General features: G+C 64.2%; 52 protein-coding genes and 1 pseudogene (1 of these 53 only partly in view). 34 read left to right on the top strand and 19 right to left on the bottom strand.

What is annotated here, in order from left to right:
* Nucleotides 1-181: 181 nt before the first annotated feature.
* The 3 genes from zapE to LDN95_RS07665 are packed head-to-tail and all read right to left on the bottom strand — an operon-like array spanning nucleotide 182 to nucleotide 2608.
* Nucleotides 182-1312 (bottom strand): cell division protein ZapE, encoded by a 1131-nt coding sequence (zapE, locus tag LDN95_RS07675; protein ID WP_226017100.1) that lies wholly within the window; start codon nucleotides 1310-1312, stop codon nucleotides 182-184.
* Between the two features lie 11 nt (nucleotides 1313-1323).
* On the bottom strand, nucleotides 1324-1794 hold the full coding sequence (locus tag LDN95_RS07670) for a PaaI family thioesterase (protein WP_226017067.1): 471 nt from the start codon (nucleotides 1792-1794) through the stop codon (nucleotides 1324-1326).
* 31 nt (nucleotides 1795-1825) lie between these two features.
* On the bottom strand, nucleotides 1826-2608 hold the full coding sequence (locus LDN95_RS07665; protein WP_255630799.1) for a succinate dehydrogenase iron-sulfur subunit: 783 nt from the start codon (nucleotides 2606-2608) through the stop codon (nucleotides 1826-1828).
* Nucleotides 2609-2871: 263 nt separating this feature from the next.
* Between LDN95_RS07665 and LDN95_RS07660 the strand changes: the two genes are divergently transcribed.
* Nucleotides 2872-3411 (top strand): class I SAM-dependent methyltransferase, encoded by a 540-nt coding sequence (locus tag LDN95_RS07660; RefSeq protein WP_370631664.1) that lies wholly within the window; start codon nucleotides 2872-2874, stop codon nucleotides 3409-3411.
* A gap of 26 nt (nucleotides 3412-3437) precedes the next feature.
* Here the strand turns inward: LDN95_RS07660 and LDN95_RS07655 are convergent, their stop codons facing one another.
* Both LDN95_RS07655 and LDN95_RS07650 read right to left on the bottom strand, forming a co-directional pair.
* Entirely contained in the window at nucleotides 3438-4253 is an 816-nt protein-coding gene (locus LDN95_RS07655) for a nitrilase-related carbon-nitrogen hydrolase (RefSeq protein ID WP_226017065.1), read from the bottom strand.
* Between the two features lie 146 nt (nucleotides 4254-4399).
* The gene (locus LDN95_RS07650; protein WP_226017064.1) at nucleotides 4400-7366 is read right to left on the bottom strand and encodes a ribonuclease E/G; all 2967 of its coding nucleotides are present in this window, start codon (nucleotides 7364-7366) and stop codon (nucleotides 4400-4402) included.
* Nucleotides 7367-7986: 620 nt separating this feature from the next.
* Between LDN95_RS07650 and LDN95_RS07645 the strand changes: the two genes are divergently transcribed.
* The 6 genes from LDN95_RS07645 (at nucleotide 7987) to LDN95_RS07620 (ending at nucleotide 15431) form a co-directional block, all read left to right on the top strand.
* A complete protein-coding gene (locus LDN95_RS07645; RefSeq protein ID WP_226017063.1) occupies nucleotides 7987-8892 on the top strand; it encodes an N-acetylmuramoyl-L-alanine amidase in 906 nt (301 codons plus the stop codon).
* 78 nt (nucleotides 8893-8970) lie between these two features.
* Nucleotides 8971-11502, top strand: coding sequence for a penicillin-binding protein 1A (locus LDN95_RS07640; protein WP_226017062.1), 2532 nt, complete (start codon nucleotides 8971-8973; stop codon nucleotides 11500-11502).
* Nucleotides 11503-11548: 46 nt separating this feature from the next.
* Nucleotides 11549-11890 carry a hypothetical protein gene (locus LDN95_RS07635; RefSeq protein WP_226017061.1) on the top strand — a complete coding sequence of 114 codons (342 nt, stop codon included), beginning with the start codon at nucleotides 11549-11551 and terminating at the stop codon, nucleotides 11888-11890.
* A 119-nt stretch (nucleotides 11891-12009) separates the two neighbouring features.
* Nucleotides 12010-12558 (top strand): peroxiredoxin, encoded by a 549-nt coding sequence (locus tag LDN95_RS07630; protein WP_226017060.1) that lies wholly within the window; start codon nucleotides 12010-12012, stop codon nucleotides 12556-12558.
* Between the two features lie 107 nt (nucleotides 12559-12665).
* Nucleotides 12666-13793: a peptide chain release factor 2 gene (gene prfB, locus LDN95_RS07625; RefSeq protein ID WP_226017059.1), complete on the top strand. Its 1128-nt coding sequence runs from the start codon at nucleotides 12666-12668 to the stop codon at nucleotides 13791-13793.
* A gap of 228 nt (nucleotides 13794-14021) precedes the next feature.
* Nucleotides 14022-15431, top strand: coding sequence for a nitronate monooxygenase family protein (locus tag LDN95_RS07620; RefSeq protein ID WP_226017098.1), 1410 nt, complete (start codon nucleotides 14022-14024; stop codon nucleotides 15429-15431).
* A gap of 4 nt (nucleotides 15432-15435) precedes the next feature.
* Here LDN95_RS07620 and LDN95_RS07615 read toward each other — a convergent pair whose 3' ends face one another.
* The 3 genes from LDN95_RS07615 to LDN95_RS07605 all read right to left on the bottom strand — a co-directional run bounded on the left by LDN95_RS07615 (nucleotide 15436) and on the right by LDN95_RS07605 (nucleotide 18308).
* Nucleotides 15436-15870 (bottom strand): ester cyclase, encoded by a 435-nt coding sequence (locus tag LDN95_RS07615; protein WP_226017058.1) that lies wholly within the window; start codon nucleotides 15868-15870, stop codon nucleotides 15436-15438.
* 7 nt (nucleotides 15871-15877) lie between these two features.
* Entirely contained in the window at nucleotides 15878-17188 is a 1311-nt protein-coding gene (locus tag LDN95_RS07610; protein WP_226017057.1) for an ammonium transporter, read from the bottom strand.
* Nucleotides 17189-17279: 91 nt separating this feature from the next.
* Complete coding sequence (locus LDN95_RS07605) at nucleotides 17280-18308, bottom strand: D-glycerate dehydrogenase (RefSeq protein ID WP_226017056.1); 1029 nt, start codon at nucleotides 18306-18308, stop codon at nucleotides 17280-17282.
* 178 nt (nucleotides 18309-18486) lie between these two features.
* On the opposite strand from LDN95_RS07605, the gene LDN95_RS07600 reads away from it, so the two are divergent.
* Complete coding sequence (locus LDN95_RS07600; protein ID WP_226017055.1) at nucleotides 18487-18984, top strand: SH3 domain-containing protein; 498 nt, start codon at nucleotides 18487-18489, stop codon at nucleotides 18982-18984.
* A gap of 31 nt (nucleotides 18985-19015) precedes the next feature.
* On the opposite strand, the gene LDN95_RS07595 is transcribed toward LDN95_RS07600, so the two are convergent.
* The gene (locus LDN95_RS07595) at nucleotides 19016-20212 is read right to left on the bottom strand and encodes an acetyl-CoA C-acyltransferase (protein ID WP_226017054.1); all 1197 of its coding nucleotides are present in this window, start codon (nucleotides 20210-20212) and stop codon (nucleotides 19016-19018) included.
* A 74-nt stretch (nucleotides 20213-20286) separates the two neighbouring features.
* On the opposite strand from LDN95_RS07595, the gene LDN95_RS07590 reads away from it, so the two are divergent.
* The 21 genes and pseudogenes from LDN95_RS07590 (at nucleotide 20287) to LDN95_RS07490 (ending at nucleotide 41009) form a co-directional block, all read left to right on the top strand.
* Nucleotides 20287-21108, top strand: a complete 822-nt coding sequence (locus LDN95_RS07590; RefSeq protein WP_226017053.1) for an A24 family peptidase — start codon at nucleotides 20287-20289, stop codon at nucleotides 21106-21108.
* A 44-nt stretch (nucleotides 21109-21152) separates the two neighbouring features.
* Nucleotides 21153-22583 carry a coniferyl aldehyde dehydrogenase gene (locus LDN95_RS07585; protein ID WP_226017052.1) on the top strand — a complete coding sequence of 477 codons (1431 nt, stop codon included), beginning with the start codon at nucleotides 21153-21155 and terminating at the stop codon, nucleotides 22581-22583.
* A 192-nt stretch (nucleotides 22584-22775) separates the two neighbouring features.
* On the top strand, nucleotides 22776-23162 hold the full coding sequence (locus LDN95_RS07580; RefSeq protein ID WP_226017051.1) for an NADH-quinone oxidoreductase subunit A: 387 nt from the start codon (nucleotides 22776-22778) through the stop codon (nucleotides 23160-23162).
* Entirely contained in the window at nucleotides 23159-23737 is a 579-nt protein-coding gene (locus LDN95_RS07575) for an NADH-quinone oxidoreductase subunit B family protein (protein WP_226017050.1), read from the top strand. Before LDN95_RS07580 ends, LDN95_RS07575 begins: the two co-directional genes overlap by 4 nt.
* A 12-nt stretch (nucleotides 23738-23749) precedes the next feature.
* Nucleotides 23750-24361 (top strand): annotated as a pseudogene (locus LDN95_RS07570) (NADH-quinone oxidoreductase subunit C); the annotation flags it as partial.
* A 20-nt stretch (nucleotides 24362-24381) separates the two neighbouring features.
* A complete protein-coding gene (locus tag LDN95_RS07565) occupies nucleotides 24382-25593 on the top strand; it encodes an NADH-quinone oxidoreductase subunit D (protein WP_226017048.1) in 1212 nt (403 codons plus the stop codon).
* The gene (locus tag LDN95_RS07560; protein ID WP_226017047.1) at nucleotides 25590-25940 is read left to right on the top strand and encodes a nuclear transport factor 2 family protein; all 351 of its coding nucleotides are present in this window, start codon (nucleotides 25590-25592) and stop codon (nucleotides 25938-25940) included. The genes LDN95_RS07565 and LDN95_RS07560 overlap by 4 nt, the downstream gene beginning before the upstream one ends.
* Nucleotides 25940-26608 carry an NAD(P)H-dependent oxidoreductase subunit E gene (locus tag LDN95_RS07555; protein ID WP_226017046.1) on the top strand — a complete coding sequence of 223 codons (669 nt, stop codon included), beginning with the start codon at nucleotides 25940-25942 and terminating at the stop codon, nucleotides 26606-26608. Before LDN95_RS07560 ends, LDN95_RS07555 begins: the two co-directional genes overlap by 1 nt.
* 40 nt (nucleotides 26609-26648) lie before the next feature.
* A complete protein-coding gene (gene nuoF, locus LDN95_RS07550) occupies nucleotides 26649-27938 on the top strand; it encodes an NADH-quinone oxidoreductase subunit NuoF (protein WP_226017045.1) in 1290 nt (429 codons plus the stop codon).
* Nucleotides 27938-29947 carry an NADH-quinone oxidoreductase subunit NuoG gene (nuoG, locus tag LDN95_RS07545; protein ID WP_226017044.1) on the top strand — a complete coding sequence of 670 codons (2010 nt, stop codon included), beginning with the start codon at nucleotides 27938-27940 and terminating at the stop codon, nucleotides 29945-29947. Before nuoF ends, nuoG begins: the two co-directional genes overlap by 1 nt.
* Complete coding sequence (gene nuoH / locus LDN95_RS07540; RefSeq protein ID WP_305082577.1) at nucleotides 29944-31008, top strand: NADH-quinone oxidoreductase subunit NuoH; 1065 nt, start codon at nucleotides 29944-29946, stop codon at nucleotides 31006-31008. Before nuoG ends, nuoH begins: the two co-directional genes overlap by 4 nt.
* A complete protein-coding gene (gene nuoI, locus LDN95_RS07535; protein ID WP_226017043.1) occupies nucleotides 31005-31490 on the top strand; it encodes an NADH-quinone oxidoreductase subunit NuoI in 486 nt (161 codons plus the stop codon). The genes nuoH and nuoI overlap by 4 nt, the downstream gene beginning before the upstream one ends.
* Before the next feature lie 15 nt (nucleotides 31491-31505).
* Complete coding sequence (locus tag LDN95_RS07530) at nucleotides 31506-32120, top strand: NADH-quinone oxidoreductase subunit J (RefSeq protein WP_226017042.1); 615 nt, start codon at nucleotides 31506-31508, stop codon at nucleotides 32118-32120.
* A complete protein-coding gene (gene nuoK, locus LDN95_RS07525) occupies nucleotides 32117-32422 on the top strand; it encodes an NADH-quinone oxidoreductase subunit NuoK (protein ID WP_226017041.1) in 306 nt (101 codons plus the stop codon). The genes LDN95_RS07530 and nuoK overlap by 4 nt, the downstream gene beginning before the upstream one ends.
* Nucleotides 32423-32432: 10 nt before the next feature.
* A complete protein-coding gene (gene nuoL / locus LDN95_RS07520; protein ID WP_226017040.1) occupies nucleotides 32433-34493 on the top strand; it encodes an NADH-quinone oxidoreductase subunit L in 2061 nt (686 codons plus the stop codon).
* Between the two features lie 11 nt (nucleotides 34494-34504).
* On the top strand, nucleotides 34505-36031 hold the full coding sequence (locus LDN95_RS07515; protein ID WP_226017096.1) for an NADH-quinone oxidoreductase subunit M: 1527 nt from the start codon (nucleotides 34505-34507) through the stop codon (nucleotides 36029-36031).
* Complete coding sequence (gene nuoN / locus LDN95_RS07510) at nucleotides 36031-37494, top strand: NADH-quinone oxidoreductase subunit NuoN (RefSeq protein ID WP_226017039.1); 1464 nt, start codon at nucleotides 36031-36033, stop codon at nucleotides 37492-37494. Before LDN95_RS07515 ends, nuoN begins: the two co-directional genes overlap by 1 nt.
* Nucleotides 37495-37524: 30 nt before the next feature.
* Nucleotides 37525-38241 carry a biotin--[acetyl-CoA-carboxylase] ligase gene (locus LDN95_RS07505; RefSeq protein WP_226017038.1) on the top strand — a complete coding sequence of 239 codons (717 nt, stop codon included), beginning with the start codon at nucleotides 37525-37527 and terminating at the stop codon, nucleotides 38239-38241.
* Complete coding sequence (locus LDN95_RS07500) at nucleotides 38241-39023, top strand: type III pantothenate kinase (RefSeq protein ID WP_226017037.1); 783 nt, start codon at nucleotides 38241-38243, stop codon at nucleotides 39021-39023. Before LDN95_RS07505 ends, LDN95_RS07500 begins: the two co-directional genes overlap by 1 nt.
* A gap of 43 nt (nucleotides 39024-39066) precedes the next feature.
* A complete protein-coding gene (locus LDN95_RS07495; RefSeq protein ID WP_226017036.1) occupies nucleotides 39067-40719 on the top strand; it encodes a ribonuclease J in 1653 nt (550 codons plus the stop codon).
* Nucleotides 40720-40733: 14 nt separating this feature from the next.
* Nucleotides 40734-41009, top strand: a complete 276-nt coding sequence (locus LDN95_RS07490; RefSeq protein WP_226017035.1) for a DUF1467 family protein — start codon at nucleotides 40734-40736, stop codon at nucleotides 41007-41009.
* Nucleotides 41010-41026: 17 nt separating this feature from the next.
* On the opposite strand, the gene phoB is transcribed toward LDN95_RS07490, so the two are convergent.
* From phoB to LDN95_RS07455, 7 genes are all read right to left on the bottom strand, one after another.
* Nucleotides 41027-41716, bottom strand: a complete 690-nt coding sequence (gene phoB, locus LDN95_RS07485; protein ID WP_226017034.1) for a phosphate regulon transcriptional regulator PhoB — start codon at nucleotides 41714-41716, stop codon at nucleotides 41027-41029.
* 94 nt (nucleotides 41717-41810) lie between these two features.
* On the bottom strand, nucleotides 41811-42500 hold the full coding sequence (phoU, locus tag LDN95_RS07480) for a phosphate signaling complex protein PhoU (RefSeq protein WP_226017033.1): 690 nt from the start codon (nucleotides 42498-42500) through the stop codon (nucleotides 41811-41813).
* A gap of 10 nt (nucleotides 42501-42510) precedes the next feature.
* Complete coding sequence (gene pstB / locus LDN95_RS07475; RefSeq protein ID WP_226017032.1) at nucleotides 42511-43347, bottom strand: phosphate ABC transporter ATP-binding protein PstB; 837 nt, start codon at nucleotides 43345-43347, stop codon at nucleotides 42511-42513.
* Nucleotide 43348: 1 nt separating this feature from the next.
* Nucleotides 43349-44653 carry a phosphate ABC transporter permease PstA gene (gene pstA / locus LDN95_RS07470; RefSeq protein ID WP_370631663.1) on the bottom strand — a complete coding sequence of 435 codons (1305 nt, stop codon included), beginning with the start codon at nucleotides 44651-44653 and terminating at the stop codon, nucleotides 43349-43351.
* Nucleotides 44654-44660: 7 nt separating this feature from the next.
* Nucleotides 44661-46043 (bottom strand): phosphate ABC transporter permease subunit PstC, encoded by a 1383-nt coding sequence (gene pstC / locus LDN95_RS07465; RefSeq protein WP_226017031.1) that lies wholly within the window; start codon nucleotides 46041-46043, stop codon nucleotides 44661-44663.
* A 17-nt stretch (nucleotides 46044-46060) separates the two neighbouring features.
* The gene (locus LDN95_RS07460; RefSeq protein ID WP_226017030.1) at nucleotides 46061-47107 is read right to left on the bottom strand and encodes a substrate-binding domain-containing protein; all 1047 of its coding nucleotides are present in this window, start codon (nucleotides 47105-47107) and stop codon (nucleotides 46061-46063) included.
* 104 nt (nucleotides 47108-47211) lie between these two features.
* Nucleotides 47212-48387, bottom strand: coding sequence for a cell wall metabolism sensor histidine kinase WalK (locus tag LDN95_RS07455; RefSeq protein WP_226017029.1), 1176 nt, complete (start codon nucleotides 48385-48387; stop codon nucleotides 47212-47214).
* 467 nt (nucleotides 48388-48854) lie between these two features.
* Between LDN95_RS07455 and LDN95_RS07450 the strand changes: the two genes are divergently transcribed.
* The gene (locus tag LDN95_RS07450) at nucleotides 48855-49511 is read left to right on the top strand and encodes a DUF2490 domain-containing protein (RefSeq protein WP_226017028.1); all 657 of its coding nucleotides are present in this window, start codon (nucleotides 48855-48857) and stop codon (nucleotides 49509-49511) included.
* Nucleotides 49512-49617: 106 nt separating this feature from the next.
* On the opposite strand, the gene LDN95_RS07445 is transcribed toward LDN95_RS07450, so the two are convergent.
* Entirely contained in the window at nucleotides 49618-49827 is a 210-nt protein-coding gene (locus LDN95_RS07445) for a hypothetical protein (protein WP_226017027.1), read from the bottom strand.
* A 5-nt stretch (nucleotides 49828-49832) separates the two neighbouring features.
* Nucleotides 49833-50024, bottom strand: a complete 192-nt coding sequence (locus tag LDN95_RS07440) for a hypothetical protein (RefSeq protein WP_226017026.1) — start codon at nucleotides 50022-50024, stop codon at nucleotides 49833-49835.
* A 238-nt stretch (nucleotides 50025-50262) separates the two neighbouring features.
* On the opposite strand from LDN95_RS07440, the gene LDN95_RS07435 reads away from it, so the two are divergent.
* Nucleotides 50263-51297, top strand: coding sequence for a YncE family protein (locus tag LDN95_RS07435; RefSeq protein ID WP_226017025.1), 1035 nt, complete (start codon nucleotides 50263-50265; stop codon nucleotides 51295-51297).
* A gap of 5 nt (nucleotides 51298-51302) precedes the next feature.
* On the opposite strand, the gene LDN95_RS07430 is transcribed toward LDN95_RS07435, so the two are convergent.
* A complete protein-coding gene (locus LDN95_RS07430) occupies nucleotides 51303-52958 on the bottom strand; it encodes a GMC family oxidoreductase (protein WP_226017024.1) in 1656 nt (551 codons plus the stop codon).
* 206 nt (nucleotides 52959-53164) lie between these two features.
* On the opposite strand from LDN95_RS07430, the gene LDN95_RS07425 reads away from it, so the two are divergent.
* From LDN95_RS07425 to LDN95_RS07415, 3 genes are all read left to right on the top strand, one after another.
* The gene (locus LDN95_RS07425) at nucleotides 53165-54490 is read left to right on the top strand and encodes an MFS transporter (RefSeq protein WP_226017023.1); all 1326 of its coding nucleotides are present in this window, start codon (nucleotides 53165-53167) and stop codon (nucleotides 54488-54490) included.
* Complete coding sequence (locus LDN95_RS07420; RefSeq protein WP_226017022.1) at nucleotides 54456-56612, top strand: alpha-galactosidase; 2157 nt, start codon at nucleotides 54456-54458, stop codon at nucleotides 56610-56612. Before LDN95_RS07425 ends, LDN95_RS07420 begins: the two co-directional genes overlap by 35 nt.
* A gap of 83 nt (nucleotides 56613-56695) precedes the next feature.
* Nucleotides 56696-56832 carry the 5' portion of a glycoside hydrolase family 68 protein gene (locus tag LDN95_RS07415; RefSeq protein ID WP_226017021.1) on the top strand. It continues 1015 nt past the right edge of the window, so 137 of the gene's 1152 nt are visible here — the first part of the coding sequence; the start codon lies at nucleotides 56696-56698; its stop codon lies off the right edge, out of view.

Raw genomic sequence — 56832 nt, 5'->3', positions numbered from 1 at the left:
AGGTGATCGAGGCGCACCAACATCGATTGTCACATTTCGATACAGTCGGGGGAAGGAAGCTTCAAGGATGGCTGCAAAGGTTTTCCCCAAGTCTCGGGGCAAATGACTATGCGGTATTCCTTCCAGACCGACACACGCCAAGTTTTGAGGCGAGCCGGGTCAGCATTGCCTCAGCACCGAGTCAGTCGTCGCCGTGGCCCAATGCCAGATAATCCTGACTCTGCATTTCCATCAGCCGGCTGACCGTGCGATCGAACATGAAGCGGCCTTCGTCGTCGCCTTTGCCAGCGAAGTCATACAGCGCCTGAGGCTCGGCGTCGGCGGTGGCAATCAATTTGACTTTGTGTTCATACAGCGCGTCGATCAGCGTGATGAAGCGCATGGTCTCGTTGCGCCGCTCGGGGCCGAGCAGCGGGATCGCGACAACGATCACGGTGTGATAGTTGCGCGCGATGGCCAGATAGTCGGCTGCCCCGCGCGCATCCATGCACAACCGCTTGAAGCTGAACACGCCCACGCCTTTCAGGCTTTTGGGCACGTGGATCGTCCGCCCGGCGCCGACATCCAGATCGGTTGACGGCACGTGGGCGCTGTCCTCGGGCGGATAGTCGGTGAGGCGGAAGAACGCCTCGCGTACGGCTTCGGTCGCCACCGGACCGACCGGCACGTGCCATGTGCCCACGCCCCGCATCCGCTCCAGCCGGTAGTCGGTCGGCCCGTTGAGCGTCAGCACATCGAGCCGACTTTCGACCAGCGCGATAAACGGCAGGAAGTGCTCACGGTTGAGCCCGTCCTTGTAAAGCTGCGAAGGAGCCCGGTTGGAGGTGGTGACGATGGTGACATCGTGTTCCACGATCAGCGCGGTGAACAATCGGCTCATGATCATCGCGTCGGCGCTGTTGTTGACGACCATCTCGTCGAACGACAGCACGCGGCACTCGGCGGCGATCTGGGCGGCCACGGGCAGGATCGGGTCGCCGCCCTCCTTCTTGCGCTCCTCGCGCAGGCGGGCGTGAATATCGAGCATGAACTCGTGGAAGTGCGCGCGACGCTTGGCAGGAACGTCCAGGTTGTCGTGGAACAAGTCCATCAGCATCGACTTGCCACGTCCGACGCTGCCCCACATGTAGACGCCGCGCGATGGTGCGGCGCGCTTGCGTCCGAACAGCCTGCCGACCAGTCCCAGCGGTGGGGGAGCGGCCTCCAGCTCCTGCTGCAGGGCATCGAGTCGTTCTGCTGCGGCCGCCTGCTCAGGGTCGGGGCGCAATTCGCCTGCAGCGATGAGTTGAGCGTAACGGTCGGAAACCCGCATCGTGGTTCTGCTCACCGGCTCGACGGCTTGCGGATCGTCCCGTTGAAGGCCGCCACAAGGTTGTCGTCCTGCTCGATCAGCCCGCGCACGAAGACCAGGCGCCGCGTTTCGCGCAGCACTTCGACTACCGCGTCGAGTGGGTGGTTGATCCGTCCTGCGCCAATGAACTGGGTCGACAAGTCGAGCGTGACCGAACCGGCCGCATCGCCACCAAGCAGCAACCGCATACCGGCAAACAGCGCGATGTCGATCAACGCCAGCGTGACACCGCCATGCACTGCATCGAGCAGATTGGTGTGGCGGCGTTCAGGAGCCATGCGCAGCCGCACTCTGCGGCCACCGTCGGCATGATCCTCGATCCGAACCAGCATTTCGCCCATGGTTTGGGCGTTGAAGCGGGTCGGATCGGCCAGATTCCACGTCGACCAGCCGGGATGATAGGCGCTCGGTTCGAACACGAACCCGCTGGAAGGCGCAGTCATCGATCGGCCCGGCATAGCGGGGAACGCGCGCTCAGAGCGCGCGTTCGGCCTGCATCTTCTTGATTTCAGCGATCGCGCGCGCTGGCGACAGGCCCTTCGGGCAGACGTTGGCGCAGTTCATGATGGTGTGGCAGCGATAGAGGCGGAAGGGATCTTCCAACTCGTCAAGCCGTTCGCCAGTCATCTCGTCACGGCTGTCAGCCAGCCAGCGATAGGCCTGAAGCAGGATCGCGGGGCCGAGGAACTTGTCGGAGTTCCACCAATAGCTGGGGCACGAGGTCGAGCAGCACGCGCACAGAATGCACTCGTACAGGCCATCGAGCTTTTCGCGCTGTTCGGGGCTCTGCAGCCGTTCCTTGCCCGAGGGCGTGGGCGAAACCGTCTGCAACCACGGCCGGATCGAGGCGTACTGCGCATAGAAATGCGTGAAATCGGGAACGAGATCCTTGATCACTTCCATGTGCGGCAGCGGTGTGATCCGCACTTCGCCCTTCAGATCCTCGATCGCGGTGGTGCAGGCAAGGCCGTTGCGCCCGTTGATGTTCATCGCGCACGATCCACAAATGCCTTCACGGCACGAACGGCGGAAGGTCAGCGTCGGATCCTGATCGCTCTTCATCTTGATCAATGCGTCGAGCACCATCGGCCCGCACTGTTCAAGATCGATATCGAACGTGTCGTAGCGGGGATTTTCGCCGCTATCGGGGTCGTATCGGTATACCTTGAACTTCCTCACCCGACCGCTGGTGGCCGCAGCGTGGTGACGTGCCTTGCCGGTGATCTTGGAATTCTTCGGAAGCGAGAAGGTCGCCATGAACTTACCCCATTAGGATGCCGAATCGTCCTTAGCGCATACGTAGGCCGGGGCAAGGGGTTCAAATGGGCAGGAATTGCCTTGCCCACCAAGATCGCTTGCCGATGCGTGCGTGAGCGGGCACATTTGCTCCTCGACGCCGGGAACCGGCGCACATTTCGGAGGGGCTGATGGGCATTGCCGCCTTGTGGGACAGGCACGTGGTTCCGCGCCTGATAGGATGCGCCTGCGCGGCACCACCGATAATGGAGCTGCGCGCGCAGGTGGTTCCCCTGGCCCATGGCGACGTGTTCGAGCTTGGCTGCGGCGGCGGCTTGAACCAGCAGTTCTATGATCCACGGCGCCTTGCCAGCCTTGCCGGCATCGATCCGTCGCCCGCCTTGCTCGACACCGCGCGTGCGCGCGCCGCGCACCTTGGCCATGCATGCGATCTTCGGCCCGGAGTGGGCGAGGCGATCCCGTTTGCGGCAGCCGCGTTCGACACGGCGGTCTGCACATACACGCTCTGTTCGGTCAGCGATCCAAAGCAGGTTCTGCGCGAACTTTATCGCGTGATTCGGCCCGGCGGACGGTTGCTGTTCCTCGAGCATGGGCAGGCGCCTGATCCGGGCATCCAACGCTGGCAAAGGCGCATCGAGCCGGTATGGCGGCCGCTGCTGGGTGGCTGCCACCTTACCCGCCCGATCAGCAGTGCCGTGGCAGCCGCGGGCTTTGCCGTCGAGTCGATGGGCGCGCGGTACATGCCGGGGATGCCGCGCTTTGCCGGGTGGATGGAATGGGGCGTCGCGCACCGCCCCGATTGAGATGCCCGGTTTGTGTTTCGGTGCCGTCAGGCCATGCTCGGCGCAGCCCAGCGCAGATCGGTTAAATATGGAGAGCGGCGCCGTGCGGCGGCGATTCGGTCGTGGCTGAGCGATGCGCGCACCACGACGCTGTCGGCTTCGGCCTTTGCGAGAAAAGTGCCATCAGGCCCGACAATTCCCGAGCCTGCGCCGAACGCGTAGCCGTGCTCGCACCCGCTGCGATTGGCAAAGGCGAGGAACAGGCCGTTCTCGAACGCACGCGTGCGCAGCAGTGCGTCGCCGACCACGCCGAATTCCGCGCCCAGCGCCGTCGGGGCGAGCACCAAATCGGCGCCCCTGACCGCCAGATCGCGGAAAGTTTCAGGGAATTCGGTGTCGTAACAGATCGAAAAACCCAGTTTCCAGCCACTCAGCGTAGCAAGCGCGCTAGGTTCCGTGCCGGGCGCAAACAGCGCCTTTTCATAACGATCCCACAAGTTGACCTTGCGATAGTGGAGCAGAACCGCCCCATCCGCACCGATCAGCGTAGCCGCGTTCCAGATGGATTGGTCGGGGGCTTCGCGCTCCGCATGGCCCCAGGCGATCGCCAATCCATGAGCGCGCGCGAGTGCAGAAAGACGTTGCGCGGTTGGCCCATCGAGCGGCTCGGCGCCTGCGCGCACCGCAGTTTCGTCAAAGTAGCCGCATGACCACAGTTCGGGCAGGAGCAGCAGATCGGCACCTTCGAGCGTGCCACCATCGAGCAAGGCAGCCAGACGGTCCAGCATAGCGTCGGGGGCGCCGGACAGGCCGGGGGCCTGCCAGATCGCGACATCGAGTTCGGGGCGGGACAAGGACTCCATCGGCGCTTGTCTAGCGGAGGCGGGCTGTTCCAAGCCACCCTTGTTGCATACCGATCGCCAACGAAAAACCGCCCCGTCGCAAGTGCGGCGGGGCGGTTTTTGTGGTCAGCGATGACGACCTGTCGGATGATCAGGCTGTCAGATGATCAGGCCCCGAAGGTGCGCTGCCACCAGCCGCGACGCGGCTCGCCGGTTTCGGCATTGGCGGTCTCGGCTTCTTCGGCCCCGGTCGACTCGGCTGGTGCCGCGGCCTCGGGCGCTGTCGCGCTCGGTGCCGGCTCTGCAGCGACGGGTTCTTCAGCCACAGGCACCGATTCGGTAGCGGCATCAGCCGGTGCGGCGTCGACCACCTTCTTCTTTCGGGTGCGCTTGGGCTTGGCCGGAGCAGCCTCGACCTCGATCGCTGGTTCTGCCTCGGTTGCAGGTGCTTCGTCAGCAACCGGCGCATCTTGCGCCGGCGCTTCCTCGGCAACCGCATCAGCCTTCTTGCGGCGGGTGCGCTTCGGCTTGGCCGGAGCGGCTTCCACCTCGGCCACAGCTTCGACCACCGGTGCAACGACGGCTTCCACCGGCGCTGCGACTTCGGCTTCGCTTACTGCAACCACCTCGGCCTTCTTGCGGCGGGTGCGCTTGGGCTTGGCCGGAGCAGCTTCCGCTTCGACCTCGGCAGGCGCCACTTCGGTGACAGCCTCGGCAACGGGCTCAGCACCAGCCGCGATGGCAGCGGGGGCTGCGCCCTCGTTGCCTTCCGGCTCGTCACCTTCGCCATCGGCAAAGTCGCCTTCGCCTTCGGTCGAACCGCCTTCACCACCTGCGGCGCCGTCGCGGGCACCACGACGATTGCGGCGGCGGCGGCGACGCTTGCGGCGTCCCTCGCCGTCACCGTTCTCGCCGTCACCGTTCTCGCCTTCGCCAGCGGAACCTTCGGTCACACCGGCTTGGTCATCAGAACCGTCGGTTTCGGCCTGATCGTCGCCGTCCTGCTCGCCGTCCTGCTCGGAAGCTTCGTCGTCCTGAGCGGCAAACTCGCCTTCGCCCTGACCTTCGTCATCGCGACGATCCTTGCTGCGGCCACGCCGACGCTTGCGCCGCTTGCGACGGTTGGCGCCATCGCCTTCGGCTTCGGCATTGCCAGCGGTGGCGCTTTCGCGGCGGGCCGGACGCTCGGTGCGCTCTTCGACTTCTTCCTCTTCGTCCTCGTACAAGTCCTCGATGATGTCGTCCTCTTCAGGCTCGACGATCGGTTCGAAGCGGGGCACGAATTCGGGCTTGGGCCCGCGCGAGGCGACGCGCATCTTGGCGCCTTCGTTCTCGCCCTCGGGGATCACTTCGACGTTGACGCCGTAGCGTTCCTCGATCTCGCCAAGGTCAGCGCGCTTGGCGTTCAGGACGTAGATCGCCGCTTCCTGGCTGGCGTACAACGAGATCACGTTGCCCTTGCCCTTGGCGGCTTCGTCCTCGATCAGGCGCAGCGCGGAAAGCCCGGCGGACGAGGCGGTGCGCACGAGTCCCGAACCATCGCAGTGCGGGCAACCACGCGTGGTGGCTTCGAGCACGCCGGTGCGTAGGCGCTGGCGGCTCATTTCCATCAGGCCGAAGCCCGAGATGCGACCGACCTGGATGCGGGCGCGATCGTCCTTGAGCGCGTCCTTCATGGCCTTCTCGACCTTGCGGACGTTCGAGCCGTATTCCATGTCGATGAAGTCGATCACGACCAGCCCGGCCATGTCGCGCAAGCGCAACTGGCGGGCGATTTCGCGCGCGGCTTCAAGGTTGGTGCTGACCGCAGTGGCCTCGATCCCGTGTTCCTTGGTGGAACGGCCCGAGTTGATGTCGATCGACACCAGCGCCTCGGTCGGGTTGATCACCAGATAACCGCCGCTCTTCAGCTGGACGACCGGATCGTACATCGCGGTAAGCTGGTCCTCGGCGCCATAGCGCTGGAACAGCGGTACCGGATCGGCATACTGGCGCACCCGCTTGGCATGGCTGGGCATCAGCAACTTCATGAAGTCCTTGGCGGCGCGGTAACCCGCTTCGCCTTCGACGACCACTTCCTCGATATCGCGGTTGTAGATGTCGCGAATCGCGCGTTTGATCAGGTCGCTGTCCGAATGGATCAGTGCCGGAGCGCTCGAACGCATCGTGTTTTCACGGATCTCGTCCCACAGGCGGGCGAGATAGTCAAAGTCGCGCTTGATCTCGGGCTTGGTGCGCTGAAGTCCGGCGGTGCGGACGATGCAGCTCATCGAGCGGGGCAGTTCCATCTCGGTGATGATCGTCTTGAGCCGCTTGCGATCGGCCGCCGAGTTGATCTTGCGGCTGATGCCGCCACCGTGGCTGGAATTGGGCATGAGCACGCAATAGCGACCGGCCAGGCTGAGATAGGTGGTCAGCGCCGCGCCCTTGTTGCCGCGTTCTTCCTTGACCACCTGCACCAGCAGAACCTGACGGCGCTGGATCACGTCCTGAATCTTGTAACGGCGGCGCAGCGCCATGCGCTTGGCGCGCAGTTCGTCGGCTTCCTTGCCCTGCGCGCGACCCTGACGGCGACCCCGACGCGGACGGCGGTTGTCGTCCTCGCCTGATTCGCGCGCGGCTTCGTCGTCGCCGTTGGCGTCGTCCTGGCCTTCGCCAGCGCCGTCGTCGTCGCCGTCAAAGCCATTCTCGATCACGCCGCCTTCGATCGTCGAGACGTGGTCCTTTTCCGAGGTATCGACTTCGGTGACGCCCTGACCATCGTCATAGCTGCCTTCGGCGTATTCGCCGTCGGCGTAGTCGTCGTCATCCTCGTCGGCCGCACGCAGCGCGGCTTCTTCTTCGGCGTGTGCGGCTTCTTCGGCCAGCAGCGCCTCACGATCCTCACGCGGGATCTGGTAGTAGTCGGGGTGAATTTCGCTGAAGGCGAGGAAACCGTGACGGTTCCCGCCGAAATCGACGAACGCTGCCTGCAGCGAAGGTTCGACCCGGGTTACCTTGGCAAGATAGATGTTGCCCTTGATTTGCTTGTGGTCTGCGGATTCGAAATCGAATTCTTCAATCCGGTTGCCTTTGAGCACCGCCACCCGGGTTTCTTCCTGGTGGCGCGCATCGATAAGCATGCGCGTTGTCATTCCATAGTCTCCAGCCGCGCTGCCACGGGTGTGAACCCGGGTTCCTCGCGCGGTATCTTGCAGTTGCGCGAACGCCGGATCTGCGCCCTGGTTGGGCGGCGAGGCGGTTCGCGAATGGGGGGGTGCCGGATCGGAGCGCGCATGCATGGCGCGCGCGCTCACCGCCCGGCGGCGGTCGGTGTGCATCTGCGGTGACGATGATCGGCGGCAAAACGCGCGTCGTCCCGGCCAGCCAGCCGTGGCGAACCCGTGAAGGGCTCCTCGGCTGGACGGACATCGGGCTCATCATCACGGCATCAACCTCAGTCGCAGGTCTGACCGGCACGATCGCCGTGTCACGTCCTGCGTTCACTTTACCAAGCAGATCATCGGGCGGGCCTTCCTGTGTCCAGTCCCCGCGCGGCACCCCGAAAAGGGCGCTTCGAGCTGCGGGGATCGGGCCTGTGCTGGTGCCGATCTGCTTCAGTGATGGTTTTGCTAGCACCGCAATCGCAAACCGGCAATTAAAACAATGACCGTTCCATTGCGATTGTAGTTGGCTCGGCTTTGCGCGTCGAAATGGGTCTGAAAGGCTTGGTTAGCGCGCGATTCAGGCTTTGACGCTTAGGCTGTCGCGCTGCATGGTCGATCACGCAATGGGATTGTGGGCGCGTATTGGCTGGGCATTGGTGGTCACAGGGTTCGTCGTGCCCGCCGCAGCCGTGCTCGCAATGTGGCAATCGCTGGGGGCAGGAGCGAGCCGAAGTCCGGCTTATGTTGTGCATCTGGCGCTGCCCGGCGGTGAACGGCCAATTGGTTTGCCAGTCGTGCTTGGCCCGGCCGATGCCAGTCGTCCGCTGGTGGTGATCGATGCGGGGCATGGCGGGCACGATCCCGGCGCCAGTGGCCCGCGTGGCGAAAAGGAAAAGGCCCTGACGCTCGGCCTCGCGCTCGCCTTGCGCGATGCGCTGCTGGCAGATGGTCGCTTGCGCGTGGCGCTGACCCGCTCGGACGATCGCTTTCTCGCGCTCGAAGAGCGCGCGGGCATTGCCAGCCGCTTGCATGCCGACTTGTTTCTGTCGATCCACGCCGATGCGGCTGGTGCCAGCGATGCCGAGGGCGCGACGGTCTATACCTTGTCGGACAAGGGATCGGACGCGTTGGCCGACCAGCTTGCCGCGCGCGAAAACCGCGCCGATACGATCAATGGCATTGCCTTGGGCGGCAAATCGGACGCGGTGTCCTCGATCCTGGTCGACTTGTCGCAACGTGCGATGCGCGCGCGATCACGCGCGGTTTCGGCGCTGATCGTGCGCGAGGGCGGCGGCGCGCTGCGGTTTCACCGGACGCCCGAGCGAGAGGCAGCCTTCGTCGTGCTCAAGTCGGTCGACCTGCCCTCGCTGCTGCTTGAGGCCGGGTATGTCTCCAATCCCGACGATGCGCGGGCGATGGCCGACCCGGCGTGGCGGCGGGCATTTGGCAAAGCGCTGGCGCGTGCCATCACCATCGCGCTGGCGCAAGGCGAGGGCGCGCAAACGCTGCCATGACTATGCGTGGCGCCTCTTCAGGCCGGTGGCGGGGGCTCTGGCATCCGCGCCGCTGGGCGTGCTAAGGCCCTTTGCGATATGGCCGAAGAACCCGCACCCAGCAGCTCCCGCTTTCGTATCCGGCGCGAGGCGTCCGGCCTGTTTGGTCGTGCAGGCGCCGCAGTCGCGCCGGTCTGGCGGGCAAGTCGGCTGGTCCGGCTTGGGGTCTATGCGCTGGCCGCGCTGGTTCTGCTCTATGCGCTCGTCTGGGTCACCGTCATCCGCACGTTGCCCAGCGCTGACAAGCTGTTGACCTATCAACCGCCGCTGCCGACGATGGTGCGCGGCACCGATGGCGAAATCGTGTCGAGCTATGCCCGCGAACGCCGCGTGCAACTGCGCTATGTCGATTTTCCCGATCCATTGATCCACGCGTTCCTGTCGGCCGAGGACAAGTCGTTCTTCAGCCATGGCGGGGTCGATTTCACCGGGCTGGCGGGCGCGGTGATCGATTACGCCACCAAGTTCGGATCGGGTCAACGTGCGCGGGGCGGGTCCACGATCACCCAGCAGGTCGCCAAGAACATCCTGATCGGCAACGAATATTCGGTCACGCGCAAGCTCAAGGAAATGATTCTGGCGCGGCGCATCGAATCGGTGCTGTCCAAGCAGCAGATCCTTGAACTCTACCTCAATGAAATCCCGCTCGGGCGGCAGAGCTTTGGCGTTCAGGCCGCCGCGCGCGCCTATTTCGACAAGGATGTGGGCGATCTGGCGCTGAATGAGGCCGCATTTCTGGCGATCTTGCCCAAGGCTCCCGAGACGTATGGCCGCGCCAAAAATGTCGAGCGCGCACTGGAGCGGCGCAACTGGGTGCTCGACCAGATGGTCAAGAATGGCTGGGCCTCTGCCGATCAGGCCGCGCAAGCCAAGGCGCAGCCGCTTGGCCTCGTACCCCGGCGCAGCGAGAACTACACCGCCGATGCCGGATATTTCCTTGAAGAAGTGCGGCGCCAGTTGATCGAAAAGTTCGGCGAGAATGCCGATAATGGCCCGAACAGCGTCTATGCGGGTGGACTGTGGGTGCGGACCTCGCTCGACACGCAGTTGCAAAGTGCGGCGCAGGATTCCTTACGCGCCGGATTGCTGCGCTATTCCGGCGGACGCGGCTGGCACGGGCCGGTCGCCACGATCGATGTCAGCGGCAACTGGCAGGCCGAACTGGTCACCGCCAACATCGGCATCCGCTATCAGGACTGGCGCGTCGGCGTCGTGCTGGGGCGCAGTGGCTCTGGCGGGACGATCGGCTTTGCCGATGGGCGCACCGCGCCCTTGTACGGCATACCGGGCGGACCGGGGCCCAAGGCCGGCGACGTGATCGTCGTCGCGCCCAACGGCAACGGCTTTTCGTTGCGCAACATCCCTGAAGTTTCAGGCGGCATGGTGGTCGAAGACCCGCAGAGCGGCCGCGTGCTGGCGATGCAGGGCGGATTTGACGCGCGGCTTGGCTCGTTCAACCGCGCCACGCAGGCCAACCGCCAGCCCGGCTCCACGATCAAGCCGTTCGTCTATGCTACCGCGCTCGACAACGGCATGACCCCGGCCTCGATGGTGCTCGACGGCACGTTCTGCGTCTATCAGGGCGCGGCGCTGGGCCAGAAATGCTTCCGCAACTTTGGTGGTGAGGGTGGCTCTGGCAGCCACACCATGCGCTGGGGGCTGGAGCAGTCGCGCAACCTGATGACCGTGCGGATCGCCAACGATACCGGCATGGACAAGGTCGTGCGCACGATAAAGAACGTCGGCATCGGCGACTATCAGCCCTACCTTTCGATGGCGCTTGGCGCGGGCGACACCACCGTGGCGCATATGGTCAACGCCTATGCCGCGCTGGCCAATCACGGATTGCAGCACGACCAGTCGCTGGTCGACTATGTGCAGGATCGCAACGGCAAGGTCATCTGGCGCGCCGACAATCGCGATTGCAGCCCCTGCAACATGGCGCAGTGGGATGGCCGGCCGATGCCGCGTTTCCGCGTGTCCGGGCGGCAGGTGATCGATGCGCGCACCGCCTATCAGGTGGTCCACATGCTCGAAGGCGTGGTAGTGCGCGGCACCGCCGAAACACTGCGCGACCTCAACTTGCCATTGTTCGGCAAGACCGGCACGACCTCTGGTCCGACCAACGTCTGGTTCGTCGGCGGCTCGCCCGACATCATTGCCGGTGTCTACATGGGCTATGACCAGCCGCGCAGCCTTGGCGGGTATGCGCAGGGCGGACGCATCGCCGCACCGATCTTCAAGCAGTTCGTGCAGGCCACGCGGCCGCGCTGGGGTGATGAACCCTTCGCGGTGCCCGCTGGCGTGCGCATGGTGCGCATCGACCGCGTTTCGGGGCGCCGCGTGTTCGAAGGAACGCCGGCTGATCAGGAAGCGAAGGCCGGGGTCATCTGGGAAGCGTTCAAGCCCGATACCGAACCGCGCCGCACCGTCCGCGCCGAGGAAATGAGCGTCAAGGAAGCGGTCATGAACGCCCTGCGCAAGGCCCGCGCCGCGCGCGGCGGGCAAGGCGCGCCGTCCGATCAGGGCGGCGAGGGCGACTTTGTCGAGGAACAGGGCGGGATTTACTGACGCGCGGCGGTTGCCGCCCCCGAACCTCGGGTATAGGGCCGATTGTATGGCAAAAGCTGATCGTCTTGACCGTCTGGATATCCGCCGCATCGAACTGGAAGCGGAATACCGCGCGGCGCTGATCGCGGCTTTGCGCGTGACCGCGGCGGGCAAGTGGGGGCTGTTCAACCACACCGCCGACCGCAAGACGCAAGCTGCGTTGGCCCCGGTGCTGGATGAATTGGCCGAACTGGGCGATGCGATCGACAAGGCGCGCGAGACGCTGTGCCTGCCAGAATTTGAATTGCAGCGTGAATTCCTGGCCGCGCGGGGCCCGGTCAGTGCCGATGCGGTGGGCGAGCCCAAGCAGGCGCAGGCCTGGCTGGCGCGGCTTGAGGCGGACGGATAAGCTCAGTACGCGCGGTTTTGGAGCTTTGCGGGCGGGATGTTTCCGGTTTGGTTCGGTCTTTGGTGAATCCGCAAATCTCGCCGCTTGAGGTGTGCTGATGCTGTGATAGTCTGCCGATCATGACCCAGAACCGCATTCTTGCCGCGCTCGCGGCTTTCGCCCTGCTCAGCCCTGCTGCCGCCCATGCCGAACTGAAGGCGGGCGCCACGGCTCCCGACTTCTCAGCGAAGGGGGCATTGGCCGGAAAGCCTTTCGACTTTTCGCTCAAGGCCTTGTTGAAAAAGGGGCCGGTCGTGCTCTACTTCTATCCCAAGGCGTTCACGCAGGGCTGCACCCTTGAAGCGCATGCCTTTGCCGAATCGACCCCCGAGTTCTCCAAGTCCGGGGCAACCGTGATCGGCATGTCGAACGACGACATCGAAACGCTCAAGAAGTTTTCGACCGCCGAATGCCGCGACAAGTTTGCCGTCGCTGCCGCCACGCCCGCGGTGATCAAGGCCTATGACGTCGATCTCAAGTCCAACGGTGTGTCCAGCGGCTACACCACCCGCACCAGCTATGTCATCGCGCGCAACGGCAAGATCGCATTGGTCCATTCGGACATGAACTATGCCGACCACGTCAAGCTGACCCTCGCGGCCGTTGCCAAGCTCAAGTCCGGGCGTTGATCTCCGCTTGGTGATCCGCGCGCGCTGAGGCCACGCGTCATAACCGGCTTTACTTGCCGCGCCGCATCGTTATGCGGCGCGGTTCGTGCAATTGGAGTGAGACGATCATGCGTGCCGAAGGGCAGGCCCACATAGACCGCATCGAGGCCGCATTGGCACTCGTGCGCAAGTTCCTCGTCTGGGACCGCGCGGTGCGGCGGCTTGATGAACTCAATGCCCGTGTCGAGGATCCCAAGCTGTGGGACGATCCCAAGGCTGCCGAAGTGCTGATGCGCGAGCGGCGGCGGCTTGAGGCGTCGATCGGCACGGTGCGCCAGATCGGCCAGGAAATGGCTGACGCCATCGAGTTCGTCGAACTGGGCGAGATGGAGGGCGACGAAGCGATTGTCGCGGACGGCCTCGCCTCGCTGGCGGCGCTGGCCCAGCGCGCCGATGCCGACAAGGTGCAGGCGCTGCTGGCGGGCGAAGCCGATGCCAACAACGCTTATCTTGAAGTTCACGCGGGCGCTGGCGGCACCGAAAGCCAGGATTGGGCCGAAATGCTCCAGCGCATGTACACCCGCTGGGGTGAACGGCATGGCTACAAAGTTGATCTGGTCGATTATCACGCTGGTGAAGCCGCCGGGATCAAGAGCGCGACGCTGCTGATCAAGGGCGAGAACGCCTATGGCTATGCCAAGACCGAAAGCGGCGTGCACCGGCTGGTGCGGATCAGCCCGTATGACAGCTCGGCGCGGCGGCACACCTCGTTCAGTTCGGTGTGGGTCTATCCCGAAATCGACGACAACATCGAGGTCGAGATCAACCCGTCCGACCTGAAGATCGATACCTATCGCGCATCGGGTGCGGGTGGTCAGCACGTCAACACCACCGATTCGGCGGTGCGCATCACGCACGTCCCGACCGGGATCATCGTGGCCAGCCAGAATGACCGCAGCCAGCACAAGAACCGCGCGACCGCTATGAACATGCTGAAGGCGCGGATCTATGAGGCCGAACTGGCCAAGCGCGAGGCCGTGACCAGCAGCGAATACGCCGCCAAGACCGAGATCGGCTGGGGGCACCAGATCCGCTCTTACGTCCTGCAGCCCTATCAGCAGGTCAAGGACTTGCGCACCGGCGTGGTCAGCACCAACCCGAGCGACGTGCTCGATGGCGCGCTTGACCCGTTCATGGCCGCGGCGCTGTCGCAGCGCGTCACGGGCGAGAAGGTGTCGGTCGAGGACGACGATTGATCATGCAAATTCTTGCGGTTTTCCCCTGTCATGGGGCCGCAGCGTTGGGTGAGTGTAGCCGTGGGCTTCCGCTTTGGCGCAATTGCCCCTAAGTCACCGAGTGCGGGTGAAATGCCCGGTCGTGGTGCGGTTCAGGGGAACTGCCGAACCAGACCGGGAAGGGGTCGTGGCTTGCCGAAAGGGCAGGGGCTGACTTTGGCTGAGGAACGACTGGGCTGAAAGATGGGTATGTCTGTTTTCAAGGGTTTGAAGCCAATCGTCTATGGTGGCCGCGAAGTCTGGCCGCTGGTTGAAGGCGGCAAGGGCGTGGCGGCGACCAACCACCTCAGTTCGGGCGCTTGGGCTGCGGCCGGGGGAATCGGCACGGTCAGCGCGGTCAACGCCGACAGCTATGACGCCGAAGGCAAGATCGTACCGCAAATCTACAACGCCCTGACCCGCAAGGAGCGGCACGAGGAACTGATCCGCTACGCCATCGACGGCGCAGTCGAGCAAGTGCGCCGCGCCTATGACATCGCCAGCGGCAAGGGCGCCATCAACATCAACGTGCTGTGGGAAATGGGCGGCGCGCAGCAAGTGCTTGAAGGTGTGCTGGAAAAGACCCGCGGGATGGTCACCGGCGTGACCTGCGGTGCGGGCATGCCCTACAAGCTTTCGGAAATCGCTGCGCGTTTCAACGTCCACTACCTGCCGATCGTGTCGTCGGGCCGCGCCTTCCGCGCATTGTGGAAGCGCGCCTATCACAAGGTTTCGCACCTGCTGGCGGCGGTGGTCTATGAAGACCCTTGGCTCGCCGGGGGGCACAATGGCCTTTCCAACGCCGAAGATCCGCGCAAGCCCGAAGATCCCTATCCCCGCGTCAAGGCGCTGCGCGACACGATGCGCGCCGAAGGCGTGTCGGACGATGTGCCGATCGTGATGGCCGGTGGCGTGTGGTTCCTGCGCGAATGGGAAAATTGGATCGACAACCCTGAACTGGGTTCGATCGCGTTCCAGTTCGGCACCCGTCCGCTGCTGACCGCCGAAAGCCCGATCCCGCAGGGTTGGAAGGACCACTTGCGCACGCTCGATCCGGGCGATGTGCTGCTGCACCGCTTTTCACCGACGGGTTTCTATTCGTCGGCGGTGCGCAATCCGTTCCTGCGCAGCCTTGAGGCGCGCTCTGAACGGCAGGTGCCTTATTCCAAGGTTTCGGCAGGCGAGCACACCGTGCAGCTTGATGTCGGCGTGAAGGGCAAGAACTTCTGGGTGACGCCCGCCGATCTTGAGCGCGCACGCGGTTGGGTGGCAGCCGGTTATACCCATGCGCTGCGCACGCCCGACGATACGGTGGTGTTCGTCACCACGACCGAGCGTGAGGGCATCCGCAAAGATCAGGCCGACTGCATGGGCTGCCTGTCGCACTGCGGGTTCTCGTCGTGGAAGGATCACGACGATTACTCGACCGGGCGATTGGCCGATCCGCGAAGCTTCTGCATCCAGAAGACGCTGCAGGACATCGCGCATGGCGGCGATATCGACCAGAACCTGATGTTCGCCGGGCACGCGGCCTATCGCTTCAAGCAGGATCCGTTCTATTCCAACAACTTCACCCCAACGGTGAAGCAGTTGGTCGATCGCATCCTGACCGGCGACTGATCTGTCAGCCTGGTAGGGCTGCGGCGCCCGCCTGCAATTGCTGATACACGCCCAGCCGGTCGGTCACCTGCCAGTGACCGGTCAGCAGGTCATCGGCATCGAAGGTATAGACGGTGGCGCCGCTCATGCGGATCGTTCGGCCGGTTGCCGCAAACGGCCCCAGCGCGCCCAGATGGGTGGCCTGCCAGGTCCAGGTGATGACCAGCGCGTCGCCGGACCCGGTCATCGTCAAAATGGTGAAAGTCTGGTCGGGGAAGGGCGCGCGGCTCTGTTGTAGGCGGGCGACGAAGCCCTCGCGATCGAGCGTCTGACCGTCCCAAGGGTCACCGGGATCGTGCCGGATGACATACGTCGGCGCGATCAATTCGACAGCCGTCGCCACTGAACCCTTGTTCCACACTTCGTCGATGAAGCGGATCAGGCGTTGGTGGCGATTCATCTGGTTCTCAATCTGTTGCTGTTGCAGGCTCGCCGTGGCTGGATGCGTCCAACCCGGCGCGCTCCTCGGCCTCGGTCACGCGCATCGGCACGACCATCGAGACCATCAGACCCGCGATCACGCTGGCAATCGCGCTCCACGCGGCAACCGCGCCAACGCCAACGCCTTGCGCCAGCAACTGGCGGACGGGGCCGAACCCTTCGCCATAGCCGGTTCCGCCCAGCACCGGGGCGAGGAACAGCGCCAGCATGACTGCGCCGACCATTCCGCCGACGCCGTTCACCGCGAACACCCCGGCAGTATCATCGATCGCGAGCCTGTCGCGCAGCAGTGTGACCGTGACGTAACCTGCCAATGCTCCGACTGCGCCGAACAGGATGGCGGCACCCGGCGCGACCAGCCCGGCTGACGACGAGATCGCCGCCAACCCTGCGATCACTCCGCTGCCGAGGCCGGGCGCGCGGGCCTTGCCTGTCGCGATCCGGTCGATCAGCAGCCAGGTGAGCGCACCGGCGCAAGCGGCGGCATGGGTGTTGATGATGGCGCTGGCAGCATCGTCATTGGCGGCGAGCGCGGCTCCTCCGGCGAGACCGATGCTGCCGATCCATGCGAGGAACGTGCCGCCAAGGCTGAGGCCCGGCGCGTTTGCCGCTGGATGTTCGCCCAGCGTGGCGCGGCGGCCCAAAAGAAGCGCGACGACCAGCGCCGAAACGCCAGCGGAAGTGTGCACCACGATACCGCCAGCATAGTCGATCGTGCCAAGGCGGCTCGCCAGCCAGCCACCGCCCCAGATCCAGTGCGCCACGGGCGCATAGACCATCAGGCTCCACAATGCGGCAAAGGCGACGACCCAGCCGAAACGCGCGCGGTCGATCCAGGCGCCGGTCATCAGCACCGGCGCGATCAGGGCGAAGGCCAGTTCGAACAGCACGAAGGCGCTTTCGGGCACGGCACTGTCGCCGCGCACATTGCCCAGATCGAGCAGCATCCAGGCGTTGCCCGCGCCCAGCCAGCCACTGCCGACGGTGCCGAACGCAAGCGTGTAGCCGACCATGACCCACAGCAGCGACACGACGGCGACGATGGCTCCCGCCTGCATCGCCACGGCCACGAACCCGCCGCGCTGCGCGCGTCCGGCATAGTACAGGGCAAGGCCGGGCAGGGCGGCGATCAGGCCGAGCATCGCCGCTGTCAGCAACCACGCGGTATCGCCGCTGTCGGCGGCATCAAGCGCGCCTGGCTCAGCTTGCGCCAGCGCCAGCGTCGGCCACGCGATCAGCGCTGCCAGACCCAAAGTTGCCACCAGCTTCTTCGTCACCTGCGATCTCCCGGACTCATCTTCCACTCCAACCCAGTGCAGGGTGCGCGGACGGGCGGGCGCCTGCTATAACGTCGGATTGGTTAATGCTTCAGGCCCAGCCTTCCAGCACCTGATCGGGCGGGCGGTGGCCGTCGGCCCAGAAGCGGATGTTGGCAATCACCTTTTCGCCCGATGCGATGCGGCCTTCGAAGGTGGCGCTGCCCATGTGCGGCAGGATTGCGACGTTCAGATGATCGCGCAACCGCTGATCGACCTGCGGCTCATGCTCGAACACATCGAGCCCGGCGCCGCCCAGCCGCCCCTCGATCAGCGCGGAGATCAAAGCTGGTTCCTCGACGATCTGCCCGCGCGCGGTGTTGATGATCATGGCGTCGGGCTTCATCAGTGCGATCCGGCGCGCATCGATCAGATGGTGGGTTTCGGGCGTTGCGGGGCAATGCAGCGTGATGATGTCGGCCTCTGCCACCAACCGGTCGAGGTCGGGTTCATAGCGCGCGGCCAGCATCGTTTCGAGTGCCTCAGGCACACGATGTCGGCTGTTGTAGACCACGCTCAGCCCGAACGCGCGCGCGCGGTGCGCCACGGCCTGACCGATCCGGCCCATGCCGACGATGCCCAGCACCTTGCCGCCAACGCGGTGGCCCAGCAGCGTCGACGGGCTCCAGCCCTGCCACTGGCCCGATCGCAGGATACGCCCTCCGCGATTCAGACGCCGCGTGACCGACAGGATCAGCGCCATGGTCATGTCGGCGGTATCGTCGGTGAACACGCCGGGGGTATTGGTGACCGGAATCTTGCGCGCGCGGGCGGCGGCAAGCGCGATGTGTTCCGTGCCGGCGCCAAAGTTGGCGATCAGGCCAAGCTGCGGCCCGGCCCCTGTGATCAGGTCGGTGTCGATGGTGTCGGTCACGGTCGGAACCAGCACGTGCGCTTGCTGCAAGGCCTCAGCCAGCGCGGCGCGCGACAACGGCCTGTCGTCCGGGTTGAACGTCGTGTCGAAGAGTTCGGCCATCCGCGCCTCGGTTTCGGGCAGCAGGCGGCGGGTTACGAAAACCCTCGGGCGGCCTTCGATTCGCCGCGAAGGGCGCAAGTCTGCGGTGCGGGGCTTGGCGGTCATGATGAGGCCATGGCTAGGCCGGGGGATGGGGCGCGGTCAAGCGGGTGATCGCCACAGTCTTTGACGCTCACCGCCTTCCGGCACGCCATGTTGCCCTTGGCACGCTTTGCTGTATCGCCTTATCTGACAAACGGTCGGGCTTGCGACCGATGATTGGTAACAGGCAGGAAGGATGGGCATGACGATCACCAGCGCATTACGCATTGGCAGAACCATGCTTGCGGCAGCGCTTGCCCTGTCGTGCGCTTGCGGCCAGCCTGCCCGTGCAGCCGATGATGACAGCGGTCCGTTCTGGGCTTCGTTGCGCAAGGATCAGGCCAACATGCGGGTCGGGCCGGGGCGCGATTATCGTATTAGCTGGATCTATGTTCGCGGCGGAGTGCCGGTGAAGGTGCTGCGCGCCCGCGAAGGCTGGGTGCTGGTCGAAGACCAGGACGGTGCGCGCGGCTGGATGCTGACCCAATTCGTAACGCGCAAGGTGCATACCGGCGTGGTCAAGGGCGGGCCCGCCGAAATCCGCGAGAACAAGGACGGCAGCGGCCGCCTGTTGTGGCGTGCGGCTCCCGGCGTGGTCGGGCGTCTGGGTGATTGTGTGGGCGGCTGGTGCAAGGTCGATATCGACGGCCGACAGGGCTTTGTCAGCCAGACCGCGATGTGGGGTGCGGGCGCGCCCTGATCGTCAGGGCGCGCTGCATTGACTGGCCCGTTCAGACCAGTTCGATGGCCAGTGCGGTTGCCTCGCCCCCGCCGATGCAAAGGCTGGCAACGCCCTTCGACTTGCCGTGGCGCTTGAGCGCAGCGATCAGCGTGGTGACGATGCGTGCGCCCGATGCGCCGATCGGGTGACCCAGCGCGGTTGCGCCACCATGCACGTTGATCTTCTCGTGCGCGATGCCAAGGTCGTGCATCGCGAACATCGCGACGCAGGCAAATGCTTCGTTCACTTCGAACAGATCGACCTCATCGACCGACCAGCCCGCGCGCTGCAACACTTTGGTGATCGCGCCGACCGGGGCGGTGGTGAAGTCCTTGGGCGCTTGCGCATGTGCGGCGAGTGCGACGACCCTGGCCACCGGCGTCAGTCCTTCGGCAGTGGCCAGGCTCTGGCGGGTCAGAACCAGCGCGGCGGCGCCGTCCGAGATCGACGACGAGGTTGCAGCGGTGATCGTGCCGTCCTTGGCAAAGGCAGGCTTGAGCGCCGGGATCTTGTCCGGGCGACCCTTGCCGGGGGCTTCGTCGGTATCGACCAGCGTTTCACCGGCGCGCGACTTGACCAGCACGGGCACGATCTCGTCGGCGAAGGCGCCTTCGCTGATCGCGGTCTTGGCGCGGGTGAGCGAGGCGATGGCGAAATCGTCCTGCGCGGCGCGGGTCAGCTGGTATTCGTTGGCGGTATCCTGCGCAAACGTGCCCATCGCACGGCCCGCCTCATACGCGTCCTCAAGCCCATCGAGGAACATGTGGTCATAGGCGGTGTCGTGGCCGATGCGCGCACCCGACCGGTGCTTCTTGAGCAGGTAGGGCGCGTTGGTCATCGATTCCATGCCGCCGGTCACGACATAGTCGATCGAACCGGAGGCGAGAGCTTCGGCGCCCATGATCAGGGTCTGCATGCCGGAACCGCAAACCTTGTTGACCGTCGTTGCCTGCACCGAAGTGGGCAGTCCGGCCTTGATCGCGGCCTGACGTGCCGGAGCCTGTCCCAGCCCGGCGGGCAGTACGCAGCCCATGTAGATGCGCTCGATCTTGTCAGGGGAGACGCCCGAGCGCTCGACCGCGCCCTTGACGGCGGTGGCGCCAAGCTCGGTTGCCGAAACATCGGCCAGCGCGCCTTGCATCGCGCCCATCGGGGTGCGCGCATAGGACAGGATCACGATCGGATCTGCGGCGGAGAACTGGGCCATGAAACTGCCTTCCTGTTCAGGGGGTGGACGCAAGGTCCGGGGTATGCGAGCGCAATACCGGTGAGCGACCGGCAATGCAATTCGACTATGGCGCAGGGCAGGCGTTGCGGGAGGCCGGGATGACGCCTGACCTGTTCGGCGTACTTGTGGTGATGGCAGCGGCGGCCGGGGCCTGCGTCGGCAGCTTTCTGGGCGCCGCGCTCGTGCGCCTGCCGCAAGGGCGCTCGATCGTCACTGGCGCGTCGTCATGCGATGGTTGCGGCCGCAAGCTCGGTCCGGCTGAACTGGTGCCGGTGGTCTCGTGGCTGGTGCTACGGGGCAGGTGCCGGACTTGCAGCGCGGCGATCGGGCCGTGGCAGCTCGTGTGCGAACTGGGCGGGGCGGGTGTTGCGGTCGGCGCGTTGCTGACCGCGCCGGACCCGGTATCGGCGAGCGCGGTGGCCGTGCTCGGCTGGCTACTGCTGTTGCTGGCACTGCTCGACTTGCGCCATTTCTGGCTACCCCGCGCGTTGACTGCGGTGCTTGCCGTGACCGGGCTGGCCTTTGCCTTGTGGCAGGCGTGGAGCCTTGGCGATGCGCTGCCGCTATGGCTCGCGCTTGGCGCTGGCCTTGCCGGATATGCGCTGCTTGCGGGCCTTGCGATGCTGTACCGGACCTTGCGCGGGCGAGATGGGCTGGGCGGGGGCGATCCTCCGTTACTTGGCGCGATCGGGTTGTGGGTTGGGCCGGTCGGGCTGATCCATGTGTTGCTGGGGGCAAGTCTGCTTGGCCTTGCGGCGGCGGTTGCCATGCGGGTTTGCGGGCGTAAGATCACGGCAGAAACGGCGCTGCCGCTGGGAACCTGCCTTGCCGCTACGGCATGGCCGGTGTTCCTCATCGGAATGGTGACCGGCTGATTCGCGCCACCTTCGCTAGTGGTGCGACACTTCGGGGGGATGTCATGGTTGAATCCGCAAAAGACGCGATGCAGACTTTGCTCGATCGGCAAAAGGCCGCCTTTGTTGCCGCACGGCCCGAGCCGCTTTCGGTTCGGCATGACCGGCTGGAGCGGCTGGCCGCGCTGGCTAAGGACAACGCCGAAGCGCTTGCCCGCGCGATGAGCGAGGACTTCGGCCACCGCAGCCACGAACAGTCGCTGATGACCGACATCATGCCTTCGATCGGGCTGATCCGCCATTCGCAAAAGACGATGAAGGCGTGGAGCCGCCCCGAAAAGCGCAAGGTCAATTTTCCGCTCGGCCTGCTGGGTGCGCGCGCCGAGGTGAGGTTTGAGCCCAAGGGCGTGGTCGGCATCGTCTCGCCGTGGAACTTCCCTGTCGGGCTGACACTGTCCCCGCTGGCGCAAGTATTTGCTGCGGGCAACCGCGCGCTGATCAAGCCCAGTGAGTTCACCGAGCGGACCAGCGAACTCATGGCCGAACTGTTCGCCAAGTACTTTGCGGTCGAGGAAGCCAGCGTGGTGCTGGGCGGCGCGCAGGCGGGGGCGGACTTCTGCGGGCTGGCGTTCGATCACCTGATCTTCACCGGCGCCACCTCGGTCGGGCGGCACGTGATGCGCGCGGCGGCGGATAATCTGGTCCCGGTGACGCTGGAACTGGGCGGTAAATCGCCGACAATTCTGGGCCGCAGCGCCGATATCAAGCGGAGCGCCGAGCGTATCGCGCTGGGCAAGATGATGAACGCCGGGCAAATCTGCCTTGCGCCCGACTATATGCTGGTGCCCGAGGACATGCAGGGGCAGGCGATTGATGCGGTGCAGGCCGGTGTCGCCGCGATGTATCCCACATTGCTGGCCAACGATGACTACACCTCGGTGGTCAACCGTCGCCACCGCGACCGGCTTGAAGGATTGGTGGCCGACGCCAGGGACAAGGGTGCCGAGGCGATCGTGGTCAATCCGGGCAACGAGAACTTTGCCGGAAGCAACGGCAACAAGCTGCCGCTGACCATCCTGACCGGCGTGACCGAAGACATGAAGGTGATGCAGGAGGAAATCTTCGGCCCGGTGCTGCCGGTGATGTCGTATCGCTCGATCGATCAGGCGATCGATTACGTCAACGCGCATGACCGCCCGCTCGGCCTCTATTACTTCGGCGAAGATGCGGCCGAGCGCGAGCGGGTGCTGACCCACACGATCTCGGGCGGGGTCACGGTCAACGACGTGATCTTCCACATCACCGCCGACGAACTGCCGTTCGGCGGGGTCGGGGCGTCGGGCATGGGCAGTTACCACGGGATCGAGGGCTTCCGCAGTTTCAGCCATACCCGTTCGGTCTACACCCAGCCCAAGATCAACGTCGCCGCGCTTGGCGGGCTGCGTCCACCCTATGGCAAGGCCACGCAACGCACGCTGAAGATGCAGATGAAGTAAGCGACGTCTACGGATGGCGGGCGGATGGCCGGGTGCTCATTTGCCCGGCCGAGCGCGCTTTTCCGGGCACTTGGACGAAAGTATGCCCAAAAAGGATGGGGTGAGGGGTGCATATTGCGGTGCACCCCACTTGCGCCGGGGCCACGGCGGGACTAGGGCGCGGCGGATAACCCAAACAGGTGAGTCAGCCCCTTGGTCGAGCAAACTTCGTACCTGGCCCAATACCTGCCGATCCTGATCTTTCTGGGGATCGCGCTGGCGCTATCGTCGGCCTTCGTCTTTCTGCCCATGGGGGTCGCCCGGTTGACTGGCGCGCACCAGCCCAACGCCGAAAAGCTGTCGGAGTACGAATGCGGTTTCCCCGCGTTCGAAGATCCGCGCAGCCAGTTCGACGTGCGGTTCTATCTGGTCGCCATCCTGTTCATCGTGTTCGACCTTGAAGCGGCGTTCCTGTTTCCCTGGGCGGTCAGCCTGAAGGAAAGCGGCTGGGCCGGCTGGATCACGATGATGGTGTTTCTGGGCGAACTGGTGATCGGGTTTGCCTATGCGTGGAAGAAGGGGGCATTGGACTGGGAATGAGCACCGTGGCCAACACTCCCCTCGTCACCGCCGCTGGCGGTCCGCTTCTCAACGCCGCTGGTGCGCCGATCGTGGCGCCAGATGCCGCGTTCTTCGACAGCCTCAACGCCGAAGTCTCGGACAAGGGCTTCCTTGTCACCTCGACCGAAGAGCTGTTCCAGTGGGCGCGTACCGGCTCGCTGTGGTGGATGACCTTCGGGCTTGCCTGCTGCGCGGTCGAGATGATTCACGTGAACATGCCGCGTTATGACATGGAGCGCTTTGGTGCTGCCCCGCGCGCCTCTCCGCGCCAGTCGGACGTGATGATCGTGGCGGGTACGCTGTGCAACAAGATGGCTCCGGCGCTGCGCAAGGTCTATGACCAGATGAGCGAGCCGAAGTACGTCATCTCGATGGGCAGTTGCGCCAATGGCGGCGGTTATTACCATTACAGCTACTCGGTGGTGCGCGGTTGTGATCGCATCGTGCCCGTGGACATCTACGTTCCCGGCTGCCCGCCCACGGCCGAGGCGTTGCTTTATGGCGTGATGCAGCTGCAGCGGAAGATCCGCCGCGCCGGCACGCTGGAACGCTGAGGAGTATCGCAAATGGCCGTGCTCCATTCCGCCCCCCGCTATGCCTCGTTCGATGGCCTGCTCGATGAAGTCGTCGCCGCGCTGGGCGATCTTGTCGTCGCCGCGCGCGAGGAACACGGCGAGATCGTGATCAACGTGGCGCGTGACGGCGTGGAAACCGCGCTGCGCACGCTGCGCGATGCCCACCAGTTTCAGCAATTGATGGACATTGCGGGCGCCGACTACCCCAATCGGGCCGAGCGTTTCGATGTCGTCTATTGCCTGCTGTCGGTGACGCGCAACGTGCGTCTGATCGTCAAGACCACGACCGACGAAGTGGTGCCGGTGCCGACCGTGACCACGCTTTGGCCCAACGCCGGTTGGTACGAACGCGAAGCCTACGACATGTACGGCATCCTGTTTGCCGGCAACACCGACTTGCGCCGCATCCTGACCGACTACGGCTTTCAGGGGCACCCGTTCCGCAAGGACTTCCCGCTCACCGGCTATGTCGAACTGCGTTATTCCGAAGAGGACAAGCGCGTTGTCTATGAGCCGGTCAAGCTGGCGCAGGATCTGCGGCAGTTCGATTTCATGAGCCCGTGGGAAGGCGCTGACTACGTGCTGCCGGGCGATGAAAAGGCCGCTGGGGAAGGAGCGAAGGCATGAGCCTGCAACTCGAACAGTCGCCGACCACCGGCGATGAGGTCATTTCCAACTACACCATCAACTTCGGGCCGCAGCACCCTGCCGCGCACGGCGTGTTGCGCATGGTCATGGAGCTGGACGGCGAAATCATCGAGCGCATCGATCCGCACGTCGGCCTGCTGCATCGCGGCACCGAAAAGCTGATCGAGCACAAGACCTATCTTCAGGCCCTGCCGTACTTCGACCGGCTGGATTACTGTTCCCCTCTGGCGATGGAGCACTCCTATGTGCTCGCCATCGAAAAGCTGCTGAACCTCGAAGTTCCGCTGCGCGCGCAGTATCTGCGCGTGCTGTTCGCCGAACTGACCCGCATCTGCAACCACATGCTCAACATGGGGTCGCACGTGATGGACGTGGGCGCGATGACGCCCAACTTGTGGCTGTTCGAAATCCGCGAGGATTGCCTGAACTTCTTCGAGCGCGCTTCGGGTGCCCGCATGCACTCGGCGTGGTTCCGCCCCGGCGGGGTGCATCAGGACGTGCCGGTCAAGTTGCTCGCCGACATCGCCGAATGGCTCGATGACCGCCTGCCGCGCCTGTTCGAGGACGCGATGAGCCTGGTCGTCGACAACCGCATCTTCAAGCAGCGCAACGTCGACATTGCGCTCGTTTCCAAGGAAGACGCGCTGGCCTGGGGCTTTTCCGGCCCGATGATCCGCGCCGCTGGCATTCCGTGGGACTTGCGCAAGAGCCAGCCCTACGACGTGTACGACCGCATGGAGTTCGACATTCCCGTCGGCACCAATTCGGACTGTTACGACCGGTTCATGGTCCGCGTGGAAGAAGTGCGCCAGTCGGCCCGCATCATGAAGCAGTGCCTGGCACAGATCCCCGAAGGCCCGATCGCCTCGGACGATCGCAAGGTCAGCCCGCCCAAGCGCGGTGAGATGAAGAGCTCGATGGAATCGCTGATCCATCACTTCAAGCTCTACACCGAAGGCTTCCACGTTCCGGCGGGTGAAGTCTATGTTGCCACCGAAAGCCCCAAGGGCGAATTCGGTGTCTACCTGGTCAGCGACGGCAGCAACAAGCCGTACCGCTGCAAGATCCGCCCGACCGCGTTTTCGCACCTGCAAGCCATGGACTTCATGTCCAAGGGGCACATGCTGCCCGACGCGACCGCCATTCTTGGTGCCATCGACGTGGTGTTCGGGGAGTGTGACCGGTGAGCCTTGTCGACACCGCCAAGGCTATGATTGCCGCCTATAATGCGCAGGATGTGGACACATACGTCGCGCACATGACCGACGAGGCCAGCGAAGCCAACTATCGCGGCGACGTGGTGCGTGACGGCAAGGAAGGCACCCGCTCGGGTCTTGCCGCCGCATTCGCGCGCTGGCCGCAGAACAAGGCCGAAGTCCTGCACGCGCAGGAAATCGGCAACTACGTGCTCATGCGCGAACACGTCACGCGCGGCCCTTCGACCGACGGTTCACCGCTGGTCGAGCCGTTCGACGTGGTCGCAGTCTATACTTTCGAGGGCGAAAAGTGCTCTCGGGTGGAGTTCATCCGCTAATGGCCGACCGTCATATCGAACCTGACAGCCCCGAACTGCGCGCGCGCTGGGGTAACTTTGCGTGGACCGCCGAAAACGCGGCCAAGGCGCAGGAGATCGTCGCGCGCTATCCCGCCGGTCGTCAGCGCAGCGCAGTGATGCCGCTGCTCGATCTGGCGCAGCGTCAGGTCGGTGCCGAGCTGAACACGCAAGGCTGGCTGCCGATCCCCGTGCTGGAATTCGTGGCCGCGCAACTCGACATGCCGATCATCCGCGTGGTCGAAGTGGCGACGTTCTACACGATGTACAACATCGCTCCGATCGGCCGCTTCCACGTACAGGTCTGCGGCACGACGCCGTGCATGTTGCGCGGGTCGGACGACATTTTGGCCGCCTGCAAGGCCAAGGGCCTGCACAAGGGCCACACCACCGACGACGGGCTGTTCACGCTGACCGAGGTCGAGTGCATGGGCAACTGCGCATCGGCCCCGATGGTTCAGATCAACGACGACAATTACGAAGACCTGACCGCCGCCGACATGGAGCGCATCCTTGACGAGCTGGCCGCAGGCCGTCAGCCCAAGACCGGCACGCAATTGCCCGGCCGCCACACCGTGGAACCCGCCGGCGCGTTGTCTAACCTGACCGCGATGGTGGCCGAAAACCACGACTATCGGGGGGAGTGGTAAGCCATGGCACTTGCCGACATTCGTTGTGAGGCGCTCGCTGATGCTCGCTGACAAGGACCGCATCTTCACCAACGTCTATGGCTTCCAGCCATGGAACCTTGCCGCCGCGCAGGCGCGGGGCGATTGGGACAACACCAAGGCGCTGCTCGAACGCGGGCAAGACGCGATCATTCAGGAAATCAAGGATTCCGGCCTGCGCGGTCGTGGCGGTGCTGGCTTCCCCACCGGCATGAAGTGGTCGTTCATGCCCAAGGAAAGCAAGGACGGCCGTCCCAGCTTTCTGGTCATCAACGCCGACGAATCCGAACCCGGTTCGTGCAAGGACCGCGAAATCATCCGTCACGATCCGCACAAGCTGATCGAGGGCGCGCTGGTTGCGGGCTTCGCGATGCGCGCCCGCGCCGCCTACATCTACATTCGCGGTGAATACATCCGCGAAGCCGAAACGCTGTTCGCCGCAGTGCGCGAAGCTTATGACGCTGGGCTGCTGGGCAAGAACGCGGCTGGTTCGGGCTATGACTTCGACGTGTTCGTGCATCGCGGCGCGGGCGCCTACATCTGCGGCGAAGAAACCGCGATGATCGAAAGCCTTGAAGGCAAGAAGGGCCAGCCCCGCCTGAAGCCGCCGTTCCCGGCTGGCGCGGGCCTTTACGGCTGCCCGACCACGGTCAACAACGTGGAATCGATCGCGGTTGCGCCCACGATCCTGCGGCGCGGCGCGGGCTGGTTCTCCAGCTTCGGGCGCGACAACAACAAGGGCACCAAGCTGTTCCAGATCAGCGGGCACGTGAACCGTCCCTGCGTGGTCGAGGAAGAGATGAGCATCCCGTTCAGCGAGTTGATCGAGAAGCATTGCGGTGGAATTCGCGGCGGCAAGGACAACCTGCTGGCCGTGATCCCCGGTGGATCGTCGGTGCCGCTGGTTCCGGCCGACCAGATCTGGGACGCACCGATGGACTTCGACGGCCTGCGCGCAGTCGGTTCGGGTCTTGGCACAGCGGCGGTGATCGTCATGGACAAGTCCACCGACATCGTCCGCGCGATCAGCCGCCTGTCGTACTTCTACAAGCACGAAAGCTGCGGCCAGTGCACGCCGTGCCGCGAAGGCACCGGCTGGATGTGGCGGGTGATGGAGCGTCTGCGCACTGGCGATGCCGATGTGTCGGAGATCGATATGCTCCAGCAGGTGACCAAGCAGGTCGAAGGCCACACCATCTGCGCGCTGGGTGACGCGGCGGCATGGCCGATCCAGGGCCTGATCCGCCACTTCCGCCCCGAAATCGAACGTCGCATTGCCGATCGATCGGCACTGTCGGAGGCCGCAGAGTAATGCCCAAGGTCAAAGTAGACGGCGTTGAGCTTGAAGTTCCTGCGGGCGCAACCGTGCTGCAGGCGTGCGAGCTGGCCGGCAAGGAAATCCCGCGCTTCTGCTATCACGAGCGGCTGAGCATCGCTGGCAACTGCCGCATGTGTCTGGTCGAAGTGAAGCCCGGACCGCCCAAGCCGCAGGCTTCGTGCGCGCTGCCCGCCAGCGAAGGCCAGGAAATCCGTACGGATTCCGAGATGGTCAAGAAGGCGCGCGAAGGGGTGATGGAGTTCCTCCTCATCAACCACCCGCTCGACTGCCCGATCTGCGATCAGGGCGGCGAATGCGATCTGCAGGACCAGTCTGTTGCCTATGGCCGTGGCGGTTCGCGCTATCACGAGCACAAGCGCGCGGTCACCGAAAAGACCATGGGCCCGCTGATCAAGACGGTGATGACCCGCTGCATCCACTGCACCCGCTGCGTGCGGTTCAGCGAGGAAGTGGCCGGGGTCGATGAAATCGGCGCGCTCTATCGCGGCGAGGGTATGCAGATATCGACATACCTTGAACAGGCCGCGCGCCACGAACTGTCAGCCAACGTCATCGACTTGTGCCCGGTCGGTGCGCTCACCAGCCGCCCTTATGCGTTCGAAGCGCGTCCGTGGGAGCTGAAAAAGACCCTTTCTATCGACGTGTCGGACGCTGTTGGCGCCAACATTCGCCTCGACAGTCGTGGCCGCGAAGTGCTGCGCGCACTGCCGCGCGTCAACGATGACGTGAACGAGGAATGGCTGTCTGACCGGGGCCGCTATCTGGTCGATGGGTTGACCCGCCGCCGTCTCGACAAGCCGTGGCTGCGCCGCGACGGCAAGCTGCAGGCCGCTACCTGGGCCGAAGCATTTGCCGCCGTCGCGGCGATCAATCCGGGCTCATCGGTGGCGGTGATCGCTGGCGATCTGGTCGATTGCGAAACCCAGTTCGCCGCCAAGCAACTGGCCGCCGCGCTCGGCTCCTCGCTGCTCGAAGGCCGCCAGACCGGCATGGCCTATGACACCTCGAACCTGGCGGCGGTGAATTTCAATTCGACGATCGCCGGGATCGAGAACGCCGACGCGATCCTGATCCTTGGCAGCAACGTGCGCGACGAAGCGCCGTTGCTCAACCCGCGTCTGCGCAAGGCGGCCAAGAAGGGCGCCAAGGTCTTCGTGATCGGCCCGAAGTGGGAACCGACCTATCCGGCCACTTTCCTCGGCGAAGATGCGGCGATCATCAACGAACTGCCCGCCGAAGTCGTCGCCGCGTTCGAAGCTGCCGCACGTCCGGCGATCATCGTCGGCGGGGCTGGGCTTGCCAAGGGCGGACTGGAAGCCGGCCTTGCCTTCTCGGCACGGTTCAACCTGGTGCGAGACGGCTGGAGTGGCTTCAACGTGCTGCACATGGCCGCCGCGCGCATGGGCGGGCTGATGCTCGGCTATGCGCAGAAGGGCGGCTTGGCCGATATCGTTGCCGCGCAGCCCAAGCTGGTCATCTCGCTCGGCGCGGATGAAGTCGACTGGACCAAGTTTGCCAATTCGATGATCGTGCATATCGGCCATCACGGCGACAAGGCGGCGCACGCTGCCGACGTGATCCTGCCCGGTGCTGCGTTCAGCGAGAAGGACGGCACTTACGTCAACACCGAAGGCCGCGTGCAGTTCGCCGAAAAGGCCGTGTTCGCACCGGGTGACGCGCGTGAGGACTGGACGATCCTGCGCGCGCTGGCCGATGCCTTCGGCGTTTCGGTCGGGTTCGACAGCTTTGCCGAACTGCGCGCCGCGATGATCGCGCAAGTGCCCGCGCTGGGCGCAGAAGGGCTGGCGTTCTATGGCGATCTGCCCGCCGCGCCGCAGGGTGCACGTGCCGATGGCGTGATCGCGGCCTATCCGATCAAGGACCACTACCTCACCAACGCGATCAGCCGCGCCAGCCCGACGCTGCAGCGCTGCTCGGCGGAACTGCTGCACGGTGAAGTTCAAGCGGAGGCGGCGGAATGAGCTGGTTTTCCCTTCCACCGGTCGAACGCTTCGTCTCGTGGGGCATGCCCTATGAATGGGCGTGGGGCGTGGCGACCGTGGTCGACATCCTGCTGATCGCGCTGCCGCTGATGCTCGGCGTCGCGATGATCATCTATGCCGACCGCAAGATTTGGGCGGCCATGGCACTGCGCCGTGGCCCCAACGTGGTCGGACCGTTCGGGCTGCTCCAGTCATTCGCCGACGGCTTGAAGGTGTTCCTGCAGGAAACCATCATCCCGAGCGCGGCGAACAAGGGCCTGTTCCTGCTCGCGCCGATTATTACTTTCACCGTCGCGCTGATGGCTTGGGCGGTGATCCCGTTCAATTCGGGCGCGGTGCTGGGTAACATCAACGTCGGCTTGCTCTACGTCCTCGCGATCTCGTCGCTCGGTGTTTACGGCGTGGTGATCGCAGGCTGGGCGTCGAACTCGAAGTATCCGTTCTTCTCGGCGATGCGCGCATCGGCCCAGATGATCAGCTACGAGGTCTCGATCGGCTTCATCCTGATCTGCGTGGTGCTGTGGGCTGGGTCGTTCAACCTGAACGACATCGTCAAGGCGCAGAAGGATCACATCTGGATCATCAACGGCTTCGTCGCGAACCCGCTGCTGTTTCCGATATGGGTGATGTTCCTCATTTCTGGCATGGCCGAAACAGCGCGCGCGCCGTTCGACTTGACCGAGGCGGAAAGCGAGCTCGTCGCGGGTTACCAGACCGAGTATTCCTCGATGGCCTTCGCGCTCTACTGGCTGGGCGAATATGCCAACGTGCTGTTGATGTGCGCGCTCAACGCCACGCTGTTCTGGGGTGGCTATCTGCCGCCGCTGGATATTCCGATCCTGTACTGGATTCCGGGCGTGGTCTGGCTGCTGGGCAAGATCCTGTTCTTCTTCTTCATCTTCAGCTGGGTGAAGGCCACCGTACCACGGTACCGCTATGACCAGCTGATGCGTCTTGGCTGGAAGATTTTCCTGCCGTTGTCGCTGGTCTTCGTGTTCCTGATCAGCGGATACCTCATGGCTACCGGACACTTCGCATGACCGCCGCCCAACTCATCAAGAGCTTCACCCTGTGGGAGTTCGTGAAGGCGCACTGGCTGACCTTGAAGTACTTCTTCAAGCCCAAGGCGACGATCAACTACCCGTTCGAGAAGAACCCGATGAGCCCACGCTTCCGGGGTGAACACGCGCTGCGCCGCTATCCCAACGGCGAGGAACGCTGCATCGCGTGCAAACTGTGCGAGGCGGTATGCCCGGCTCAAGCGATCACGATCGAGGCCGAACCGCGCGATGACGGCAGCCGCCGCACCACGCGCTACGACATCGACATGACCAAGTGCATCTACTGCGGCTTCTGTCAGGAAGCCTGTCCGGTGGATGCCATCGTTGAAGGGCCGAACTTCGAATTCGCGACCGAAACGCGCGAAGAGCTGCTCTATGACAAGGCCAAGCTGCTTGCGAACGGGGACAAGTGGGAGCGCGCGATCGCTGCCAATCTTGAAGCCGACGCACCGTACCGGTAAGGGGCCGCGCAGACCATGATCCAGGCATTCGCCTTTTATCTGTTCGCCACCCTGATGTTGTTCAGCGGTGCGGTGACGATCTTTTCGCGCAACCCGGTGCATTCGGTGCTGTGGCTGATCCTTGCGTTCTTCAACGCGGCCGGGCTGATGGTGCTCGTCGGGGCAGAGTTCATCGCCATGCTGCTGGTGATCGTCTATGTCGGCGCGGTCGCGGTGCTGTTCCTGTTCGTGGTGATGATGCTCGACATCGATTTCGCCGAACTGCGCGCCGGGTTCGTCCGCAACTTCCCGCTTGGCCTGCTGCTCGCGGTGGTGCTGTTTGTCGAACTGTTCGTCGGCCTTGTGGTCGACAATGCGGGCGGCCTCGCCATCGGCAAAACCTCGGGCGCCGCGGCGCAAGGTGCGCTGTCGAACACCGAGGCTATCGGCGCTCTGCTGTATACCCGGTACTTGTTCCTGTTCGAAGCGGCTGGCGTGATCCTGCTCGTCGCCATGATCGGGGCCATCGTGTTGACCCATCGCCAGCGCAGCGGCGTACGCGGCCAGAACGTGGCCAAGCAGAACGCGCGCCGCCCGGACGAGGCGACCGTCAACATGCAGCCTGAAATCGGCAAGGGGGTTTCGCTGTGATCGGCATCACGCACTATGTCATCGTCAGCACGATCCTGTTCGTGCTCGGCGTGCTCGGCATCATCCTTAACCGCAAGAACGTCATCATCATGCTGATGTCGATCGAGCTGATCCTGCTGTCGGTGAACCTGAACCTGGTCGCGTTCAGCGCGTTCCTTGGCGATCTGGTTGGGCAGATCTTCGCGATGTTCGTGCTGACCGTTGCGGCGGGTGAAGCCGCCATCGGCCTGGCCATTCTTGTCATCTACTTCCGGGGTCGTGGGACGATTGCGGTCGATGACGTCAACCGGATGAAAGGCTGAGACCACCGTCATGTCGTCTTCCATCCTGATCATCGTGTTCCTGCCGCTGCTTGCCGCCATCGTGGCGGGGCTGGGCAACAAGACGCTGGGCTTCGTGCCAAGCAAGCTGGTGACCACCGGCGCGCTGTTCATCAGTTGTGCGCTGTCGTGGCCGATCTTCCTGTCGTTCCTGTCGGGCGACGCGCACGAAGTGGTCGTACCCGTGCTCCACTGGGTGAAGTCGGGCAATCTCGATTTCGCCTGGGCCTTGCGGGTCGATGCGCTGACAGCGGTCATGCTGGTGGTTGTCACCAGTGTTTCGGCGCTCGTCCACCTGTACTCTTGGGGCTACATGAGCGAGGAGCCGGACCAGCCGCGCTTCTTCGCCTACCTCTCGCTGTTCACCTTCGCCATGCTCATGCTGGTGACGGCGGACAATCTGGTGCAGATGTTCTTCGGCTGGGAAGGCGTCGGCCTTGCCTCGTACCTGTTGATCGGGTTCTGGTTCCGCAAGCCCAGCGCCAATGCCGCCGCGATGAAGGCTTTCGTGGTCAACCGCGTGGGTGACCTTGGTTTCATGCTCGGGATTTTCGGTGTGTTTCTGGTGTTCGGCACCGTGTCGATCCCGGCGATCCTGCACAACGCACCTGCCGTGCTGAACGGCTCGACCATCGGTTTCCTCGGCTATCGCTTCCATACCGCCACGGTGCTGTGCATCCTGTTGTTCATCGGCGCGATGGGCAAGTCGGCGCAGCTTGGCCTGCACACCTGGTTGCCCGACGCGATGGAAGGCCCGACCCCGGTGTCGGCGCTGATCCACGCCGCCACGATGGTCACCGCCGGCGTGTTCATGGTCTGCCGCTTGTCGCCGCTGTTCGAAACGAGCCCGACCGCGCTCGGTTTTGTCACCTTCATCGGCGCGGCGACCTGTTTCTTTGCCGCCACTGTCGGCACGACGCAGACCGACATCAAGCGCGTGATCGCCTATTCGACTTGTTCGCAACTGGGCTACATGTTCTTTGCTGCAGGCGTCGGAGCCTATGGCGCGGCGATGTTCCACCTGTTCACGCACGCATTCTTCAAGGCGCTGCTGTTCCTCGGCGCTGGTTCGGTGATCCACGCGATGCACCACGAACAGGACATGCGGTATTATGGTGGGCTGCGTAAGAAGATTCCGGTCACGTTCTGGGCGATGACCGCGGGCACGCTGGCGATCACCGGCGTTGGTATCGTCGATGTAGCCGGGTTTGCGGGCTTCTATTCCAAGGACGCTATCCTCGAGGCAGCCTATGCGCGCGGTACCGAGCTGTCGCACTTCGCCTTCTTCATGGGCATCTTCGCCGCGTTGCTGACCAGCTTCTATTCGTGGCGCCTGGTGTTCCTGACCTTCTTCGGCAAGCCGCGCTGGGAACAATCCGAGCATATCCAGCACGCTGTTCACGACGCGCACGGGCATGACGATCATGGTCATGACCATGCAAACGATCATGCCCATCACGGTCATGACGACCACGCGCACAGCGATGGCACGGCGGGCTATCACCCGCACGAGAGCCCCGTGGTCATGCTCATCCCGTTGATCGTGCTGTCGATCGGTGCGGTGCTGGCGGGCTTTGTGTTCAACCACGCCTTCATTTCCGAAGGCACGGGCGAATTCTGGAAGGGCGCGCTGGTGTTCAATGAACACCTCATCCACGCCGCGCACCACGTGCCGACCTGGGTGAAGTGGGCTCCGTTCGGGGTGATGACCACTGGCCTTGCGATCGCGCTCTACGCCTACATCGTCAACCCGCGGTTCCCGGCGGCGTTCGTCGAGCAGTTCGCCTTCCTCTATCGCTTCCTGCTCAACAAGTGGTACTTCGACGAACTCTACGAAGTGGTGTTCGTGAAGCCCGCGTTGTGGCTTGGCCGCGTGTTCTGGAGGGTCGGCGATATCGGCATCATCGATCGCTTCGGCCCGAACGGTGCGGCCTGGGTGGTCAAGCAGGGCAGCCGCGCGGCGGTGAAACTGCAGACCGGATACCTCAACAGCTATGCGCTGGTCATGCTCGTCGGCCTTGTCGGCGCGATCAGCTGGGTGATTGCACGATGACTGGTTCTTCCGTGGGCGGCTTTCCGATCCTTTCGCTGATGCTGCTGGTGCCGCTGGTCGGTGCGGTTGCCTCTCTCAAGGCCAATCGCGAACAGGCCCGCCTGATCGCGCTTGTAGCGACGTTGATCGATTTCGCATTGGGCGTGGTGCTGTGGGCTTCCTACGACATCGGCGGCGCGCAGTGGCAGTTCACCGAACATGCTGCGGTGTTCACTGGCTTTGAATGGAAGCTGGGGATCGACGGCATTGCACTGGTGTTGATTGCGCTGACTGTGTTCCTGATGCCGATCTGCATCGGGGCCAGCTGGAACTCGATCGAGAAGCGCGCTGGTGAATACTATGCGGCGTTCCTGTTGATGGAAACGCTGATGATCGGCGTGTTCACGGCGCAGGATCTGTTCCTGTTCTACATCATGTTCGAAGCCGGTCTGATCCCGATGTACCTGATCATCGGCATCTGGGGCGGGGCCGATCGGATCTACGCCAGCTACAAGTTCTTCCTCTATACGCTGCTCGGCTCGGTGCTGATGCTGATCGCGATGTTCTGGATGGTGAACGAGGCCGGCACCAGCGACATTCCGACATTGATGACCCACCACTTCCCTGTCGGTGCTCAGAATCTGCTGTTCCTCGCCTTCTTTGCCAGCTTTGCGGTCAAGATGCCGATGTGGCCGGTGCACACCTGGTTGCCCGACGCCCACGTGCAGGCGCCGACCGCCGGTTCGGTGATCCTTGCGGGCGTGCTGCTCAAGATGGGCGGCTATGGCTTCATCCGCTTTTCGCTGCCGATGTTCCCCGAAGCCTCGGCGCACTTCGCGCCGCTGGTCTGGGGGCTGTCGATGGCGGCAGTAGTGATCACCTCGCTGATCGCGCTGGTACAGCACGACATCAAGAAGCTGATTGCCTATTCGTCGGTCGCGCACATGGCGATTGTCACGATCGGCCTGTTCGCCTTCAATCAGCAGGGCCTCGAAGGCTCGATGATCGTCATGCTCAGCCACGGTCTGGTGGCGGGTGCCTTGTTCCTTGCCGTCGGCGTGATCTACGATCGACTGCACACGCGCGAAATCGATCGCTACGGCGGTCTGGCCATCAACATGCCGTACTACGCGGTGTTCTTCCTGCTGTTCACCATGGCCTCGATCGGTTTGCCGGGCACCAGCGGGTTCGTCGGCGAGTTCCTCTCGCTGCTGGGCATTTATCAGGAATCGAGCTGGGTGGCGCTGGTCTGCACGACCGGTATCATCCTCGGCGCAGCCTATATGCTCTACCTCTATCGCAGAGTGGTGTTCGGGGCGCAGAAGAACGCCGACGCCGCCGCCATGCCTGACCTTGATGCCCGTGAATGGGCGATGATGGTGCCGCTTGCCGCCGTGGTGCTGTGGATGGGCATCTATCCTGAATCGTTCCTCGCGCCGATGCGCAAGGATATCGCCGTGGTTGAACAGCGGATCGACGCGGCCAAGCCCAAAGGTGATGCCAACGTGAAGATTGCGGCCGTCACGCCGGTTGCTGCCGAGGCCGGGGAGGCCAAGTGATGAACCTGCTCCATTCGCTCCAGCTGACCGCTGCTGAAGAACTGATCAGCGTCGCAGGCTTGGTCCTGTTGCTCGTTGCGGCTTGGTCGGGCGACCGTGCCTCGCGCGCCATTTCGATCGCGACGGTCGGTGTGCTCGTCGCCGCAGCAGCAATTGCGCTGCCGGCGCTGTGTGGCAGCCTTGCCGGCGCCGACGTGTCCGCCTTTGGTGGTCAGTACAAGGCAGACGCCTTTTCCGCGTTTGCCAAGCTGCTGATCTATGTCGGCGCGGCGGTGACGTTGATCGTTGCCCCGGCGTTCTTTGACCGGTTCCGCGCCATGCGGGCGGAGTTTCCGATCCTTGTCCTGTTCGCCGCGCTCGGCATGGGCATCATGGTTTCGGCCGGTGACTTGCTGACCCTGTACATCGGACTCGAACTCAACAGCCTTGCCGCTTATGTCCTCGCCGCGTTCCTGCGTACTGACGATCGTTCGGCCGAAGCGGGCCTCAAGTATTTCGTGCTCGGCTCGCTCGCTAGCGGCATCCTGCTCTATGGCATCAGCCTGACCTACGGTTTCTCGGGTACGACCAGCTTTGACGCCATCCGCGTGGCTTATGCGCACGGCATGTCGATTGGCGCGACCTTCGGCATGGTGCTGATCCTTGTCGGCCTCGGCTTCAAGATCAGTGCCGCGCCGTTCCACATGTGGACGCCCGACGTCTATGAAGGCGCGCCGACCCCGGTGACGACATTCTTCGCCACCGCGCCCAAGGTTGCCGCACTCGGCCTGCTGATGCGGATCAGCCTCGAAGCCTTTGGCGCACAGCCCGACGCATGGCGTCAGGTGATCGTCGCGGCATCGTTGTTGTCGATCGTGGTCGGTGCGCTCGGCGCGATCGGTCAGTCCAACATCAAGCGGCTGATGGCCTACTCATCGATCAACAACGTCGGCTTCATGCTGATCGGCCTTGCCGCCGGAACCAAGGCGGGCGCTTCGGCGATGCTGGTCTATCTGGCAATCTACGTTGCGATGTCGGTGGCCGGTTTCGTCGCCATCCTGATGCTGCGCGATGCTGACGGCAATCAGGTCGAGACGATCGCCGATCTTGGCGGTCTGTCGCGCACCCGCCCGGGCCTTGCCGCGGCGTTGGCGATGGTCATGTTCAGCCTTGCCGGTATTCCTCCGCTGTTCGGGTTCTGGGGCAAGTTCGTGGTGTTTCAGGCGGCGGTACAAGCCAACCTGCTCGCGCTTGCCTCGATCGGAATCGCCGCTTCGGTCATCGGCGCGTTCTACTACCTCAAGGTAGTGAAAGTGCTCTATTTCGACGAACCGACCGACAAGGTGCAGGGCAATTCGGATCTGGCGCACTCGATCCTGCTGGTGGTGTTCAGTGTGGTCCTGTCGCCCCTTGGTTATCTGCTGACCGGGTGGCTGAACACGCTGGCTAGCAGCGCTGCGTCCGCTCTGTTCCACGTCGTTTGATTTTGTCCGCGGGCTGACTGAGCGGCACACTTGATCGAGACCGTCCCCGAGATCGGCTCGACCAACGCCGCCTTGCTTGCGCGTCTTGCCAGTGGTGACGCGCCGGGTGAGGGGGACTGGCTGGTTGCTGACCGGCAGGTTTCCGGGCGTGGGCGTGCCGGGCGGGTGTGGACCGATGGTTTCGGCAATTTCATGGGCTCGACGATAGTCCACTTGCAATCATCGGACCCACCGCCACAGACGCTTTCGCTGGTCGCAGGCGTAGCGCTTCATGACACGGTGGCGGCACACTGCCCCGGACTTGCTGACCTTGCGCTGAAATGGCCGAACGACCTGCTTGCAGGCGGCGCCAAACTGGCTGGCATATTGCTGGAACGGCAAGGCGACGCAGTGGTTGTCGGCATCGGCGTCAACCTTGCGCAAGCGCCAGACGTACCCGGGCGGAGCACCGCCGCATTGGCCGAACTGGGTTTTCCCATTGCGCGCGATGCCTTTGCGCAATTGCTGGACCAGCGCTGGCAACTTGCGCTCGCTCGCTGGCATTCGGGTGATTGGTCAGGACTGCGCGCGGACTGGTTGGCTGCAGCGCATCCGGTGGGCACGCTGTTATCAGCCCACGATCATGACCATGGTCAGGTGACCGGCGCCTTTGCCGGCATTGATCCGTTCGGTGTTGCGCTTCTGCGCTTGGCGGACGGCAAGGTCCATGCCATCCACGCCGGTGACTTGGAACACGTGAGGGACTGATGCTGCTGGCTGTCGATGTCGGGAACACCAACGTCGTGTTCGCGCTGATTGAGGGACGCGAGATCAAGGGGCGTTGGCGCATCGCGACCGACCCCCGGCGCACCGCCGACGAATACGCCGTCTGGCTGCTGCAACTCATGCAGTTGCAGGGTTTCGACCCTGCGACGGTCGGCCAGTTCGTGATCTGTACGGTCGTTCCTCGTGCCATGCACAACCTGCAGGTACTGGCGCAGAAGTATTTCAAGCTCGATGCCCAGGTGGCTGGAGAACCGCCGCTTGAGTGGGGCTTTGTCGCCGACGTCGATCAGCCGAGTACGGTCGGCGCAGATCGAGCCGTCAATGCAGTGGCAGCGCATGCGCGCTATCCGGGCGATCTGATCGTGGTCGATTTCGGCACCGCAACGACCTTTGACGTGATCGACCCGGACGGCATCTACAAGGGCGGCATCATTGCGCCGGGCATCAACCTGTCGCTCGACGCGCTGGTCAATGCCGCTGCAAAGCTGCCCCGCATCGCGGTCGAGGCGCCGCGCGGCAACAATCGGAGCGTGATCGGGCGCAACACCGAAGACGCCATGCACATCGGTGTGTTCTGGGGCTACGTTGCCATGATGGAGGGCCTGATTGCCCGGTTGCGTGCCGAAATCGGGCGACCCCTCAGTATTATCGCCACGGGCGGCCTTGCCGTGCTATTCCACGAACATACATCGATCTTTGATCACGTTGATACCGACCTCACGCTCGATGGTCTGGCCATTCTGGCCGAACGAGCGCGGGGCTGATCGCGCCACATCCGGCGCGTGCCTAGATAGAACAGGATAGTAAGTGACCCCAGGGAAGGAATTGCTGTTCCTCGCGCTCGGCGGATCGGGCGAGATCGGAATGAACGTCAACCTCTATGGCTGCAACGGCAAGTGGCTGATGGTAGATCTGGGGATGACCTTTGCGGACCCGCACTATCCCGGCGTCGATCTGGTCTTTGCCGATCTGGAATTCATCGAGGATCGGGCCAAGGATCTGGTCGGCATCGTGCTGACCCACGCACACGAAGACCACATCGGCGCGGTGCCCTATTTCGCGCGCGAACTGGGTGTGCCGCTTTACGCTACACCGTTCACTGCGCGGCTCGTCCATGAAAAGCTGGTCGAGGCCGGGATCGAAAAGGACGTCGAACTCATCGTCATTCCCAACGAAGGCTCGATCGACCTCGCTCCGTTCGCGGTGCGTTATGTGCCGTTGGCGCACTCGATTGCCGAGGGCAATGCGCTGGTCATCGATACGCCCTATGGCCGGGTATTCCACACCGGCGACTGGAAGCTGGATGACGAGCCGCGCATCGGCACGCCTGCAACCGAAGAAGAATTGACCGCGATCGGCGACAGCGGCGTGCTGGCGCTGGTGTGCGATTCCACAAACGTGTTCAATCCGCGCGCTTCCGGGTCCGAAGGCGAGGTGCGCGCAGGCTTGCTGGAAGCGATCAGCGGGCTTGAGGGGCGGCGTGTGGTCGTGACCACGTTCGCCTCCAACGTGGCGCGGCTGCAGACGCTGGCCGAAGTGGCTGAAGCGACCGGGCGCGAACTGTGCGTTGCGGGGCGTTCGCTCGACCGGATCATCGGCGTGGCACAAGCGAGCGGCTATCTAGAGGATTTCCCTGACGTCATCAGCATGGAACGGGCGATGGGCTTGCCGCGCGGCGAAGTGCTGATTCTGGCGACTGGCGGGCAGGGTGAGGCGCGCGCCGCACTGGCGCGCATTGCCGGGGATCAGCATCCGATCAAGCTTGAAAGCGGCGATGCGGTGGTGTTCTCCAGCCGGCAGATTCCCGGGAACGAACTGGCAATTGGCCGAATTCAGAATTCGCTGGTCGATAAGGGCGTCCGCATCATCACCGACAAACAGGCGATGATTCACGTTTCAGGCCACCCTGGCCGCCCGGAACTGATCGCGCTGTATGACTGGATTCGTCCGCAGATGCTTGTCCCGGTGCACGGCGAGATCCGCCACATGGCCGAACAGGCACGGCTGGGGCGCGAAGAGGGGATTCCCCGCGCCATCCTGCAGAAGAACGGCGATCTTGTCCGTCTTGCCCCCAATGGACCGCACAAGATCAGCGAAGTGCGGGCTGGCCGGCTGATTCTGGATGGCGACATCATCGCGCCCGCTGACGGCGAATCGATCGGCGCGCGGCGTCGCCTGGCCAACAACGGGCTGGTCTCGGTGGCGCTGGCGGTCAGCCGCGATGGGCGCCTGACCTCGGGGGTGGACCTTGGTGCCATCGGATTGCCGCTGGAGGAGGATCTGGAGGCGTTCGAAGCCGAGGCGCGTGATGACGTGACCAAGGCGCTCGCTGCCCTCAAGGGAGATCGGCGGCGCGACCGTGTGGCCGTTGCCGAAGCGGTGCGGCTTGCGGTACGACGCGCAGCGCAGCGTTGGTCCGGCAAGAAGCCGGTGGTCCAGGTGTTGCTGCGCGAAGATTGAGAGGAACCGTCGCGATGCGCCCGTTTTCGATGCTGGCGATCTATGTGCTGATGTGGGTGATGTGCGCGTTCGTGGTGCTGCCCTTCGGTGTGCGCACACCCGACGAGCTTGGCGTGGAGAAAGTGCCCGGGCAGGCGCACAGCGCGCCCGCCAATTTTCGACCACGCGTGATCGTCCTGCGCACTACGCTGCTTTCGCTGGCGGTGTTCGTGCTGTTCTTCGCAAATTACCGCTATGGCTGGATCGTGCCTGCCGACCTCGACATCTCGCCGTTGATCGGCCTGAAGTAAGGCGCGGCGTTGCGGCTTTACACGCCTTCGAGTGCGTACCCTGCCGAACGCACGGTGCGTACCGGATCAGCAAGGCCGGGAAGGGCAATCGCCTGACGCAAGCGGCGGATGTGCACATCGACGGTGCGCAGTTCGATGTCGCTGCCGCTGCCCCAGACCGCATCGAGCAGTTGCCCGCGCGAAAAGACGCGGCCGGGGTGCTCCATGAAGTGGCGCAGCAGCCGGAACTCGGTCGGCCCGATCTTGATCGACTGGCCGCACCGGGTGACGCGGTGCGCCGTGGGATCGAGCGAGAGATCGCCGACCGTGATCGTTTCGCCCGCCAGAGCCGGACGGACACGACGCAAAACGGCGCTGACGCGTGCGATCAGCTCGCGCGGCGAAAAGGGCTTGGTGACATAGTCGTCAGCGCCGATTTCCAGCCCGCGAACCCGGTCATCCTCATCGCTACGCGCGGTCAGCATGATGATCGGGACATGCGCGGTCGACTTGTTGCGGCGCAGACGGCGGCAAACCTCGATCCCGCTGGTCCCGCCGATCATCCAGTCCAGCAGAACCAGATCGGGCGTTTCCTCGGCGGCAAGCAGCAGAGCCTCGTCACCATCGTCGGTGGTGCGCACTTCGTAGCCCTCGCCACGAAAGCGGTATTCCACCAACTCGGCCAGCGCCGCGTCATCTTCGACCAGCAGCAGCTTTGGCGCAGACATTGTCAATTCCCCCGAGCGCGGGCCAGTGGGAAGCATGTCCCACCGGCCATGCCTTGCGAAAACACGGCAAATGTTACGGTGTCATGACTTGGCATCAGAACGCCGGTGGCGGCACTTCCTCACGCTCGGGCAAATAGGTGCCTGTTGCGGCATAGTGTACCATTTCGGCAATGTTCGTGGCGTGATCGCCGATCCGTTCGATGTTTCGCGCGACAAACATCAGTTGCGCCACGCTGCTGATCGTCGCCGGGTTTTCGACCATGTACGACACAAAATTGCGGAAGATGCTGTCGTAGAACGCATCGACCCGCGCATCGCGCTGCACGATTTCTGCAGCGGCGGCTGCATCGCGTGCGGCAAAGGCGGTCAGCACGTCATGAACCATATCGGCGGCCATCTCGTTCATCACCGGCAACAGGGTCAGCGGCTCGAACCGCTTGCGCCCCTCGATATGGCCGACCCGCTTGGCGATGTTCTTGGCGTAGTCACCGATGCGTTCGATCACACCGGCGATCTTCAACGCGGCGATGACTTCGCGCAAGTCATCGGCCATGGGAGCGCGCAATGCCAGCACACGCACGGCCAGGCGATCGACTTCGCCTTCAAGCTGATCGATCCGCTTGTCGCGGGCGATGACGCCTGCTGCCAGTTCCTCGTTGCCGGAAATCAGAGCGTCCATCGCTTCAGCGATCGAAAGTTCGGCCAGCCCGCCCATCTCGGCGACCAGCCCGCGCAGGCGGGTAATATCCTCGTCAAACGCCTTGACGGTATGTTCGGCCACCATTGCGCGCTCCTCAGCCGTACCGGCCAGTAATGTAGTCCTTGGTGCGTTCTTCACGCGGGTTCGTGAAGATGTCCGACGTTGTGCCGTACTCCACGATCTTGCCAAGGTGGAAGAAGGCCGTCCGTTGCGACACACGGGCGGCCTGCTGCATCGAATGGGTAACGATCACGATGGCATAGCGGCCACGCAGTTCGTAGATAAGTTCCTCGATCCGCGCCGTGGCGATCGGGTCGAGCGCCGAGCACGGCTCATCCATCAGGATCACTTCGGGATCGACGGCGATCGCGCGCGCGATGCACAGGCGCTGTTGCTGCCCGCCCGAAAGTGCCGTGCCGCTGTCGTTCAGGCGGTCTTTGACCTCGTCCCACAACCCGGCGCGCTTGAGCGAGCTTTCGACGATGCCGTCCAGTTCGCTCTTGCTGCCTGACAGGCCATGGATGCGCGGGCCATAGGCGATGTTTTCATAGATCGACTTGGGGAACGGGTTGGGCTTCTGGAACACCATGCCCACCCGCGCGCGCAGCTGCACCACGTCCATGCCCGAGCGGTAGATGTCCTCACCGTCGAGCAGGATCTCGCCTTCGACCCGTGCGCTGGCGATTGTATCGTTCATACGGTTGAGCGTGCGCAGGAAGGTTGACTTGCCACAGCCCGACGGGCCGATGAACGCGGTCACATAGCTTTGCGGGATGTCGATCGACACGTTGTCGATGGCGCGCTTCTGGCCGTAGAACACCGAGACGTCGCGCGCACTGATCTTGGGCGCGCCGACGGGATCGGGGAAGTTGTGCGCTGGTGGTGCCTGGATCGACACCGATGGTTCGGCCTGGGTGACGGACGCGTTCATGTTACCACCGTTTCTCGAAGCGGTTGCGCAGATAGATGGCAAGGCCGTTCATGACGAGGAGAAAGATCAGCAGCACGACGATTGCCGCGCTGGTACGTTCGATGAAGCCACGGTCGATTTCGTCCGACCACAGGAAGATCTGCACCGGCAACACGCTCGATGGCGAGGTGATGTCACCCGGCGGGCTGGCGACAAATGCGCGCATGCCGATCATCAGCAGCGGCGCGGTCTCGCCCAGCGCGCGGGCCATGCCGATGATCGTACCGGTCAGGATGCCCGGCAACGCCAACGGCAGAACGTGGTTGAACACCACCTGCACCGGGCTGGCGCCGATCCCGAGCGCCGCATCGCGGATCGACGGTGGTACGGCCTTGATCGCGTTGCGGCCCGAAATGACAATCACCGGCATCGTCATCAGGGCCAGGGTCATGCCGCCGATGATCGGGGCAGAACGCCAGTTGGGGAACAGGCCGAGGAACACGGCGAGCCCGAGCAAACCGAAAATGATCGAGGGGACCGCCGCCAGATTGTTGATCGAAATCTCGATCAGGTCGGTCCAGCGATTCTTGGTGGCGTATTCCTCAAGATAGAGCGCCGCCAGTACCCCGACCGGGAAAGCGAGGACCAGCGTGATGAGCATGGTCATCATCGAACCCTTCAGCGCGCCCCAGATGCCGACGACTTGCGGGCTGGTGGCGTCCGAACGGGCAAGGAAGCCCCAGTCGAACACGCGGGCGATCTTGCCGGCCTTGGCCAGAGTGCCCACGTTGGCAAGCAGCGCAGGATCGCCGCTCCCGCGCATGGCGTTGGCAACGTCATCGCTGGCAGGCAGCGACAGGTCGATCTTGTCCTTGTCGAGCAGGCTCGGCTCGGCGACCAGTTTGCGGCCGGCATCGCGCCATGCAGCGGGGCCAAGCAGAGCGGCGCCGCCATGGCCGAGTTGTTCTTCGGCTGCGGTATCGATCACCAGCGGCAGACCCGCGCTGTCGAGCGCGGCGAGCGGATCGGCCTGCGCCAGCCGGGCCGGGTCGATCAGTAACTGGCCCTTGACCGGGATGGTCATCCGCACTTCGGTGCGGTGGAACCCGGCGAGGCCGTTCGATCCCATCGAAACCAGCAGGAAGGCCAGCACAAGTACCGAAAAAGCGACCGCCGCAAACCCGCTCAGGCGGAACAGCCGGTCATAAGCGTAACGACGCTTCAGGCCTGCCTGCATTCGCGCCTGACGCGCAGCGCGCAGGGCGTCTGCGGCCTTGGCGTCGGTCGTGGCACCGGCCGGTGCGTCGGGAGAGGGCGTTGCGGTCATGCCGGGCTCACTCATAGGCTTCGCGGTAACGCTTGACCACGCGCAGCGCGAGGAAGTTGAGCGCCAGCGTAACAAGGAACAGGACCATGCCGAGCGCAAAGGCCGACAGGGTTGCCGGATGGTCGAAACTGCCTTCGCCGGTCAGCATGGCGACGATCTGGAAGGTGACCGTGGTCATCGACTGGAACGGGTTGGCGGTCAGGTTGGCGGCGGCACCTGCGGCCATCACCACGATCATGGTCTCGCCGATCGCGCGGCTGATCGCCAGCATGACGCCCGCCACGATGCCCGGAAGCGCTGCCGGAACGAGCACGCGGCTGATCGTTTCGGCCTTGGTTGCGCCCATCGCCAGGCTGCCGTCGCGCATCGCCTGCGGCACCGCCGCGATGGAATCGTCGGCCATCGAGGAGACGAACGGGATGATCATCACCCCCATCACCAGACCCGCTGCCATCGCGCTTTCGGTCGAGGCATTGGCGATGCCGATGCCTTGCGCGAAATCACGAACGGCCGGGGCCACGGTAAGCGCCGCGAAATAGCCGTAAACCACCGTCGGCACGCCTGCGAGGATTTCGAGCAGCGGCTTGATCACGCTGCGCACGCGCGGGGTGGCGTACTGGGTGAGGAAAATCGCGCTCATCAGGCCCAGCGGGATGGCGACGATCATGGCGATGATCGCGCCAATATAGATGGTGCCCCAGAACAGCGGGATCGCACCGAACTGCTTGCTGTCAACCGCGCCGCTGCTCATCGGGTCGGGCGCCCAATGTGTGCCGAACAGGAAATCGATCGGGTTGACCATCGAGAAGAAGCGGCCGGTCTCGAACACCAGGCTGGCGATGATCCCTGCGGTGGTCAGGATCGCCACGAGCGAGGCGAACAGCAGCACGTTGAGCACGACCCGTTCGACGCGGGTGCGCGCGGTGAAGTCTGGCCGCAACCGCAGGAACGAAAACGCGCCACCCGCGACGGCGACCACCAGCGTTACGACAATCCCGATCCCGTCGAACAGCGTGATCGCCGCGCGGAACGGGGCAACGAGCGCTTCGGCATCGGGGTTGAACACACCGGCGGCCGAACCGGTGGCCACAGCGCGCGCCTCGCTCAGCAGTGTGTCGCGCTCAAGCCCGAAAGCGGGCAGGACGGATGCGGCTGGATCGGCCAGAACATGGCCCAGTACCAACGAAGGGCTGATCGCGGCCCAGATCAGCGCAAACAGCACCGTCGGCAGCGCAATCCACAGCGCGACGTACCAGGCATGGAAACCCGGCAGCGAATGCAGCCGGGTTTCGGGTGCCTTGCGGCGGAAGGCCCAGGCCCGCGAGCGCCCTGCCAGCCAGCCGACAAGGCCCAGCCCGAAGGCCAGAAGGAACAATGTGGCTGGCGACATGACTTGGGTCGGTGTCCTTACTTCAGCTGCGAACCGTCAAGCAACGGCATCTCGCCCACGGCTTTGGCACTGGCGGCGAGCACCGCTTCTGGTGCAACAACCATGCCCTGCTTGGCAAGTACGCCATCCTTGCCCCACAGCTTTGACCATTCCGTGACATAAGCCTGAAGTCCCGGAATTGCCTTGAGATGCGCCTTCTTCACATAGATGTAGAGCGGGCGGGCACCGGGATAGCTGTAATCGGAAATCGTCGCGTAAGTGGGGGTGATGCCGCTCATCGTCAGGCCGATCAGCTTGTCGGCGTTTTCTTCGACGTACGAGAAGCCGAAGATGCCCACGGCCTTGGCGTTGGCTTCGATCTTCTGGACGATCAGGTTGTCGTTTTCACCGGCATCGACATAGGCGCCGTCCTCGCGAACTTCGCCGCAGACCTTGTCGTGCTTGTCCTTGTCGGTTTCCTTCAGCGCCTTCATTGCGGCGTCGGTATCGCAGCCCTTGGTCAGGATCAGTTCCTTGAGCGCATCGCGCGTGCCGCTGGTCGAGGGCGGGCCATAGACAAGGATCGCCTCGGCCGGCAGGGCAGGGTTCACATCGGCCCAGGTCTTGGCGGTATTGGGCTTGCCGAACGGGTTCTTGGCCAGCGCCTTGTACACGTCGACCGGGGTCAGGGGCAGGGCAAGACCTTGCTTGCTGCCGGCAAAGGCGACGCCATCAAGGCCGACCTGAATTTCGACGATGTCCTTGACGCCGTTCTTCTGGCAGTCGTCGAACTCGCTCTTCTTGATCCGGCGCGAGGCATTCTCGATGTCGGGGAACTGCGGGCCCACGCCAGCGCAGAACAGCTTCATGCCCGCGCCCGTGCCGGTCGATTCGATGATCGGCGACTTCACCGAAGCGTCGTTGCGCGCCAGCGATTCGGCCACAGCCTTGGCAAAGGGATAGACGGTGGAGGATCCGACCGCACGCACCTGATCGCGCGAACCACCGCCGGAACCGCCACATGCGGCGAGCGCAAGCGTGACCAGAGCAACAGCCGGAAAGCGAAGCATCGTTTTCGTGTTCATCGTGAAACCTCTTTGCGTCTGCGCGTCTGAGCAAGGCGGGGTCGCATTTCAGCCGCCAATGGTCGCCATGTGTGACGAATTTATGACAATGCGTCGATCTGCGGCTAGCTTCCCTCGATCGGGTTCAGTGTGAGGCGGATGGTAACGGTCGTGCCAACGCCCTGCTGGCTGGTGATGTCAAGCTTGCCGCGGTGCCGCTCGACAATATGCTTGACGATGGCAAGGCCAAGCCCGGTGCCCCCTGCCGCACGGCTGCGGCCCGGATCGGTGCGGTAAAAGCGCCGGGTCAGGTAGGGAATGTGATCGGGGTGGATGCCTTCGCCGCTGTCAGCCACCGACAACACGGCTTCGCTGCCCGATGGCGCCACGGATACCCGGACCTGCGCGCCGGGGTGACCGTACTTCATCGCGTTGTCGATCAGGTTGCGGATCACCTGATCGAGTTGCTGGCGGTCGCCGGTGACGATCGCCTCGCTCGCCTTGACGTCGATGCGCTCCTCGCCAGCGGTGATGGCGACTTCGGCTCCGATCGAGGTGACCATCTGGCCGAGGTCGATCCGGTCGCGCGGGGGATCGTGCTTTTCCGCCTCGATCCGCGACAATGACATCAGGTCTTCGACAAGGTGCTGCAACCGCTTTGCCTCACGCAGCACGGTTGCATGGAACCGCGCGCTGGTGGCCGCGTCGATCCGCGCGTCCGGGTCGGACAGCGTCTCGATATAGCCGATGATAGACGACAGCGGCGTGCGCAATTCATGGCTGGCATTGGCGACGAAATCGGTGTGGGAGCGGCTGATGTCGGCCTCAGCGGTGCGATTGACCAGTTCGATCAACGAAAAGCGCTGGTCGATGGCGACTTTGCGAACGTTCCAGATCGATCGCGCGCCGGTCAGGCCCTTGACCAGTGCGCTGCCCTCGGTCTTGTCCAGCAGCGTCACTGCTTCGGGGTGGCGTAGCGCGACGCGCGCATCCTGTCCGATGATGTGCGGGCCGAGCGTCTCACGCGCCGAACCGTTGGCCGCAGCGATCCGCTGGCCGTCGAGCATCAATACCGGCACGCTGAACGGCTCGACCAGATCGACCATTGCCTGACGCGAAACGCTGCCTTCGTCTTCGCGGCGCGTTTCGACCGTCGGTTCCGGGCTGGCCAGCCACAGACTGGCCAACCACAGGATCAACACTGCGACGACCAGCCAGATGTTGGTTTGCGCCACCAACAGGCCGATGGTCGTGGCAATCGCCACGAAGATCGACGACAGGGGCAGCGATTGCGGCGTCATGTCGGGCCTTTTGCGTGAAACCGGATGCAACTGGCCAACTCGCGCAGGCCGAAACTCAAACATTACAATAAGATGGATCGCTCCATCCGAATCGACGACCACATGCCGTTACAGACTGACCGGCGCGATATGCCAGCCCCCGATCCACGTGCAAGCGCGTAGCAGCCCTGTCACAATCTAAATCTGTGGGCACAATTCAAGACTATGGCCTGCCCTACGCCGGTTCTGCGTAAGCTGCGATTGTTACTGCTTGCGGTCTGTCCATCGGCCGATGTTTGGCATTGGCTTCCCCCGAGTGATTTGGGCCAGAGTGATTTGGGCCTGTGTGATTTGGGAGCGCGCGACATGGCTGTGTCTTGTCACATAAATGTCAAAAAGCGCGCCATGCAGGGGTGATATTGTCACCAATATGTCATAATTCGGCCGCGCATGAACGAGGGCGGATTGCGATGATGGCGACAAGGCTGATGGCGAGCATCTGTGCGGCACTGCTCTTGCCGCAGATCGCGCACGCGGCAACGGATACGCAGGCCTGGGAGACGCTTGGCGTTAATGTGGCGCTGGGCGATGGCTGGCGCGCTTCAAACGAGCTGGTCGTCCGTACGGGCGATGCCCGCGGGCTTTACGAGGTCGAGGAGAACGCGATGATCGGCTATCGCCTGCCGCATCGTGCGGTGACGCTGTGGCTGGGTTACACGCATGATCCCCAATACCTCCATGGCCATTATGCCGTCATGGAGAATCGCTTTCGGCAGCAGGTCTCGTTCGACAATCTGGGCAAAGTAGGGCCGATCCAGATCAGCGGCAGGCTCAGGCTGGAGGAGCGTTGGCGTCCCGGCATCGGCGCTACCGGCTGGCGTTTGCGCCCGTTCGTCCGGCTTGCCTCGCCGATCTGTGGGCACACGCTTCTGGTCGTGTCGAACGAGAGTTTTGTTCCGCTCAACCATGTGCCCTTTCAGGCGATCACCGGGTTGGATCGGATGCGCACCTTTGTCGGATTGGCAACGCCCCTGACCCGGCAATTCACGCTGGAAGCGGGCTACCTGAACCAGCATGCCTTCATCCGCAATGGCCCGGATAACGATGACCACGTGCTTTCGCTGGGGATCAACGCCACCCTTTGAACCGTCCACGCCGCATCGGCTCGGATGAAACAGCGGCGCCGTCATCCATTGTAAGCAGCGGCGTTGAGCAGTCGTCATGATCAACGAGCGGACCCAACCGGCGTAATCAACTGGCGTGGAGGGCAACCGCGAACGACACGATGGCGCCGAACAACAGCAACACCGATATACGCCCCCAAGCCAGCAGAGCGACCCGATCAAGGTCCGCACGGTTGTGGTGGCGGTGATCCAGAACGCCGCTGAACAGCGCCAGCGCGGCCATGACCGCGCCAGCCAATGCCAGCACGCCAGCCGTGCTTTCAGGCCAGGCAAGCACAGGGGTCAGCGCCGAGCCGCCTTGCCGGGGGCCACTTGCTCAGCCTTGCCCGAACCCCGCGCCACCGTGCGGCGAAACCTGTCGGACTTGCGCAAGGGCAGCAGCGGATCGAAGTCCAGATCGTCGCGCTGGATCAGGCGCCAGATCGCCAGCAGCATCAGCGCGTGATGCAGGACGACGGCGAAGATGTCGATCATCCGGGCACCCTTGCGACAGTTCGGGCACCACCTCGACCGGGGCCCATGACGGACTTGCCCGACCATATGGCCGGGATTGCCGCATACGCCAATAGCGGCGATACCTTAAGCGCTAGTTTGCTGGCCAGCACGCGGCTGCGGATCTATGGCCCATAGATGCGCCCGTACGCGGCAACACCTGACGCTGGCTGTGGGCACAAAACTGCATTTCCGATCAACGAAGCCGGGAGACATTGCGATGCGTGGTTTGATTGCTGGCGTGCTGGCGGTATCGTCAGCCGCACTCGTCCCGCATGTAGGCTTTGCCGCAGCAGAGCCGACGCCGGCATTCGTTCGCGAGGCCGATATCGTGGCGCCCGATGGCCGTTGGGACTATGCCAACTGGGATGCCGGACATGGCCGGTTGCTGGTGGCGCATGGCACCGATGTGCTGGTCATTGTCCCCGCGGGCGAGGCCAATGCCAAGCCCGTGGTCCGCGCCATCGGCACGATTGTCGGGGCGCATGCCGCGCTCGCCATTCCGGGCGGCAACCGCATTCTGGTGACCAGCGGTCGCGACAATACCGTCCGCATCCTTGATGCCGAAAGCGGCGAACAACTGTCGAGCATTGCGGTTCCGGCCAACCCCGATGCCGCTTTGATCGGCCCCGATGGCAACACCGCCTATGTGATGGCGGCCAAGGCCGGGATCGCCTCGATCATCGACCTGACGGCGATGCGCGAAGTGCGCCAGATCGCGCTCAAACCGGGGCTGGAGATGCCCTTGCTGGTCAATACGCACCTTCTGGCGGTCAACAACGAGGACGCAAACGAGATCGAACTGGCCGATCCGGTCGCGGGCAAGCCACTGGGCACGATCGCGCTGCCGGGGTGCGAAGGGCCGACCGGCCTTGCCTATGCGCCTGCTGACGGGTTGGCGCTGGCATCATGCGCCAACGGGCAGGCCGCGCTGGTCGATCTGGCGGCGCGTAAGCTGGTGCAACGCGTGCCAATCGGTGCGGGGCCCGATGCGGTGATCTGGGATGCGGTCCGGCACCGTTTCCTGATCCCCAGCGGCAAGACGGGCACGCTGGCCGTGATCACGCTGGACCATGGCAAGGCACGGGTTGTCGCGACCATCCCGACCGAGCCGAGCGCGCGCACCGCAGCACTCGATCCGGTCAGTGGCCACCTGTATTCGCCTGCCGCGCGCTTCCTGCCCGCAGAGCCGGGCAAGCGCGCCGAGATCGCGCCGGGCAGTTTCCATCTGGTCGTGCTCAAGCCCGCAGGTTGAGCGGCCTAGGCGCGCTGATGCTGGCGCTTGCGGTCGGCGATCGCCAGTGCTGCGCCTTTTGCGCCGATCATCACCGTCGGGGTGTTGGTGTTGCCGCTGGTGATCGTCGGCATCACACTGGCATCGATCACCCGCAAGCCTTCAAGCCCGATCAGGCGTAGGCGGTCATCGACCACCGCCATGGGATCGTCGGGACGGCCCATCCGCGCGGTCCCCACGGGGTGGAAGATGGTGGTGCCGATGTCGCCCGCCGCATGCGCCAGCGCCGCCGGATCATCGTCAGAAACACCCAGTCCGGGCAGGACTTCTTCCGGATGGAAGCCTGCCAGCGCCGGTTGCCGCATCAGCCGCCGGGTCACGCGGATGGCGTCGGCGGCGACCTGCCGGTCCTCGTCCGTCGACAGGTAGGCCGGGGCGATGCGCGGTGGCTGCAGCGCGTCGGCCGAGGCGAGGCGCACGGTCCCGCGCGCGGTTGGGCGCAAGTTGCAGGCCGAAACGGTGATCGCGGGATAGCGATGCAGCGGCTCGCCAAAGGCATCGAGCGACAGCGGCTGGACATGGAATTGCAGGTTGGGGCGGTCGTGTTCGGGATTTGACCGGGTGAACAAGCCAAGTTGCGACGGCGCCATCGTCAGCGGTCCGCGCCGCCGCAAAGCATAGTCCACCCCCATCCACGCGCGTCGGGCAAGGTTCCAGTACGTTTCGTTGAGCGTTCGCACCCCCGACACGCGATAGACCGCGCGTTGCTGCAGATGATCCTGCAGATTGCGGCCGATGCCGGGTCGGTCGAGCAGCGGGAGGACACCTGCTTCTGCCAGCCACGCGGCGGGGCCGATGCCCGAGCGTTGCAGCAAGTGCGGGGTGCCGATCGCGCCTGCGCACAAGATCACTTCGCCGCGCGCCCGTGCGGTGAATTGCTGTCCGCCCTTGCTGAAGCGCGCACCGCTGGCGCGGCCGTCCGAGACCAGAACCTTGTCTACCAGCACGCCGGTTTCCAACCGCAGGTTGGGACGGCGCAGCACCGGCTTGAGGAAGCCGCGCGCGGTCGACCAACGCGTGCCGCGCTTCTGGTTGACGTGGAAATAGCCGACGCCGCTGTTGTCGCCGGTGTTGAAGTCGGCGCTTGCGGGAACGCCCATCTGCTGCGCTGCTTGCGCCACGGCATCAAGCACCTGCCACTGGACTCGCGGCGGCTCCACCCGCCATTCGCCGCCAGTACTGTGGGCTTCGCTGTCGCCCAGAAAGTGATCCTCGATCGTGCGGAACACCGTCGCGACATCGTCCCAGCCCCACCCCGTCAGGCCAAGTTGACGCCAGTGATCGTAGTCCTGCCGCTGCCCGCGCATGCTGATCATGGCGTTGATCGCCGAACACCCGCCGATGACCTTGCCGCGCGGGTACTTCAGGCTGCGACCGTTGAGCCCGGTTTCGGGTTCGGTCCGGAACATCCAGTCGGCGCGCGGATTGCCGATCGCAAACAGGTAGCCGACCGGAATGTGGAACCAGATCCAGTCATCGCGACCGCCTGCTTCCAGCAACAACACCCGGACCGAAGGGTCGGCGGACAGGCGGTTGGCCACGACGCAACCGGCAGAGCCTGCGCCGACGACGATGTAGTCATAGTCGCCGTCGAACGTGGCTGCGGTTGTGCTTTCTCCCATCCGCGCAGGGCTAACCCGCGCAGGCGCCACCGCGCAAGAACGCAGTCGGTGCCATCGGCCGGAATTGGCGGAAGCAAATTATTGCAAACGATTGTTGTCGGCTTGTGCGACATATGGCATGAGCGTGACGAGTGGCCTGTCGAGCCATCGGGAGAGCGTTCATGGCGTCGGTCCGTCCGCATTTGTCACTGCCCCGGATTCTTGAGATGAATCTCGGGTTCCTTGGGCTTCAGTTCAGTTTCGGGCTGCAGCAGGGCAACATGGGGCCGATCTATACCTACCTTGGCGCGACCGAGGCGCAGATCCCGATGCTGAGCCTGGCCGGGCCGATTACCGGCCTGCTGATCCAGCCGATCATCGGCGCGATGAGCGACCGCACGCAAAGCCGCTGGGGCAGGCGCACGCCTTACTTCGTGGTCGGCGCGGTGCTGTGCGCGCTCGGGCTGCTGGCGATGCCGCTGTCATCGTCGCTGCTGATGGCGGTATCGCTGCTGTGGGTGCTTGATGCTGGCAACAACATCACGATGGAGCCCTATCGCGCCTATGTTTCCGACCGGCTGGACCCGGCGCAGCGGCAGATCGGGTTTCTGTCGCAAAGCGCGTTCACTGGCCTTGCCCAGATGCTCGCGTTTCTGACGCCTTCGTTGCTGGTCGGCATGGGGATGAACCAGGACTGGGTGGATGCCCACAATATCCCCTACACGGTGCGCATCGTGTTCATGGTCGGGGCGGTGCTGTCGCTGACGACGATCCTGTGGTCGGTCTGGCGCGTGCCCGAATTGCCCCTGACGCCGCAGGAACTGGCGCATATTCAGGCCCAACCGACCGGACTGGGCGCGACGTTCCGCGAAATTGCCGAGGCTATCGGCGACATGCCGCTGGCGATGCGCAAGCTCGGGTTGATGAGCCTGTTCCAGTGGTTCGGCATGTCGGGTTACTGGGCCTATGTCAGCTATGCCATCGGCCGTTCGGTCTATCACACCGCCGACCCGCTGAGCAGTGCGTTCCACAGCGCGGTGCTGACCAATGGCGAGGTTGCCGCGTTCTACAACGCCATCGCCTTCGTCACCGCGTTCGCGATGGTGCCGCTGGTGCGGCGGATCGGACCGGGACCGCTGCATGCGCTGTGTCTGGTGGCAGGCGGCCTTGGCATGATCGCGCTGCCGCTGGTCGAACACAAGGCGCTGCTGTTCGTGCCAGCGGCGGGCATCGGCCTCGCCTGGGGCAGCATCATGGGCAACCCCTACGCCATCCTCAGCAATGCCATCCCGGCGACACGCACCGGGGTCTACATGGGCATCTTCAACATGATGATCGTGATTCCGATGCTGCTGTTCGCGATCCTGATGAGCCGGCTGGACCTGCCGTTCATCTCGCTGGGCTTCGGGCTATACGACACGCTGCTGGGAGGCGATCCGCGCCACATGCTGACGCTTTCGGGCTTCTGTCTGTTGCTGGCGGGCGGATCGGTGTTGTGGGTGCGCGAAGGGCGGGCCGATGCCATCGCGCTGCATGCCGCTGTGGGTGCCTGATATGGTGCGCCTGCTGACCCTCGAGGCCGACGGCGCCGTTCTGGTGCTGGAGCAGGCAGAAGGCTTTGCAGCGCCGCTGTGGCGGCATTGGGGAGCGCCGGTGGATACTGCCGGGCTGCCGGCCTTGCTGCAAACGCGTGGTGCGGCATCGTTCTCGCCCGATCGCGATGTGCCGCTGTCTTTGGCCCCGGTCGGCGGGCTTGGCTGGTTCGGGCCCGTAGTGGTGCGTGTGCGCCGCGCCGGGGTGCCGGTGGTCGTGGCGTGGACCAGCGTCGAGGCCAAGGTGGTCGACGGCGAACTGGTGGTACGGCTGGACGATGCGGTGGCGGGAATCGTGCTGGAACAGCGCATCCTGGCCGAGCCGGGCGGTGCTTTGCGGTTCTCGGCGACGCTGAGCAACACCGGCGAGGGCCCATTGGCGGTCGACCGATTGGCCAGCGCCGTGCTGCCGCTTCCCGCTGACAGCGCAGGGCTCCTGTCTTGGCGCGGACGGCACAATGCCGAACTGGTCGAATGCATCGAGCCGATGCCGCAGCAGCGCTGGGTGCGTGAGGGGCGTCGTGGCCTGACCGGGCATGGCGGTGCGCCGGGGGTCTATGTGCTTGGGCCGGGCGCGGACTTCGCCACGGGTGAAGTGCGGGCGCTGCAGCTGTGCTGGTCGGGCGATGCCGAGATCGCGGTCGAGCGCGATGACGAAGGCGCGTGGTTGCTCAGCGCGGCTGCGGCCTTGCAACCGGGCGAGGTCGTTTTGCCGAGTGGCGCTCGCTGGCAGACGCCCGATGCGCTGGCGGTATTCTCCTCGACCGGACGCAACGGTGCCATTGATGCGTTTCACGGTGCTGTCCGGGCGATGATTGCGTGGCCAGGGCAGGTGGCTGGCGCGCCTGCCACCCCGCGCAAGGTCCACCTCAATAGCTGGGAAGCCTGTTATTTCGACCATGATGCCGCACGTATCGGCGAATTGGCCGAAGCGGCAGCGGCAATTGGCGTCGAGCGCTTCGTGCTGGACGATGGGTGGTTCCGGGGACGCAACGACGATACGGCGGGCCTTGGTGACTGGACCGCCGATCCGGCCAAGTATCCGCATGGCCTTGGGCCACTTGCGCAACGTGTCAACGCGCTGGGCATGGAGTTCGGCTTGTGGGTTGAGCCGGAGATGGTCAACCCGGACAGCGACCTGTATCGCACGCACCCTGACTGGGCACTGGCCGCGCCCGAGCGCGAGCGGCCAACCGCGCGCAATCAGCTGGTGCTCGATCTGTCGCGCGGCGATGTGCGTGACTACTTGTTCGGCTGCCTCGATAAGCTGCTGCGCGACACGCCGATCGGCTATCTGAAATGGGACCACAACCGCGATCTGGCGCCGCGTGGCGGGGCAGGGCAAGTGGCCGGACTGTACGACTTGCTCGGGCGGTTGCGCGCCGCGCACCCGGCGGTCGAGATCGAATCCTGCGCAGGCGGCGGTGGCCGTAGCGACGCCGGGATGGTGCCCTTCGTCCATCGCTTCTGGACCAGCGACAACATCGATGCGGTCAGTCGCGTCGCCATGCAGCGCGGATTTCTCCACTTTCTTCCACCCGAAATGATGGGGGCGCATGTCGGAGCCAGCCCCGCCCATGCCACCGGACGAACGCAGGCGCTGTCGTTCCGCGCGGCCACCGCGCTGCCCGGCCACTTCGGCGTCGAGCTTGATCCGCGCGCGCTGGGTGAGGCTGATCGGTTCGAACTGGCCCACTGGATCGCGTTCCAGCAGGAATGGCGCGACGTGCTGCATCAAGGGCGGACCTGGCTGGGCGAGGGCGCTGACGGACTGACATGGCAGGCGCAGGGCACGTTGAATTCGCTGCTGCTGTTCGTGACCCGCACCGCGCCGCCACTCGATCGCCGCCCCCAGCCGTTGCGATTGCCGTTCCTGCGCGATGCCGGGATCTGCAAGGTTCGGCTGCTGCGCATTGCCGGGGGGCAGGGCGGGCACGCCGCGCCGACCACGGCGCTTGCCACGCAGATGCAGGCCGACGGGGTGTCGCTGACGGCTAGCTGGCTGGCCGAAGCGGGCCTGCCGTTGCCGCCGATGAAGGCTGAAAGCGTCGCCATTTTCCATATCGTGGCGACCACACGATGACAGGTCCGCGCCTGTCCGCGCTCCTTCACGCGGACTGATCACCTTCTCCCCCCGAACATTCGTCATTCAGGAATTTCTCGAACATGCCACCCGAAGCTACCGACCGTCATCCGCAGCAAACCTTTTCAGCGACCGGGGTGAGCCGCTGGGAACCGCAGGCCTTCACCGACCTGCCGGAAATTCCGCTCGTAACCGCGCAGGATATCCAGCCGCTGGTGCC

The sequence above is a fragment of the Novosphingobium sp. FKTRR1 genome, from assembly GCF_020404405.1.
In the GTDB taxonomy this organism is placed as follows: Bacteria; Pseudomonadota; Alphaproteobacteria; order Sphingomonadales; family Sphingomonadaceae; genus Novosphingobium.
This window is presented reverse-complemented; position numbering and strand designations above follow the sequence as displayed.

Coding starts and splice junctions, on each gene's coding strand:
- zapE (WP_226017100.1), bottom strand. CDS start 1,312: ATGCGGGTTTCCGACCGTTACGCTCAACTCATCGCTGCAGGCGAATTG.
- LDN95_RS07670 (WP_226017067.1), bottom strand. CDS start 1,794: ATGACTGCGCCTTCCAGCGGGTTCGTGTTCGAACCGAGCGCCTATCAT.
- LDN95_RS07665 (WP_255630799.1), bottom strand. CDS start 2,608: ATGGCGACCTTCTCGCTTCCGAAGAATTCCAAGATCACCGGCAAGGCA.
- LDN95_RS07655 (WP_226017065.1), bottom strand. CDS start 4,253: ATGGAGTCCTTGTCCCGCCCCGAACTCGATGTCGCGATCTGGCAGGCC.
- LDN95_RS07650 (WP_226017064.1), bottom strand. CDS start 7,366: ATGACAACGCGCATGCTTATCGATGCGCGCCACCAGGAAGAAACCCGG.
- LDN95_RS07645 (WP_226017063.1), top strand. CDS start 7,987: ATGGTCGATCACGCAATGGGATTGTGGGCGCGTATTGGCTGGGCATTG.
- LDN95_RS07640 (WP_226017062.1), top strand. CDS start 8,971: ATGGCCGAAGAACCCGCACCCAGCAGCTCCCGCTTTCGTATCCGGCGC.
- LDN95_RS07635 (WP_226017061.1), top strand. CDS start 11,549: ATGGCAAAAGCTGATCGTCTTGACCGTCTGGATATCCGCCGCATCGAA.
- LDN95_RS07630 (WP_226017060.1), top strand. CDS start 12,010: ATGACCCAGAACCGCATTCTTGCCGCGCTCGCGGCTTTCGCCCTGCTC.
- prfB (WP_226017059.1), top strand. CDS start 12,666: ATGCGTGCCGAAGGGCAGGCCCACATAGACCGCATCGAGGCCGCATTG.
- LDN95_RS07620 (WP_226017098.1), top strand. CDS start 14,022: ATGTCTGTTTTCAAGGGTTTGAAGCCAATCGTCTATGGTGGCCGCGAA.
- LDN95_RS07615 (WP_226017058.1), bottom strand. CDS start 15,870: ATGAATCGCCACCAACGCCTGATCCGCTTCATCGACGAAGTGTGGAAC.
- LDN95_RS07605 (WP_226017056.1), bottom strand. CDS start 18,308: ATGACCGCCAAGCCCCGCACCGCAGACTTGCGCCCTTCGCGGCGAATC.
- LDN95_RS07600 (WP_226017055.1), top strand. CDS start 18,487: ATGACGATCACCAGCGCATTACGCATTGGCAGAACCATGCTTGCGGCA.
- LDN95_RS07595 (WP_226017054.1), bottom strand. CDS start 20,212: ATGGCCCAGTTCTCCGCCGCAGATCCGATCGTGATCCTGTCCTATGCG.
- LDN95_RS07590 (WP_226017053.1), top strand. CDS start 20,287: ATGCAATTCGACTATGGCGCAGGGCAGGCGTTGCGGGAGGCCGGGATG.
- LDN95_RS07585 (WP_226017052.1), top strand. CDS start 21,153: ATGGTTGAATCCGCAAAAGACGCGATGCAGACTTTGCTCGATCGGCAA.
- LDN95_RS07575 (WP_226017050.1), top strand. CDS start 23,159: ATGAGCACCGTGGCCAACACTCCCCTCGTCACCGCCGCTGGCGGTCCG.
- LDN95_RS07565 (WP_226017048.1), top strand. CDS start 24,382: ATGAGCCTGCAACTCGAACAGTCGCCGACCACCGGCGATGAGGTCATT.
- LDN95_RS07555 (WP_226017046.1), top strand. CDS start 25,940: ATGGCCGACCGTCATATCGAACCTGACAGCCCCGAACTGCGCGCGCGC.
- nuoF (WP_226017045.1), top strand. CDS start 26,649: ATGCTCGCTGACAAGGACCGCATCTTCACCAACGTCTATGGCTTCCAG.
- nuoG (WP_226017044.1), top strand. CDS start 27,938: ATGCCCAAGGTCAAAGTAGACGGCGTTGAGCTTGAAGTTCCTGCGGGC.
- nuoH (WP_305082577.1), top strand. CDS start 29,944: ATGAGCTGGTTTTCCCTTCCACCGGTCGAACGCTTCGTCTCGTGGGGC.
- nuoI (WP_226017043.1), top strand. CDS start 31,005: ATGACCGCCGCCCAACTCATCAAGAGCTTCACCCTGTGGGAGTTCGTG.
- LDN95_RS07530 (WP_226017042.1), top strand. CDS start 31,506: ATGATCCAGGCATTCGCCTTTTATCTGTTCGCCACCCTGATGTTGTTC.
- nuoL (WP_226017040.1), top strand. CDS start 32,433: ATGTCGTCTTCCATCCTGATCATCGTGTTCCTGCCGCTGCTTGCCGCC.
- nuoN (WP_226017039.1), top strand. CDS start 36,031: ATGAACCTGCTCCATTCGCTCCAGCTGACCGCTGCTGAAGAACTGATC.
- LDN95_RS07500 (WP_226017037.1), top strand. CDS start 38,241: ATGCTGCTGGCTGTCGATGTCGGGAACACCAACGTCGTGTTCGCGCTG.
- LDN95_RS07490 (WP_226017035.1), top strand. CDS start 40,734: ATGCGCCCGTTTTCGATGCTGGCGATCTATGTGCTGATGTGGGTGATG.
- phoB (WP_226017034.1), bottom strand. CDS start 41,716: ATGTCTGCGCCAAAGCTGCTGCTGGTCGAAGATGACGCGGCGCTGGCC.
- phoU (WP_226017033.1), bottom strand. CDS start 42,500: ATGGTGGCCGAACATACCGTCAAGGCGTTTGACGAGGATATTACCCGC.
- pstB (WP_226017032.1), bottom strand. CDS start 43,347: ATGAACGCGTCCGTCACCCAGGCCGAACCATCGGTGTCGATCCAGGCA.
- pstA (WP_370631663.1), bottom strand. CDS start 44,653: ATGACCGCAACGCCCTCTCCCGACGCACCGGCCGGTGCCACGACCGAC.
- pstC (WP_226017031.1), bottom strand. CDS start 46,043: ATGTCGCCAGCCACATTGTTCCTTCTGGCCTTCGGGCTGGGCCTTGTC.
- LDN95_RS07460 (WP_226017030.1), bottom strand. CDS start 47,107: ATGAACACGAAAACGATGCTTCGCTTTCCGGCTGTTGCTCTGGTCACG.
- LDN95_RS07455 (WP_226017029.1), bottom strand. CDS start 48,387: ATGACGCCGCAATCGCTGCCCCTGTCGTCGATCTTCGTGGCGATTGCC.
- LDN95_RS07450 (WP_226017028.1), top strand. CDS start 48,855: ATGGCGAGCATCTGTGCGGCACTGCTCTTGCCGCAGATCGCGCACGCG.
- LDN95_RS07440 (WP_226017026.1), bottom strand. CDS start 50,024: ATGATCGACATCTTCGCCGTCGTCCTGCATCACGCGCTGATGCTGCTG.
- LDN95_RS07435 (WP_226017025.1), top strand. CDS start 50,263: ATGCGTGGTTTGATTGCTGGCGTGCTGGCGGTATCGTCAGCCGCACTC.
- LDN95_RS07430 (WP_226017024.1), bottom strand. CDS start 52,958: ATGGGAGAAAGCACAACCGCAGCCACGTTCGACGGCGACTATGACTAC.
- LDN95_RS07425 (WP_226017023.1), top strand. CDS start 53,165: ATGAATCTCGGGTTCCTTGGGCTTCAGTTCAGTTTCGGGCTGCAGCAG.
- LDN95_RS07420 (WP_226017022.1), top strand. CDS start 54,456: ATGCCATCGCGCTGCATGCCGCTGTGGGTGCCTGATATGGTGCGCCTG.